The 55355-nt window shown below is 61.7% G+C and carries 59 protein-coding genes and 5 pseudogenes (1 of these 64 running past the window's edge); 29 read left to right on the top strand and 35 right to left on the bottom strand.

Annotation, left to right across the window (positions count from 1 at the left end; all coding sequences use genetic code 11):
* The 3 genes from gshB to rsmI all read right to left on the bottom strand — a co-directional run.
* Nucleotides 1–350, bottom strand: partial view of a glutathione synthase gene (gene gshB, locus ABIN98_RS18445; RefSeq protein ID WP_346912029.1) — the 5' end (the start) only. 595 nt of this gene lie to the left of the window's left edge; the window shows 350 of its 945 coding nt (coding positions 1–350); its start codon is at nucleotides 348–350; its stop codon lies off the left edge, out of view.
* A 115-nt stretch (nucleotides 351–465) separates the two neighbouring features.
* Nucleotides 466–861, bottom strand: a complete 396-nt coding sequence (locus tag ABIN98_RS18440) for a YraN family protein (RefSeq protein WP_346912028.1) — start codon at nucleotides 859–861, stop codon at nucleotides 466–468.
* 2 nt (nucleotides 862–863) lie between these two features.
* Nucleotides 864–1805, bottom strand: a complete 942-nt coding sequence (gene rsmI / locus ABIN98_RS18435; RefSeq protein ID WP_346912027.1) for a 16S rRNA (cytidine(1402)-2'-O)-methyltransferase — start codon at nucleotides 1803–1805, stop codon at nucleotides 864–866.
* A gap of 232 nt (nucleotides 1806–2037) precedes the next feature.
* On the opposite strand from rsmI, the gene ABIN98_RS18430 reads away from it, so the two are divergent.
* Together ABIN98_RS18430 and coaBC are read left to right on the top strand one after the other, a co-directional pair.
* Nucleotides 2038–3234, top strand: a complete 1197-nt coding sequence (locus ABIN98_RS18430) for a penicillin-binding protein activator (protein ID WP_346912026.1) — start codon at nucleotides 2038–2040, stop codon at nucleotides 3232–3234.
* A 68-nt stretch (nucleotides 3235–3302) separates the two neighbouring features.
* Nucleotides 3303–4532 carry a bifunctional phosphopantothenoylcysteine decarboxylase/phosphopantothenate--cysteine ligase CoaBC gene (gene coaBC / locus ABIN98_RS18425; RefSeq protein ID WP_346912025.1) on the top strand — a complete coding sequence of 410 codons (1230 nt, stop codon included), beginning with the start codon at nucleotides 3303–3305 and terminating at the stop codon, nucleotides 4530–4532.
* 2 nt (nucleotides 4533–4534) lie between these two features.
* Here the strand turns inward: coaBC and ABIN98_RS18420 are convergent, their stop codons facing one another.
* Nucleotides 4535–5335, bottom strand: a complete 801-nt coding sequence (locus ABIN98_RS18420; RefSeq protein ID WP_346912024.1) for a class III extradiol ring-cleavage dioxygenase — start codon at nucleotides 5333–5335, stop codon at nucleotides 4535–4537.
* 346 nt (nucleotides 5336–5681) lie between these two features.
* Nucleotides 5682–5852, bottom strand: a complete 171-nt coding sequence (locus ABIN98_RS18415; RefSeq protein ID WP_346912023.1) for an OmpA family protein — start codon at nucleotides 5850–5852, stop codon at nucleotides 5682–5684.
* On the opposite strand from ABIN98_RS18415, the gene ABIN98_RS18410 reads away from it, so the two are divergent.
* Entirely contained in the window at nucleotides 5851–6090 is a 240-nt protein-coding gene (locus tag ABIN98_RS18410) for a hypothetical protein (RefSeq protein ID WP_346912022.1), read from the top strand. The two genes, ABIN98_RS18415 and ABIN98_RS18410, sit on opposite strands and share 2 nt — an antisense overlap.
* 103 nt (nucleotides 6091–6193) lie before the next feature.
* On the opposite strand, the gene ABIN98_RS18405 is transcribed toward ABIN98_RS18410, so the two are convergent.
* The gene (locus ABIN98_RS18405; protein ID WP_346912021.1) at nucleotides 6194–6613 is read right to left on the bottom strand and encodes a hypothetical protein; all 420 of its coding nucleotides are present in this window, start codon (nucleotides 6611–6613) and stop codon (nucleotides 6194–6196) included.
* A gap of 173 nt (nucleotides 6614–6786) precedes the next feature.
* On the opposite strand from ABIN98_RS18405, the gene dut reads away from it, so the two are divergent.
* The 3 genes from dut (at nucleotide 6787) to ABIN98_RS18390 (ending at nucleotide 8861) form a co-directional block, all read left to right on the top strand.
* Nucleotides 6787–7236: a dUTP diphosphatase gene (gene dut, locus ABIN98_RS18400; protein ID WP_346912020.1), complete on the top strand. Its 450-nt coding sequence runs from the start codon at nucleotides 6787–6789 to the stop codon at nucleotides 7234–7236.
* A gap of 144 nt (nucleotides 7237–7380) precedes the next feature.
* A complete protein-coding gene (cysK, locus tag ABIN98_RS18395) occupies nucleotides 7381–8340 on the top strand; it encodes a cysteine synthase A (RefSeq protein ID WP_346912019.1) in 960 nt (319 codons plus the stop codon).
* 8 nt (nucleotides 8341–8348) lie between these two features.
* On the top strand, nucleotides 8349–8861 hold the full coding sequence (locus tag ABIN98_RS18390) for a DUF2199 domain-containing protein (RefSeq protein WP_346912018.1): 513 nt from the start codon (nucleotides 8349–8351) through the stop codon (nucleotides 8859–8861).
* Nucleotides 8862–8922: 61 nt separating this feature from the next.
* Here the strand turns inward: ABIN98_RS18390 and ABIN98_RS18385 are convergent, their stop codons facing one another.
* From ABIN98_RS18385 to ABIN98_RS18335, 11 genes and pseudogenes are all read right to left on the bottom strand, one after another.
* Nucleotides 8923–9012, bottom strand: coding sequence for a heavy metal-binding domain-containing protein (locus tag ABIN98_RS18385; protein WP_394701561.1), 90 nt, complete (start codon nucleotides 9010–9012; stop codon nucleotides 8923–8925).
* On the bottom strand, nucleotides 8990–9244 hold the full coding sequence (locus ABIN98_RS18380; protein ID WP_394701554.1) for a heavy metal-binding domain-containing protein: 255 nt from the start codon (nucleotides 9242–9244) through the stop codon (nucleotides 8990–8992). The genes ABIN98_RS18385 and ABIN98_RS18380 overlap by 23 nt, the downstream gene beginning before the upstream one ends.
* Nucleotides 9245–9336: 92 nt before the next feature.
* Nucleotides 9337–10288, bottom strand: a pseudogene (locus ABIN98_RS18375) (agmatinase).
* A gap of 152 nt (nucleotides 10289–10440) precedes the next feature.
* Nucleotides 10441–11522, bottom strand: a pseudogene (gene trpS / locus ABIN98_RS18370) (tryptophan--tRNA ligase).
* 126 nt (nucleotides 11523–11648) lie between these two features.
* Entirely contained in the window at nucleotides 11649–12278 is a 630-nt protein-coding gene (locus ABIN98_RS18365; protein ID WP_346912146.1) for a lipid II flippase MurJ, read from the bottom strand.
* A gap of 100 nt (nucleotides 12279–12378) precedes the next feature.
* Nucleotides 12379–13176, bottom strand: a pseudogene (locus ABIN98_RS18360) (lipid II flippase MurJ); the annotation flags it as partial.
* Nucleotides 13177–13252: 76 nt separating this feature from the next.
* Nucleotides 13253–16075, bottom strand: a complete 2823-nt coding sequence (locus tag ABIN98_RS18355; RefSeq protein ID WP_346912017.1) for a [protein-PII] uridylyltransferase — start codon at nucleotides 16073–16075, stop codon at nucleotides 13253–13255.
* Nucleotides 16076–16212: 137 nt separating this feature from the next.
* Entirely contained in the window at nucleotides 16213–16584 is a 372-nt protein-coding gene (locus ABIN98_RS18350; protein ID WP_346912016.1) for a helix-turn-helix transcriptional regulator, read from the bottom strand.
* 5 nt (nucleotides 16585–16589) lie between these two features.
* Nucleotides 16590–17156, bottom strand: coding sequence for a Smr/MutS family protein (locus ABIN98_RS18345; protein WP_346912015.1), 567 nt, complete (start codon nucleotides 17154–17156; stop codon nucleotides 16590–16592).
* A complete protein-coding gene (locus ABIN98_RS18340) occupies nucleotides 17153–18322 on the bottom strand; it encodes an MltA domain-containing protein (protein WP_346912014.1) in 1170 nt (389 codons plus the stop codon). Before ABIN98_RS18340 ends, ABIN98_RS18345 begins: the two co-directional genes overlap by 4 nt.
* Before the next feature lie 37 nt (nucleotides 18323–18359).
* Nucleotides 18360–19088, bottom strand: coding sequence for a Tim44/TimA family putative adaptor protein (locus ABIN98_RS18335; protein ID WP_346912013.1), 729 nt, complete (start codon nucleotides 19086–19088; stop codon nucleotides 18360–18362).
* 539 nt (nucleotides 19089–19627) lie between these two features.
* Here ABIN98_RS18335 and ABIN98_RS18330 point away from each other — a divergent pair.
* The 13 genes and pseudogenes from ABIN98_RS18330 to ABIN98_RS18270 all read left to right on the top strand — a co-directional run bounded on the left by ABIN98_RS18330 (nucleotide 19628) and on the right by ABIN98_RS18270 (nucleotide 29796).
* Nucleotides 19628–20131 (top strand): FxsA family protein, encoded by a 504-nt coding sequence (locus ABIN98_RS18330; RefSeq protein WP_346912012.1) that lies wholly within the window; start codon nucleotides 19628–19630, stop codon nucleotides 20129–20131.
* A 95-nt stretch (nucleotides 20132–20226) separates the two neighbouring features.
* Complete coding sequence (gene polA / locus ABIN98_RS18325; RefSeq protein WP_346912011.1) at nucleotides 20227–23211, top strand: DNA polymerase I; 2985 nt, start codon at nucleotides 20227–20229, stop codon at nucleotides 23209–23211.
* Between the two features lie 118 nt (nucleotides 23212–23329).
* Nucleotides 23330–23635, top strand: a complete 306-nt coding sequence (locus ABIN98_RS18320) for a magnesium chelatase domain-containing protein (RefSeq protein WP_394701553.1) — start codon at nucleotides 23330–23332, stop codon at nucleotides 23633–23635.
* Nucleotides 23595–24083: pseudogene (locus tag ABIN98_RS18315) on the top strand (ATP-binding protein); the annotation flags it as partial. The gene ABIN98_RS18320 and the pseudogene ABIN98_RS18315, both read left to right, overlap by 41 nt.
* Before the next feature lie 71 nt (nucleotides 24084–24154).
* Entirely contained in the window at nucleotides 24155–24916 is a 762-nt protein-coding gene (locus tag ABIN98_RS18310; protein ID WP_394701552.1) for an ATP-binding protein, read from the top strand.
* A 405-nt stretch (nucleotides 24917–25321) separates the two neighbouring features.
* On the top strand, nucleotides 25322–26059 hold the full coding sequence (locus tag ABIN98_RS18305) for a hypothetical protein (protein WP_346912010.1): 738 nt from the start codon (nucleotides 25322–25324) through the stop codon (nucleotides 26057–26059).
* A gap of 475 nt (nucleotides 26060–26534) precedes the next feature.
* Entirely contained in the window at nucleotides 26535–26759 is a 225-nt protein-coding gene (locus ABIN98_RS18300) for a hypothetical protein (RefSeq protein WP_346912009.1), read from the top strand.
* A 141-nt stretch (nucleotides 26760–26900) separates the two neighbouring features.
* The gene (locus ABIN98_RS18295; RefSeq protein ID WP_346912008.1) at nucleotides 26901–27182 is read left to right on the top strand and encodes a histidine kinase dimerization/phospho-acceptor domain-containing protein; all 282 of its coding nucleotides are present in this window, start codon (nucleotides 26901–26903) and stop codon (nucleotides 27180–27182) included.
* Nucleotides 27183–27191: 9 nt separating this feature from the next.
* Nucleotides 27192–27539 (top strand): annotated as a pseudogene (locus tag ABIN98_RS18290) (ATP-binding protein); the annotation flags it as partial.
* 49 nt (nucleotides 27540–27588) lie between these two features.
* Entirely contained in the window at nucleotides 27589–27906 is a 318-nt protein-coding gene (locus ABIN98_RS18285; RefSeq protein WP_346912007.1) for an ATP-binding protein, read from the top strand.
* On the top strand, nucleotides 27899–28345 hold the full coding sequence (locus tag ABIN98_RS18280) for a hypothetical protein (protein ID WP_346912006.1): 447 nt from the start codon (nucleotides 27899–27901) through the stop codon (nucleotides 28343–28345). The genes ABIN98_RS18285 and ABIN98_RS18280 overlap by 8 nt, the downstream gene beginning before the upstream one ends.
* Entirely contained in the window at nucleotides 28345–28512 is a 168-nt protein-coding gene (locus ABIN98_RS18275; RefSeq protein WP_346912005.1) for a response regulator, read from the top strand. Before ABIN98_RS18280 ends, ABIN98_RS18275 begins: the two co-directional genes overlap by 1 nt.
* A 342-nt stretch (nucleotides 28513–28854) precedes the next feature.
* Complete coding sequence (locus ABIN98_RS18270; RefSeq protein WP_394701551.1) at nucleotides 28855–29796, top strand: GNAT family N-acetyltransferase; 942 nt, start codon at nucleotides 28855–28857, stop codon at nucleotides 29794–29796.
* A gap of 54 nt (nucleotides 29797–29850) precedes the next feature.
* Here ABIN98_RS18270 and ABIN98_RS18265 read toward each other — a convergent pair whose 3' ends face one another.
* Complete coding sequence (locus ABIN98_RS18265) at nucleotides 29851–30159, bottom strand: DUF1330 domain-containing protein (RefSeq protein ID WP_346912003.1); 309 nt, start codon at nucleotides 30157–30159, stop codon at nucleotides 29851–29853.
* Between the two features lie 184 nt (nucleotides 30160–30343).
* Here ABIN98_RS18265 and ABIN98_RS18260 point away from each other — a divergent pair, with 184 nt between their 5' ends.
* Nucleotides 30344–32572, top strand: a complete 2229-nt coding sequence (locus ABIN98_RS18260; RefSeq protein WP_346912002.1) for a PBP1A family penicillin-binding protein — start codon at nucleotides 30344–30346, stop codon at nucleotides 32570–32572.
* Between the two features lie 22 nt (nucleotides 32573–32594).
* Nucleotides 32595–32909, top strand: coding sequence for a divalent-cation tolerance protein CutA (cutA, locus tag ABIN98_RS18255; protein ID WP_346912001.1), 315 nt, complete (start codon nucleotides 32595–32597; stop codon nucleotides 32907–32909).
* Nucleotides 32910–32933: 24 nt separating this feature from the next.
* Here cutA and ABIN98_RS18250 read toward each other — a convergent pair whose 3' ends face one another.
* The 7 genes from ABIN98_RS18250 to rph all read right to left on the bottom strand — a co-directional run bounded on the left by ABIN98_RS18250 (nucleotide 32934) and on the right by rph (nucleotide 39736).
* A complete protein-coding gene (locus ABIN98_RS18250) occupies nucleotides 32934–33671 on the bottom strand; it encodes a SprT family zinc-dependent metalloprotease (RefSeq protein ID WP_346912000.1) in 738 nt (245 codons plus the stop codon).
* Nucleotides 33672–33797: 126 nt separating this feature from the next.
* A complete protein-coding gene (locus ABIN98_RS18245; protein ID WP_346911999.1) occupies nucleotides 33798–34214 on the bottom strand; it encodes a DUF2852 domain-containing protein in 417 nt (138 codons plus the stop codon).
* Nucleotides 34215–34403: 189 nt separating this feature from the next.
* Nucleotides 34404–35135 carry a glycosyltransferase gene (locus ABIN98_RS18240; protein ID WP_346911998.1) on the bottom strand — a complete coding sequence of 244 codons (732 nt, stop codon included), beginning with the start codon at nucleotides 35133–35135 and terminating at the stop codon, nucleotides 34404–34406.
* 201 nt (nucleotides 35136–35336) lie between these two features.
* Nucleotides 35337–36950 (bottom strand): polyhydroxyalkanoate depolymerase, encoded by a 1614-nt coding sequence (gene phaZ / locus ABIN98_RS18235; RefSeq protein ID WP_346911997.1) that lies wholly within the window; start codon nucleotides 36948–36950, stop codon nucleotides 35337–35339.
* A 240-nt stretch (nucleotides 36951–37190) separates the two neighbouring features.
* Nucleotides 37191–38360 carry a radical SAM family heme chaperone HemW gene (hemW, locus tag ABIN98_RS18230; RefSeq protein WP_346911996.1) on the bottom strand — a complete coding sequence of 390 codons (1170 nt, stop codon included), beginning with the start codon at nucleotides 38358–38360 and terminating at the stop codon, nucleotides 37191–37193.
* Complete coding sequence (gene rdgB / locus ABIN98_RS18225; RefSeq protein WP_346911995.1) at nucleotides 38360–38998, bottom strand: RdgB/HAM1 family non-canonical purine NTP pyrophosphatase; 639 nt, start codon at nucleotides 38996–38998, stop codon at nucleotides 38360–38362. Before rdgB ends, hemW begins: the two co-directional genes overlap by 1 nt.
* Before the next feature lie 24 nt (nucleotides 38999–39022).
* On the bottom strand, nucleotides 39023–39736 hold the full coding sequence (gene rph, locus ABIN98_RS18220) for a ribonuclease PH (protein WP_346911994.1): 714 nt from the start codon (nucleotides 39734–39736) through the stop codon (nucleotides 39023–39025).
* Nucleotides 39737–39927: 191 nt separating this feature from the next.
* Between rph and hrcA the strand changes: the two genes are divergently transcribed.
* Both hrcA and ABIN98_RS18210 read left to right on the top strand, forming a co-directional pair.
* Nucleotides 39928–40977 (top strand): heat-inducible transcriptional repressor HrcA, encoded by a 1050-nt coding sequence (gene hrcA, locus ABIN98_RS18215; protein ID WP_346911993.1) that lies wholly within the window; start codon nucleotides 39928–39930, stop codon nucleotides 40975–40977.
* 98 nt (nucleotides 40978–41075) lie between these two features.
* A complete protein-coding gene (locus tag ABIN98_RS18210; RefSeq protein ID WP_346911992.1) occupies nucleotides 41076–41879 on the top strand; it encodes a molybdopterin-synthase adenylyltransferase MoeB in 804 nt (267 codons plus the stop codon).
* Between the two features lie 70 nt (nucleotides 41880–41949).
* Here ABIN98_RS18210 and secB read toward each other — a convergent pair whose 3' ends face one another.
* Nucleotides 41950–42462, bottom strand: a complete 513-nt coding sequence (secB, locus tag ABIN98_RS18205; RefSeq protein WP_346911991.1) for a protein-export chaperone SecB — start codon at nucleotides 42460–42462, stop codon at nucleotides 41950–41952.
* A gap of 181 nt (nucleotides 42463–42643) precedes the next feature.
* On the opposite strand from secB, the gene ABIN98_RS18200 reads away from it, so the two are divergent.
* From ABIN98_RS18200 to ABIN98_RS18180, 5 genes are all read left to right on the top strand, one after another.
* Nucleotides 42644–43984 (top strand): ActS/PrrB/RegB family redox-sensitive histidine kinase, encoded by a 1341-nt coding sequence (locus tag ABIN98_RS18200; protein ID WP_346911990.1) that lies wholly within the window; start codon nucleotides 42644–42646, stop codon nucleotides 43982–43984.
* 85 nt (nucleotides 43985–44069) lie between these two features.
* Complete coding sequence (locus ABIN98_RS18195) at nucleotides 44070–44627, top strand: ActR/PrrA/RegA family redox response regulator transcription factor (RefSeq protein ID WP_346893075.1); 558 nt, start codon at nucleotides 44070–44072, stop codon at nucleotides 44625–44627.
* Between the two features lie 99 nt (nucleotides 44628–44726).
* The gene (locus tag ABIN98_RS18190; RefSeq protein WP_346911989.1) at nucleotides 44727–46556 is read left to right on the top strand and encodes a hypothetical protein; all 1830 of its coding nucleotides are present in this window, start codon (nucleotides 44727–44729) and stop codon (nucleotides 46554–46556) included.
* A 46-nt stretch (nucleotides 46557–46602) separates the two neighbouring features.
* Nucleotides 46603–47130: a DUF2380 domain-containing protein gene (locus tag ABIN98_RS18185; protein WP_346911988.1), complete on the top strand. Its 528-nt coding sequence runs from the start codon at nucleotides 46603–46605 to the stop codon at nucleotides 47128–47130.
* Nucleotides 47131–47525: 395 nt separating this feature from the next.
* Complete coding sequence (locus tag ABIN98_RS18180; RefSeq protein ID WP_394701550.1) at nucleotides 47526–49088, top strand: cache domain-containing protein; 1563 nt, start codon at nucleotides 47526–47528, stop codon at nucleotides 49086–49088.
* A 61-nt stretch (nucleotides 49089–49149) separates the two neighbouring features.
* Here the strand turns inward: ABIN98_RS18180 and coaA are convergent, their stop codons facing one another.
* From coaA to hisB, 8 genes are all read right to left on the bottom strand, one after another.
* Nucleotides 49150–50115: a type I pantothenate kinase gene (gene coaA / locus ABIN98_RS18175; RefSeq protein ID WP_346911986.1), complete on the bottom strand. Its 966-nt coding sequence runs from the start codon at nucleotides 50113–50115 to the stop codon at nucleotides 49150–49152.
* A 48-nt stretch (nucleotides 50116–50163) separates the two neighbouring features.
* On the bottom strand, nucleotides 50164–50487 hold the full coding sequence (locus tag ABIN98_RS18170; protein ID WP_346911985.1) for a phosphoribosyl-ATP diphosphatase: 324 nt from the start codon (nucleotides 50485–50487) through the stop codon (nucleotides 50164–50166).
* Nucleotides 50488–50522: 35 nt separating this feature from the next.
* Entirely contained in the window at nucleotides 50523–51302 is a 780-nt protein-coding gene (gene hisF, locus ABIN98_RS18165; protein ID WP_346911984.1) for an imidazole glycerol phosphate synthase subunit HisF, read from the bottom strand.
* Nucleotides 51299–52045, bottom strand: a complete 747-nt coding sequence (hisA, locus tag ABIN98_RS18160; protein WP_346911983.1) for a 1-(5-phosphoribosyl)-5-[(5-phosphoribosylamino)methylideneamino]imidazole-4-carboxamide isomerase — start codon at nucleotides 52043–52045, stop codon at nucleotides 51299–51301. The genes hisF and hisA overlap by 4 nt, the downstream gene beginning before the upstream one ends.
* A gap of 65 nt (nucleotides 52046–52110) precedes the next feature.
* A complete protein-coding gene (locus ABIN98_RS18155; protein ID WP_346911982.1) occupies nucleotides 52111–52398 on the bottom strand; it encodes a DUF1330 domain-containing protein in 288 nt (95 codons plus the stop codon).
* Nucleotides 52399–52410: 12 nt separating this feature from the next.
* Nucleotides 52411–53064 carry an imidazole glycerol phosphate synthase subunit HisH gene (hisH, locus tag ABIN98_RS18150; RefSeq protein ID WP_346911981.1) on the bottom strand — a complete coding sequence of 218 codons (654 nt, stop codon included), beginning with the start codon at nucleotides 53062–53064 and terminating at the stop codon, nucleotides 52411–52413.
* Entirely contained in the window at nucleotides 53061–53561 is a 501-nt protein-coding gene (locus tag ABIN98_RS18145) for a DUF2628 domain-containing protein (protein WP_346911980.1), read from the bottom strand. The genes hisH and ABIN98_RS18145 overlap by 4 nt, the downstream gene beginning before the upstream one ends.
* Before the next feature lie 15 nt (nucleotides 53562–53576).
* Nucleotides 53577–54170, bottom strand: coding sequence for an imidazoleglycerol-phosphate dehydratase HisB (gene hisB / locus ABIN98_RS18140; protein WP_346911979.1), 594 nt, complete (start codon nucleotides 54168–54170; stop codon nucleotides 53577–53579).
* 214 nt (nucleotides 54171–54384) lie between these two features.
* Here hisB and pyrF point away from each other — a divergent pair, with 214 nt between their 5' ends.
* Nucleotides 54385–55113, top strand: coding sequence for an orotidine-5'-phosphate decarboxylase (pyrF, locus tag ABIN98_RS18135; RefSeq protein WP_346911978.1), 729 nt, complete (start codon nucleotides 54385–54387; stop codon nucleotides 55111–55113).
* A gap of 9 nt (nucleotides 55114–55122) precedes the next feature.
* Here the strand turns inward: pyrF and ABIN98_RS18130 are convergent.
* The coding region (locus ABIN98_RS18130; protein WP_346911977.1) for an Lrp/AsnC ligand binding domain-containing protein at nucleotides 55123–55355 on the bottom strand (233 nt) is incomplete at its 5' end.

Raw genomic sequence — 55355 nt, 5'->3', positions numbered from 1 at the left:
ACCGGATCATTGACCACCAGCGTCTGCGGATGGATTTTCTGCAGGATGTGGGTCGCCGCGATATAGGACAGGTCGAACGGCGGATCCTGGCGCATCAGCACCACGTCCATCTCCGCCATGTTGAACCGCTCTTTTTCACCGAGAGTGAAATGGTTGCCCTTCTCGTCACGGACCGTCACCGGTTCCAGGGCGCAGAAAACGGCGTCGCCGATCATGGCCAGCCGGTCAGGCGTGTAGTGATAAAGCGCATGGCCGCGGGCCTGGGCCTCCAGCATCAGCGCAAAGGCACTGTCGCCGGCAATATTGATCGAGGAAATGTGGTCCATCTGGACCGCGACCTTGAGGGTCATGAGGAGGTCTCCCGGCGGGCGCGCTTGATCGAGCGCATTGGGACGAGTGTCTGTTGTATAGATGATATGCGACTGCCCGGGTCATTTGTCCAGAAGGACCGGGTGAACAGCTTGTTCAGCCGAAGGCCTCGAAGGCGTTGGCGATGCGTTCCGGCCAGCGCCACGGCCGCACGATCACGACATCGAAGCGCAAGGTGCAAAAACCGGCCTTCGGATGCTCTGCCACGAAGATCTTTGCCGCATTCGCGATCCTGCGCCGGCTGGCGGGGGTGACCGCGTCGAGGGCTGCTTCCCGTGTCTTTCGTGCCTTGACCTCGATGAAGGCGACCGTCTTGCGCCGCTTGGCGATCAGGTCGATTTCGCCGGCCTTGGTCTTGTAGCGGATTTTCAGGATGCGCCAGCCGGTGAGCCTGAGCGCCCAGGCTGCCCGGGTCTCGGCGGATAGACCCAGGGCATGGGCCTTGCGCCGTCTGTTTTGCCGGTCCTGACCGGACCCTGACCCGGTTCGCACGATCAGCCTCCGTCCGCTTTCAGGTCCAGCGCCAGCTTGTAGAGGTCGTTGCGGTCGAGCCCGGTCTGTTTCGCGACCTGTTTGGCTGCCGCACTGACCGGCATTTCCTTGAGCGCCTGGCGAAGCAGCTCTTCCGCGTCCTCTTCGCTGGCCTCCTGGCTGTCCTGCGGCGGACCGAGCAGAATGACGATTTCCCCCTTGGGCGGATCGCCAGCGAATTTTTCGGCAAGTTCGGCAAGCGTACCCCGCTCGAAGGTCTCGAACCGCTTGGTGAGCTCCCGCGCGACCACGGCTTCGCGCTCCGCTCCCATGATCTCGGCCATGGTGGCAAGGGTCGCCCCGAGGCGTCGGGGCGATTCGAACAGGATCACGGTGGCCGGAATGGCGGCCAGTTCCGCCAGACGCGTTTTCTTCGGGCCGCCCTTTTGCGGCAGGAACCCGGCAAACAGCACCGTGTCGCTCGGCAGGCCGGACCCGACCAGACCTGCGAGCGGCGCCGAGGCTCCGGGAATTGGTATGACCTTGTAACCGGCCTCCAACACGTCCCGAACCAGCCTGTAACCCGGATCGGAGACCAGTGGCGTGCCCGCATCACTGACCAGGGCAACCGCTTCGCCCTTTTCCAGCGCGGCCAGGATCTTCGGCCGCTGCTTGTCCGCATTGTGCTCGTGATAGGGCATCAGCGGCGTCTTCAGGCCGAAACGATGGGTCAGGGTGCCCGTGACGCGGGTGTCCTCGCAGGCAATCACGGACGCCGCAGCCAGCGTTTCCAGCGCGCGCACCGTGATATCGCCCAGGTTGCCGATGGGCGTGGCGACGATATAAAGCGCGGGCTCCAGCCGTGGCGCGTTGAAATCGTGTTCGCCTATGATGAACCGCCGGCTGGCCCGCTCGTCGGCTCCGGTCCCAGCCCCGGCCCCAGTCTTGGCTATGTCTTTGGTCATGCAGCCTCTCGATCCACCGGCCGCCGCGGCAACCGCGTTGCAGCATGTCGGAACCCTTGCGCTAATCGTGCCGCAGTGCCGTTGCAAGTGCAAATCGGAGGGTGAGCGATTCCCAGAGGTCGGCTATGTGCCTAGAATATACGGACTAAACTGGACAGAGGCCTGGTGAATCCGTAAGTGTTAACCAACAAGCGGCGAGGAGGCTGATTTGAATATCAAGCGGGTATTTCAGGTGAGAAAACGCCCAAATGCGATTGCTCGCGCCGGTATTCTGCTGGCGGCGGCCTTCACGCTGGCCGGTTGTCAGGGTTCCAGCCTCGGATCCCTCCCCGCCTCGCAGATCACCACGGGCCAGGGTCCCGCCGTGACCGGTGAAGTTGTGGGAACCGGATCTGTCCGGGTCGGCCTTCTGTTGCCGTTGGGTGCGGGCGGCGGCGGCCAGTCGATCGGAACGGTTTTCCGGAACGCCGCTGAACTCGCCCTTGCGAATTTCCCCAATTCCGACATTCAGCTTCTCATTAAGGATACCCAGGGAACGGCGGATGGCGGTCGTGCGGCGGCCCAGTCCGCCATTGCCGAAGGCGCGGAATTGATTCTCGGCCCGGTCTTCGCGCCGGCCGTTTCCGGCGCCGGGGCGGTGGCCCGGTCTTCCGGCATCCCGCTCGTAGCCTTTTCGACCGATGTGTCGGTCGCATCCCGTGGCATTTATCTCCTGAGCTTCCTGCCCCAGGGCGATGTGTCCCGGATCATCGGCTATGCCGGGACCCAGGGCAAACGGTCCTTTGCCGCGCTGGTTCCAGACAACACTTACGGCGCTGTGACGGAAGCCGCCTTCCGCCAGGAAGTCGGCCGGATCGGCGCCCGGATCGTCAGCATTCAGCGCTACAAGCTGAACGGCTCCGATACATCCGATCTGATTGCCAAGACGAATGCCCTGGCCGGTTCCATCGGCCAGATAGACAGCCTGTTCATCCCGGCCGGGGGCGGCGTCGCACCGCTGGTCATGCAGACCCTGGCGCAAAGGGGAGCGACCAACGGAGCGGTCAAGGTTCTCGGCAGCGGCCAGTGGGACGAACCGAACATGAAGAACAATCCGATCATGGCCGGCAGCTGGTATCCGGGCCCGGACGACACCGGCTTCAAGGCCTTTGCCGCCCGTTATCAGTCCGCCTATGGGTCCGCTCCGCCGCGCAATGCGACCCTTGCCTATGACGGTGTTACTCTGGCGGCCGGCCTGGTCCGCTCGGCAGGGCCGCAACGCTTCTCGACCGGCATTCTCACCAATCGTGACGGCTTTATCGGGATCGATGGCTTGTTCCGGTTCCGCCCCAACGGGCAGAACGAACGCGGGCTGGCGGTCTATCAACTGACTGGCTCGGGCGTGCAGGTGATTTCGCCGGCACCGCGTGATTTCCGTTCAGGGACGTAAGTTAAGGACCTGACGCGCAATTCGGCCTTCTTTTCGGCCCGCAGGGCCGCCTTCTGGAGAAACGGGTAATGCTCGCGGACAAGCGGATCGTCCTGATCATCAGCGGCGGAATTGCCGCCTACAAGGCGCTCGACCTGATCCGGCGGCTGCGCGAACGCGGCGCGCAGGTTCTCCCGATCATGACTCGCGGCGCCAGGGAGTTCATCACGCCTCTGGCGGTCGGTGCCCTGGCGGCGGAAAAGGTCTACACCGACCTGTTCGATCGCGAGGCCGAACAGGATGTCGGCCACATCCGTCTTGCGCGCGACAACGACCTGATCGTGATTGCACCCGCAACGGCTGATCTCATGGCGAAGATGGCCCATGGCATTGCCGACGATCTGGCGACCGCGGTTCTGCTGGCCACCGACAAGCCGGTCCTTGTCGCCCCTGCCATGAACCCGAAGATGTGGTCGCATCCGGCAACCCGGCGCAATGTTGCTACCCTGGAAGCCGACGGCCTGTATTTCGCCGGTCCGGGCAAGGGTGAAATGGCGGAAAGTGGCGAGGCGGGCGTCGGGCGTATGGCCGAGCCGTTGGAAATCGCGGCTGCCGCCGAGGCTGTCCTTTCCGGCAAAGCCGTTTCAGCACCGGTGGAAAAGCCGCTCGCCGGCCGTCACGTGGTGATTACCTCTGGGCCGACCCATGAACCCATCGATCCGGTGCGCTACATCGCCAACCGGTCGTCCGGCAAGCAGGGACACGCGATTGCCGCCGCCGCCGCCGCCGCCGGGGCTAGGGTGACCCTCGTTTCCGGCCCGGTGACCGTTCCCGATCCGGATGGCGTGACCGTGGTCCACGTGGAATCGGCCGCGGAGATGCTCCAGGCGGTCAAGGCCGCCCTGCCCGCCGATGTGGCCATCATGGCTGCTGCTGTCGCCGATTGGCGGGTGGCCGGAGAGAGCGATCAGAAGATCAAGAAGGACGGCTCGGGCAAACCGCCCGCCCTCGAACTGGTGGAGAACCCGGATATTCTGGCGACCATCGGCCATGATGACGCCCTGCGGCCGCCATTGCTCATCGGCTTTGCGGCGGAAACCCGGGATCTCATCGCAAACGCCCAGTCGAAACTGCAGCGCAAGAATGCCGACTGGATCGTCGCCAACGATGTCAGCCCGGAAACCGGGATCATGGGTGGCGACGCCAACACCGTGCGCATCGTCACACGTCAGGGAGTGGAAGACTGGCCGGCCCTCGACAAGAGGGAAGTGGCTACCCGCCTCGTTGCCCGGATTGCCGGGCAACTGGCTCCTGAATAGGGTCAGGCGGCTTCTGCAGCGGGGAAGCTGTAGTAGCTCATGCTGATCGAGCCGTGGGAATAGCTACGGTGCAGGAGCTTGGCGGGTACGTCTCGCCCTGCCGCGCCCATGGCGAAGAACAGCGGCAGCAGATGTTCCTCGGTCGGATGCGCCCGGCGGAATTCCGGTGCTCCATTCAGGTCTGCGAACCAGGAAATATCTCCTTTGTGCAGTCCGTCATCGATCCATTCGTCAAAGCTCTTCGCCCATTGCGGCGCCGGTGCGCCTTCGCGGTCGATCAGGCGCAGGTTATGGGTCGTGCTTCCTGAGCCGATGAGGAGAATTCCCTGTTCGGCAAGCGGAGCCAGGCTGCGGCCGAGCGCATGCACGCTTTCCGGTGTGCTGCCATGGGGCAGGGAAAGCTCGACCACGGGGACCGAAAGCTTCGGATAGACAAGGGACAGGGGTACCCAGGCACCATGATCGAGGCCCCAGGTCGTATCTTCCGACGCGTCGATTCCGGCTGTCTGCAGCAGGTTCATCACTTGCCCGACCAGCTCGGCGCTGGCCTGTGCGGGGTAGTCGATATCGTAAAGCGGCTTCGGGAAGCCGTAAAAGTCATGGATGGTCTTCAAGGCGCCGGGAGCCGAGATTTTCTGGCCATCCGTCTCCCAGTGCGGAGACAGGATGACGACGCCTTTCGGGGTGGGAATTTTCCCGCCGAGTTCTTTCAGGAATCGCTGGGCCGGAATATCGGTCAGGGCCAGCATGGGCGATCCGTGGGCCAGGAACAGGGGGGAGATGGTTTCCGATCCGATGGTCATGAGCATTTCTCCACGATGCATACGGAAGCGATAGCACCGTATTGCTTGTGTCTTCTTGAACAACAATGGTTCGATTGTCTCAAAGATGGATCTGAAGCCTGTTCAGCAGAAGTGAGATAAATTTCAAAAGGCCGTTCAATATTTTCGAACAATAGCACATATGAAGCGTAACTATCTGAATTATCGTGTGAAACAAAAAAATGCGCGGCCATCTGAACCGCGCATTTCGCAAACGAATCGAAGTTTTAGTGGTCAGTAGCCGACGTTGATCAGCTGGACCCGTCGGTTGATTTCGCTGTCCGGATGGGCCGGATCGCGCAACTGTTCCTCTCCTAGCCCGACTGCTTCAAGCATCTCCGGGCGGGACCCGGAAAGTCGTGATCAGGGCATCCCGGATGGAATCCGCCCGTCTTTGGGACAGTTTGAGATTGTATTCCCGGTCGCCCTTGGCGTCGGTGTGTCCGACCACGAAGAATTTCTGGCCGAAGAGATAAGGCGTGTGCAGGGCGTCGGCCATGAATACCGACGGTCTCATAGGATTCCGGACGAATACGGGCGGAATCGAAGTCGAAGGTAATTTCGACCACGAACTGGCGCAGCTGGGCCAGCTTTGCCGCGAGCGGCAGAGCCTGGGAGGCATTGTCTCCCGGATATTTCTGAATGTTCTCAAGGGCCTGCTTGCGCAGTTCGTCGGCGCTGATGTCCACCTTGTTCTGCGCCCCTTGCAGGGACTGGATGATTTCATCGCGGGATAACTTGGTCTGGGCCGATGCGGGCGCCTGCAACAGGAATGCGGCTATGCCGGCAGCGGCAAGGAAAGACATGATTCTCATGACTTGCTCCATGAATACTTGAAAATTACCGGTAGCCGGCGAGATCAATGGCTTCGTTGCATTTGTTGCTGACGGTGCGCTGGGCTTTCAAAAGGCAACGGAGAATGTAGCCGCTGCCGGCCTTGACGCCCTTGCACTTTTGCGCGGCGTCGCGGGCGCAGATCTTCGGAGCAGCCGCCTGTGCGGCAAAGCGGGCTTCAAGCAGCGCTGCCACCTTCACCCGGTCGGTATTGCACTGGGCCGAGACCTTGGCCTGGTTCTTTTCAAGACATTGGCCGATTTCGTTATTGGCGAGATGCGCGCTCTTGCAATAGGTCTCGATGTCCTTGCCGCAGCTTGCGCCCAGGATCTTGATGGCATCGCCGAACCCGACGGTCTGTGCCATGGCGGGCATCGCCAGTCCTATTGCGAAGGCGGTTGATAGTGCCAGAAACATTCCACGCATTGACGTCTCCCTCGGTTGCTTCAACGGCGGATTGCAGCTTTTCATCCCGGCATTAGTACCGCAAGGGGAAATTCGGCAATTGGGGCAATGACAACCGGCAGCCTTGACAAGACGTCAACGAAACGTCTCTGTCCCGGCAATGCCTTTCCATTCATCCGACAACGGGAATTTCCATGACCGCACGCCTTGAACTGAAACGCCTTTCCCATGGCGCCGATCTGCCGCTTCCCGCCTATCAGTCGGATCTCGCAGCCGGTCTGGACCTTCAGGCGGCGGTCGACGCACCGCTGGTCCTGGAGCCGGGCAAGCGGGCGCTGGTGCCCACCGGGCTTGCGATGGCGATCCCGGCAGGGTTCGAAGGCCAGGTGCGGCCGCGTTCCGGACTGGCCGCGAAAAACGGCATCACGGTGCTCAACACGCCGGGGACGATCGACGCCGATTACCGTGGCGAGGTGAAGGTCATCCTGATCAACCTCGGCGAAGATGCCTTCTCCATCGAGCGCGGATCGCGAATCGCACAGCTTGTGATCGCGCCGGTCCACCAGGCGGACATCGTTGAAGTGGAAGTGCTTTCGGAGACAGAGCGTGGGTCCGGCGGCTTCGGATCGACGGGCACGAAATGATAGTGGCAGGGGCGATCCGGATAATGGTTTTGCCGTTACGGGTATGAAATTGCCAATTGCATTCTTTTGCCAGGCAGCCGGCGTGTCTATGATGGCGCCGGATAATTTTTGAACAAGGCTGAAAGCCGTTCAGGGGAGATGCTTATGGCTGACAGGAAACCGGGCCGCGGAAAGATCTATTCCTCCATCATTGAAACCATCGGCGACACGCCGCTTGTCCGGCTCGACCGGCTGGCGGAGGCCCATGGGGTCAAGGCCAATCTGCTGGGCAAGCTGGAATTTTTCAATCCGCTCGCCAGCGTCAAGGACCGGATCGGCGCCGCCATGATCGAGGCGATGGAGGCCGACGGCAAGATCGAGCCGGGCAAATCGGTTCTGGTCGAGCCGACCTCCGGCAATACCGGCATCGCGCTTGCCTTCGTCGCCGCGGCCAAGGGCTACCGGCTGATCCTGGTCATGCCGGAAACCATGTCCGTCGAACGGCGCAAGATGTTCAAGATCCTGGGTGCTGAGCTTGAGCTCACCGATGGCGCCAAAGGCATGAAGGGCGCGATTGCCCGTGCCGAGGAACTGCTGGCGGAAATCCCGAATTCGGTCATGCCGCAGCAGTTCGAAAACCCGGCCAACCCGGAAATTCACCGCCGGACGACGGCGGAGGAAATCTGGAACGACACCGATGGCGCTGTCGACGTGTTCGTCTCCGGCATCGGCACCGGCGGCACGATCACCGGCGTTTCACAGGTGCTCAAGCAAAAGAAGCCCGATCTTCACGTGGTCGCCGTCGAACCGGCCGACAGTCCGATCCTGTCCGGCGGCCAGCCCGGCCCGCACAAGATCCAGGGCATCGGCGCCGGTTTCGTGCCTGGCGTGCTTGACACCTCCATCTATGACGAGGTCATCACCGTTTCCAACGACGAGGCTTTCGCCACCGCGCGCGAAGTCGCCGCATCCGAAGGCGTTCCGGTCGGTATTTCCTCAGGAGCGGCCCTGACCGCGGCCATCAAGGTCGGCCAGCGCGACGGCATGGCCGGCAAGACCATCGTCGTCATCATACCGTCCTTCGCCGAACGCTACCTGTCGACGGCGCTGTTCGACGGGCTGTAGGCGCAGCAATGGTTGTCGCGATCGATCCGGAAAAGCGGAAATTCTCGTTCAAATGCGCCTGTTGTGGCGAGATTCACGAAGGCGGCCCGTCATTCAGCTATGACAGGCCGCCCTCCTATTTCGGCATTCCGGAAGAAGAGCGAGATGACCGGATCAAGATCAACAGCGATCTTTGCGTCATTGATGGCGAAGAGTTCTGGATCAGAGCAACCCTCTCGGTTTCGATCTTGGGGACCGAAGATGCTTTTCTCTGGGGTGTTTGGGTCACCCAGAGCAAGGAAAGTTTCGACCGGTATGTGGAGACCTACGAAACCGATCAGTCCGGCGACGGATCGTTCGGCTGGCTGATGGTTTCAATGCCGGGCTACGCCCCGGACGACCAGCCCATGATCAGCCTTCCGGTCGATGTTTTCTGGGGTCCGGAACGGCCGGAGGTCCGCATTCATGACGACCAGGATCATCCCCCTGGCAGTCGATCAGCGGGACGGGATCAGCTGGGGACAGGGCGGTCGAGCTGGTAACGCTTCTCCTGCATCCGGAGTGAAGCGCGGGCCAGCCGCCCGCGCTATCCGAAGCATCTTCCTACCGCACGACCACGGCCGTACCCGTGGCGGTGACCATCAGCATGGAACCGTTCTGTCCGACGGTTTCATAGTCGAGATCGACGCCGATGACCGCATTGGGCGCCCATGGACTGCGCCTGGGCCTGCATTTCGCTGATCGCGATATGGCGGGCATTGGCCAGTTCCTGCTCATAGGCGCCGGATCGGCCGCCGACGATGTCGCGGATACCGGCAAAGAGATCCTTGAACAGGTTGGCGCCGAGGATCGCCTCGCCGGGTGACAAGGCCCTTGTAGTCGGAAATTTCCATGCCTGAAGCGTGTTCGTCGTCGTGGTCAGCATGCTTAAGTCCTTGTTTTCAAAATAGCGTTGAAACTAACCGTTTGTAGATGGGAAGAGTCGCAGACCGGAACAAGTGGTTTGCACCTCTTCGTTCAACGGTGATGCAGGATACGTCCGATTGTGTTCATCAGGATCTGGGCGGCGAGAATGCCGGTCGAGCCGGTCGGATCGTAATCCGGTGCCACTTCGACCAGGTCCAGGCCGACGATATCGCCGCGTTTGACGAGGCCGTCGATGAACTCCAGGACTTCGTAATAGAGAAAGCCGCCATGGCTCGGCGTTCCGGTACCCGGCGCGATCGACGGGTCGAAGGCGTCGATGTCGATGGTGAGATAATAGCGTTTGCCTTCCGGGATCCGGGCCAGCATCCCCTCAACTCCGAGCTTGCGGAAATGGCGCACCGACTGGATATCCGAGCCCATCTTCCGGGCATCTTCATAGCCGTCCCGGGCGGTCGAGGACACGTTGCGGATGCCGATCTGGCTCAGTCCCGTCACATAGGACTTTTCCGCGGCGCGGCGCATGGGATTGCCATGGCCGTAGCGCACGCCGTGGCGTTCGTCGACGAAATCGAGATGGGCATCGATCTGAACCACATGGATCGGATCCTCGCCGTCAAAGGCGTTGATGCAGGGAATGTTGATCGAATGATCACCGCCGAGCACCACCGGTAACGCTCCGGCGGCCAGGATCTTGCGGACGCCTGCTTCGATATTGGCGTGGCTCTGGGTTGTGTCGGTGTGGACGATGTCGGCGTCGCGATATCGACGATCCGGGTGGTGTCCGCCGGCAGATAGGTGATGTCGTCCTCAAAGTCATAGGCGCCGGCATGGCCGAAGGAAAACAGCGTCGAGCTTCCCGGATGCCGCGCGGGCCCATGCGGGCGCCGGAGCGCCACTGGGTGCCGAAATCGAACGGCGCGCCCATGACCGCAACATCGGCGTCGATGGCATCCCAGTCCGGCTGATACGGGGACTTGCCGAAGGTGCAGATCCCGACAAAGGGCAGGTTCAGACGTCCCGATTCATATCCGTGCGATGCCAAGGCCTGAGTCTCCGTTCGTGTGCGTTTGGATCTCAGCTTAAGCCGCAGGCGAGCCGGAATTTCACCCCCAATTTCGAACGCTTCGAAGGGAATAAAAGAAAACGCCGGTGCGTTCACCGGGCGTTTTGCCGTTTCACGTGAATCCGGACGGTTCAGGCCACGTCCAGAAACCCGATGATCTTGCGGACATCCTTCAGGATCGGGTCGGCGATGGCCGAAGCTTTTTCCGCACCGTCCTTGAGGATCTGGTCGATTTCCGCCGGGTCAGAGGTCAGACGGCGCATTTCCTCCGTCATCGGCGCAAGCTTGGCAACCGCGAGGTCGGCCAGGGCCGGCTTGAACGCGGAGAACTGTTCGCCACCGAAGTCCTTCAGCACCTCTTCCTTGGTGTGACCGGCAAGGGCGGCATAGATGCCGACCAAGTTATCCGCTTCCGGGCGGCCTTCCAGGCCCTTGATTTCGCTCGGCAGCGCGTCCGGGGTCGGTCTTGGCCTTGCGGATCTTCTTGGCGATCGAATCGGCGTCGTCGGTCAGGTTGATGCGCGACAGGTCCGACGGATCGGATTTCGACATCTTCTTGGTGCCGTCGCGCAGGGACATGATCCGCGTCGCCGGGCCGGTGATCATCGGCTCGGTGATCGGGAAATACAGTTCCTCGGGCAGTTCCGGAGACGGCGTCGGGTTCGGCACGCCGACACCGAGGTCCTTGATTCGGTCGGCGAAGTCGTTGTTGAACTTCTGCGCGATGTCCCGGGTCAGTTCCAGGTGCTGCTTCTGGTCGTCGCCGACGGGCACATGGGTCGCCCGGTAGGCGAGGATGTCCGCTGCCATCAGGTTCGGATAGGCGAACAGGCCGACGGAGGCGTTTTCCCGGTTCTTGCCGGCCTTTTCCTTGAATTGGGTCATCCGGCTGAGCCAGCCCATGCGCGCGACGCAGTTGAAGATCCAGGCCAGTTCCGCATGGGCGCGGACCTGGGACTGGTTGAAGATGATCGATTTCTTCGGGTCGATGCCCGGCAGCCATATAGGCCGCGGTCACTTCGCGGGTCGCGCTCGCAAGCTCGCCCGGTCCCGGGATGCTTGCGGTAATGGCGTGCAGGTCCACGACGCAGAAGATCGTTTCCATCTGGTCCTGCAGGGGCACCCAGCGGGAAACCGCGCCGAGATAGTTGCCGAGATGGAGATTGCCGGTCGGCTGAACGCCGGAAAAGACACGGGGCTGGAACGCCGTCATGATAAGTCCCTGGTTTTTCAAAGGCCGGTTGGAAGGGCCCGGGTACGGGTTGTTGTGCGGGGGCTACTTAGGTCAGACACAGGCGCTTTTGCAAGCGGCGATGACAGCCAGGGTGTATTCCGCGGCTCAGGTGTTGCGCCGCTTCAACGATTTCGCATGGCCGATGAGATTACTGGCGCCCGTCACCTGCGCAAAAACCGCGAAACTCGCCATGCCGACCCCGACGAGACCCCGCAAGGCGCCGCCGCCCGAATCGGCAGGGCCGAACCGAACAGCCATTCCGACAGGCCCACAGCGGAATAATGCAGGATGACGCCCATCAGCAGGCTTGCGACGAGGATCAGACCTACCTTTCGCAGAATGCGGGACGTCGGGGAGAAAATGTCCCCGGCGCCAGAGCACGAACCCGAGCAGGCTGGTGTTTGACCCCAGCCGGCGACGGTGGTCGCCAGCGCAATGCCGGACATGTTTGAACAATGGAAACAGCGCAACCGACAGCGCCACATTCACCACCATGCCGATGGCCGCGAACCACATCGGCGTCTTGGTGTCCTCGCGGGCGAAATAGCCGGGCGAAAACACCTTGTTGAGCACGAAGGCCGGCAGCCCGAAGGCAAAGGCGGCAAGCGCCATGGCCGTACCTTCGACGGCAACCGCATCGAACTTGCCGCGCTGGAACAGAACCGAGACGATTTCCCGGGGAATGACCGCGAGCGCGACCGCCGCCGGAAGCGTCAGAACGAGCGAAAATTCCAGGGCGTTGTTCAGGCTGCGCTGATACTGGTCCTCGTGTCCGCCCCCGCAGCTGCCGGGTCAGGCTCGGCAAGAGCACGACGCCGATGGCGATGCCGATGACCCCGAGCGGCAGCTGATAGAGCCGGTCGGCATAGTAAAGCAGGGCGTTGGCGCCATCCTGCATGGAGGCGATGATCTGGCCGACAGCCACGTTGATCTGGGTAACACCGCCTGCCAGGACGCCGGGAATCCCGAGCGCCAGCAGCCGCCTCGCCGATTTCGTATAGCGCGGGCGGAACACGGGGATGGAAAAGCCGAGGCGCTTCAGGTCCCAGGCGACGACGGCAAGCTGCACGATGCCGGCAACCGCGACGCCGCTGCACAGGATGATGCCGAGGAGGCGGTCGTTGTCGACGCCGATCATGAGGACAGTGCCAATGACACCGGACATGACGATATTCAGCATCACCGGGGCGAAAGCCGCCGCTGCAAACCGATGATAGGTGTTGAGAATGCCGCTGATGAAGGCCAGCAGCGACATGAAGATCAGATAGGGAAAGGCGATCCGCGCCATGAGCACGGTGAGATCGAATTTCTGCCCGTCGTCGATAAAGCCCGGTGCCAGAACCCAGACCACCGCCGGCATGAAGATCTGTGCCAGGGCGGTCAGGATCAAAAGGCAGAACAACAGGGCTGCGGCGATTTCACCGGCCAGTTTCCGCGCACCCGCTTCGCCTTGCTCCTCGACGGCACGGCCGAACAGGGGCACGAAGGCGGAGTTGAAGGCGCCTTCGGCAAAAAGCCGCCGGAACAGGTTCGGCAGACGGAAGGCGACGACGAAGGCATCGGCGACCGGGCCCGTACCGACCACCGCCGCCAGCATCGTATCACGCACGAAGCCGAGAACCCGGCTTGCCATGGTGGCGCCGCCGACAGTGGCGAAATTCTTCAACAAGCTCATCGGGCGGGGCTCCGGGACACAAACGGGCTGGTGATCAGGAAGCCCGGCGCGAAATGGGGGCGGCCGGATTGGTCTCCACATCTCCGTTGACGGCGGCGATCAACCGTTCGCGAATGATTTCCTGCCTGCCGACATTGGCAATTTTCTGACCGGTCAGGTCGGTGACGTAGAAAACGTCGACGACACGTTCGCCGAAGGTCGAAATATGCGCGGAGCCAATGTTGAGGTTCAGGGTCGCGATCGCCCGGGTCAGGTCATAAAGCAGGCCCGGACGGTCGAGGCCGGAAATTTCCAGCACCGTGTAGTCGTCGGACCAGGAATTGTTGACCAGTGCATCCGCTTCGACATTGAAGGCCTTCATGCGGCCCTTGACCGGGTTTTTCGTGGCCACGGCCTTCGGCAGCTGCGCTTCGCCTGTCAGCGATTTCGCGATCAGCCCGGTGATCCGCTCGCCGCGCCGGCGTTCATCCTCATCGCCGGGGAGTTCGCGGCTGATGAATATGGTGTCCAGGGCAAAGCCGTCGGTGGTGGTATCGATCTGGGCATCGACGATGTTGCCACCTGTGGTGAAACAGGCGCCCGCAATGGTCTGCAGCAGACGCGGATGGTCCGGCGCCAGCACGGTGATTTCCGTGACCCCTTCAAACGAGTGCGGCCGGACGTCGAAGGCAAGTGGTTCTCCCGCCTCGTCCGCCTTCCGGATCAGTTCCGCATGGTGCAGCCGGCGTTCCGGCGCACACCGCAGCCAATAGGCGGCATAATGCCGGTCCGCATAGGTTTTGCGCGCCTTTTCGGGCCAGTGGCCGATCTGCCCAAGGAGCTCCTGCTTGGCCTGTTCGACCGCCTGATGATGGGAGATCTTGCTGTGACCACCGCTCAGCAGCGGTTCGCACTGGTAGTAGAGCGTCCTCAGCAGCTGGCCCTTCCAGCCGTTGAACACACCGGGACCGACGGCGCGGATGTCGGCAACGGTCAGGATCAGCAGCAGCTTCAGCCGCTCCATCGACTGCACCAGCTTGGCGAAGTCGTTGATGGTCTTCGGATCGGAAAGATCGCGGGACTGGGCGATCGTGCTCATGTCCAGATGATGTTCGATCAGCCAGGCGACGGTCTCCGTTTCCGCGCCGTTCAATCCGAAACGCGGGCACAATTTGCGTGCGATCCGGGCGCCGGCGATCGAATGGTCTTCCGGCCGACCCTTGGCGATGTCGTGCAGGAACATGGCCACATAGAGCAGTTTCCGGCTCTGCAGCGTCCGGATCAGGTCCGTTGCGAGCGGATGATCCTCGCCCGAATCGCCGCGCTCGATCTGGGCGAGAATGCCGATGGACCGGATCAGGTGCTCGTCCACCGTATAGTGGTGGTACATGTTGAACTGCATCATGGCGACGACCTTGCCGAAATCGGGCACGAACCGCCCGAGAACGCCGGTCTCGTTCATTTTGCGCAGGGTCTTTTCCGGCGAGTTGCGCGAGGTCAGGACCGAAAGAAACAGCCGGTTGGCTTCCGGATCGTTACGCAGATTGCCATCGACGAGCTTGAGCGACCGGCGGATCAGCTTGGTCAGTTCCGGATGCAGGTAGTAGCCGTGCTTGTCGGCAAGCTGGAATACCCGGATCAGGTTGGTCGGATCGTCGACGAAGACCTTGTCCGAAACCGCATTCAGCCGGTTGTTCTCGATAATGAAGCTGTTCGTTCCCTCCACCGGACGGGGCGCATCGCTCGGCCGGCCAGTGCGCAGCCGCCGCATCAATCCGGTGAAGCCCTTGCCCTCCGGTTCCTTTACGTGCTGGTTTTCCAGCGCCGCGCACAGGATGCGGGTGAGGTCGCCGACGTCCTTGGCCACCAGGAAGTAGTGCTTCATGAAGCGCTCGACATCCTTCATGCCCGGATGCTGGGTGTAGCCGAGCCGGATGGCGATTTCCCGCTGCACGTCGAACGAAAGTCGCTCCTCCGCGCGCCCGGTCATGAAATGCAGGTGGCAGCGAACCGCCCACAGGAAGTCTTCCGATTTGATGAACCGGCGATATTCGCCACGCGAAAGCACGCCCTTTTTCACCAGATCTGACTGCTGGCGGACCCGGTAGTGGTATTTCGCGATCCAGAACAGAGTATTGAGATCGCGTAACCCTCCCTTGCCTTCCTTGATGTTCGGCTCGACCAGGTAACGCGAGGTTCCCTGGCGGCGGTGCCGCTCGTCGCGCTCCTGCAGCTTGGCCTCGATGAACTCCGAACTCGTTCCCTTGACGACTTCGTCGTCGAAGCGGGACACGAGATCGTCGAACAGCGGTTCGTCGCCCCAGATATAGCGCGCCTCCAGGATGGCGGTGCGGATGGTCATGTCGCTTTTCGACAGGCGGATGCACTCGTCGATGTTACGGGTCGCGTGGCCGACCTTCAGCCCGAGGTCCCACAGCATGTAGAGGATATACTCCACGACCTGCTCGCCCCACGGAGTCTGCTTGTAGGGAAGGACGAACAGCAGGTCGACGTCCGATCCCGGTGCCAGTGTTCCCCGTCCGTAACCGCCGACGGCAACGACCGCCATGCGCTCGGCGGTCGAGGGATTCTTGATCCGGTAGACGTGATAGAGCGCGAAATCGTAGATGACCCGGATCAGCTCGTCCTGAAGAAAGGACAGGCGCTGGGCGCATATCATGCCGCCGCCGTCCTCGTTGAGGCGCTCTTCCGCGACGGCCCGGCCGGCTTTCATGGCCTCTTTCAACTCGCCGAGAACGGCCGAACGGGTCTTCAGATCCGACCCGTCGCCGTCACTGGCCTTGGTCAGGTCCGTGAGTTTCTGGCGCAGCGCCGTGGAATCGATCAGGCCGGCGAGGTCGTCTTTGGTCAGGGTCATTGTTTTTGTGGGTCCATGCCCGTTCTTGGTTTCGTCGGCGGGAGCAGCGGAAGGCCGGCTCTCTCAGGCATCTTATAACGCAGTGGCGGATAACGCCCTGTAAAGACCAGGGCCTATTCACACAACAGGAATACGACCTAGATCCCGTCTTTTGCGGCGACAACACGCAACTGGTGCAGGAGATGGGCAAGGGATTCCGGTGACAGGCCGCCGATCTTAGCAGCGAGCTGGTTGGACAGTTCGGTCGCCTGCGGATCCATCCCGGCGGTGTCGATCGTCACCTTCGGATCGGAAAGCTCCGCGAGGCGCTGGATCTCCTCCGCCTCGTCCCAGATGACGTTGAAATAGGTAATGATCCTCTGGACCAGAAACCAGGTCGGCTTGCCGCGCTTGCCGTGCTCGAGAGCCGAAAGATAGGCACTGGAGACCGACAGGGCTGCGGCCATTTCCTTGAGGGAAACGCCGCGTTTGGCCCGCAATTCCCGAATTTTTGCGCCCAGAGGTGTCACGGATCTCACCTTTTCCTGCGAATTCGGACATAAAGCGCGCCGGAGCCGCCATGGCTCGCGTGGGCTTCTTCATAACCGATAACCACCGACCGCATGTCTGGCATGGCAAGCCATTGTGGCACAACCCGCCTGAGAACGCCGCGTTCGTCCATGAAACCTCCGCCGCCCTTGCCGGTGATCACCAGGACCACCTTGTGACCTTGCGCCTGCGCCGAATGGAGGAAGTGGCGCAGGCGGCCATGGGCCTGATGCTGGGTCAGGCCATGCAGGTCGATCCGGCCGTCGATCGGTTTGACCCCGCGCACGAGCTTTTTGCGGTACCGGTGTTCCAGGGTATGCAGCGGCGGCGGCGGGGCGGGTTTCGGCTGCGCCGGCGGCGTGCGGATCGCTGTTGCCGTTTTTGCCTTGCGTTTCTGCTTTTCCGCTTCGGGTGGGGAAAGCCCGGCATCGTCCAGCTCGGGCATGACCTGTCGTTCGGGATGCAACGGGGTGAGGGTCTTGGTCACCTTGGCCCAGATTTCCCGGTCCTCCGGGGAAAGCTGCCCCTTTTTCCGCCGTTTCTCGGAAGTCATCGAGACTTACCCCTAGGCAGGAGCAGGATCATTTCCGCCTGGTGACGGATTTCCCCGGCGATCTCTCCGGCCCGGTCGCCGGAGCCGGTGAAGATATCGCCGCGAGCAGGACCGCGAATGGCGGATCCCGTGTCGTCCGCGATCAACAGCCGGCCGAATTGTGTTTCCGGCCTTTCCGGATCCGGAATTCCGGCGGAGACGAAGACCGGCATTCCATAGGGGATGTGGCGCGGATCGACCGCGAGGCTGCGTCCGGCCACCAGCGGCAGCTCGGCCGCACCGATCGGCCCGTCCTCCGGGTTTTCAAGCGTCACTTCCCGGAAAAAAATGAAGGACCGGTTTTCCTTGAACAGCGCGTCCCGGCGGTCCGCGTTGTCCTCCAGCCACTTGCGAAGGCCGGACATGGTGAGCTCTTCCGGCGTGCCCTCGCCGCGCTCCACCAGGACGCGGGCGATGGACGTATAGGGATAGCCCGCCTTGCCCGCGTATCCGACCCGCATCACCGAGCCGTCGGTCAGGCGCAGCCGCGCGGAGCCCTGGACGTGAACGAAATAGGCATCGATGGGATTGGCCAGCCAGACCAGTTCCAGATGCTCATCGGCAAGCGCGCCATCCATGATCGCGCCCCGGTCGGGAAACGGAACCAGACCTTTGTCTGTCCGCCGGCCGTGGCTCAGGCCGTCCGGCCAGTCTTCGGGACGATTGGCGTCGGTAACGGCCTCAAGTCCCGCAGGCGCTCTTAGCAGGGGAACGGAAAACTCTGGTGTCCGGACGCGCGAGGCGGGCAGTTCCGGTTCGAAATAACCGGTCACAAATCCGCTTGCATCGATCCGGAAGGGGGTGAACCGGGTCTCGAAAAACGATCGGGCCGCATCCCGGTCGGATGCCGGCACCTTTGATGCGTCCCAGCAGAGATCTGCCGCTTTTTCTTCCGTAAGCCCGAACGGCTCTGCCTTTAAAAAAGGAAAAGGCGGCGCGCAGAAGCGCAAGAAGGCCGCAAGCGCTTTGCCCTGATCGTCCTCTTTCCAGCCGGGAATGGCGCCAAAGGCAATCTCGGTCATCGTCGGCAGGGAAGCATGGTCAGGGGACATGGCGGCGGCTTTACCGGTCAGGGAGCCCGGGACGTTCGGATCGCAAAGCGCCAGCAGCAGGCCGAGCGTGGCCAATCCGGCCTTTCGTCCGCAACGGCAGCCGGCCACGTCCTCACTCGGCGGATTCGGTTGCCACCAGTTTCCAGTTCGGATCCCGCGAGGTCGTGTCCCGGGCGAAGGTCCAGATATCGACCACTTCGGTGACCTTGTTCGGGTCGCCGTCGATGATTTCGCCGGACTTGTCTCGGGTCGCGGAAATCAGCTGGCTCTGCACCTTGACGGTGACTTGGGCCGTGTTGCCCTTCAGCGCGGCTTCGACGATTTCGGCGCGATCGATGCCGACAAACGTGGATTCGATGGTTTCGCCGCGCTTTTCGCGGTCGTCGATGGCCGAAACGAAGCCTTCGTAGACATCCTTGGAAAGAAGCGACTTCAGAGCCTTCCGGTCGCCTTCCGCAAACGCCATGACGATCATTTCATAGGCGCCACGGGCCCCTTCAAGGAAAGGCTCCGGTTCGAAAGTGCGGTCCACGGACAGGATCTTGCGCAGCGCGTCGTTCAGTGCGGTGCCGGCCGGGGCGACCTTTTCGATCACCATGTCTTCGCTCGGCCGTTCGTTGAAATCGGCAGGAGCAGCATCGGCCGGACCAGGCATCGGGATGACGTTGTCGCCCTGGGTCTGGCCAGCCTGCGGCTTCTCCTGGCGTTCCGTCTTGGAATAGGGATCGAACGGCGGCCGTTCCTTGCCGGTGCGTTTGCCCAGAACCGAGCGCAGCCGGAAAATGATGAACACAGCCAGTGCGAGGAAGATAAGATTATAAACGTCGAAGATTTCGTTCATTTGCTGCTACCGGCTTCATCCTTGGAGCCGACCCCGCTGCGAACCGCCCTTTCAGCGCCCTGTGCCCGGTCAACTCCCATCTCAAATATATGTAGGGGGTCCTTGAACCAGCATCCAGTGCAGAGAGCAAGAAGGTTTTTACCCAAAACGCCGGTCAATTCGTCACGACCGCTCGCAATCCCTATCCCAGATGCTTACCTTAGGCTAGGCCACACCCTCATTAAACAGGCCGAAATGGCGCAGCAAACGGCGATGAGCTGCAAGGAAAAGCGCGAAAAGCGGGCTTTCTGCCCGGTTGAGCGGTTTGACGCGGCAGATCGAAGCCGTTTTTGCGTCCCTTCAGGATAGGGTGAATTTGACCGGCTGCATCGTTGCAAAACTTTGCCACTCGTCAGAGGGCGGAACGCCAATACCGGATGGTTTCCTGCAGTTTCGCGCCTTGTATCCGAACAAATTCATCCCTACCATTTCAGCCTGTTTAATGACGGTGTGGCCTAGGGTCCGTACCCTGGAGTACCAGCAAAAAAGATGGAGTTTCCGTGATCCTTTACATCCTGGCGGCGATCATTTTGCTGCCTCTGATCGAAATCTCGGTGTTCATTTGGGTCGGTAGCGCCATCGGCGTCCTGCCGACGGTTCTGTTGACCGTCCTCACCGCCGTGGCCGGAACCCTGATGCTGCGCCAGCAGGGCCTGTCGCTCGTCATGCGGATGCAGTCGGAACTCGATGCCGGCCGCGTGCCGGGCAAGGACATGATGCACGGCGCGATGATCGTGATCGCAAGCCTCCTGCTGCTGATCCCGGGTTTCGTGACCGACGCCATCGGTCTTCTGCTGTTTATCCCGCCGGTCCGCGACATGCTGGCCCGGTTTATCATTTCCCGATCCGACGTGGTCGTCGTCCAGGGCGGCTCCCGCTATCGCCGGGAGGAGGGCGTGGTTGATCTGGACGAGGAGGACTGGTCCAGGACCGACGGAGAACCTTCCGCCAAGGGACCGACAAACCGCATCAGCCCCTGGTCATCCGAGGACGGGCGGTCCTGACGCCGCAAAACTGCCCGATACAAAAAAGTTAAAGCCGGGCCACGCCCCCTGAGGAAAGTGCGGATTTCCCCTTTCCTCCGCCGTCCCGTGCGGGCATGATCCGCCGCATGTCGACGAACAGCTCCGCCCCCGCCCTCACCGCCGATGACCACCTGATCCTGGTCGACGGCTCCACCTTCATCTTCCGCGCCTATCACGCGCTGCCGCCGCTGACGCGCAAGCCCGACGGCCTGCCGGTCGGCGCGGTCGCCGGCTTCTGCAACATGCTGTGGAAGCTGTTGCAAGAGGGGCTGACCTCGGAAAAGGGCGACGAGCCGACCCATTTTGCCGTTATATTCGACCATTCGGCAAAGACCTTCCGGACCGATATCTATCCCGAATACAAGGCCCACCGGCCCGATCCGCCGGAAGACCTGGTTCCCCAGTTCGGCCTGATCCGCCGGGCAACGGAGGCGTTTTCGGTTCCCTGCATCGAGCAGGAGGGCTTCGAGGCCGACGACCTGATCGCGACCTATGCCCGTCAGGCCGCCGAAATGGGCGCACGGGTGACCATCGTTTCCGGCGACAAGGACCTGATGCAGCTGATCGGGCCGAAGGTCGGCATGATCGACACCATGAAGAACAAGATCTTCGGCGAGGCCGAGGTGTTCGAGAAATTCGGCGTCGGTCCGGACAAGGTGATCGAGGTTCAGTCGCTTGCCGGCGACAGCGTCGACAACGTGCCCGGCGTTCCGGGCATCGGCCTGAAGACCGCCGCCCTCCTGATCAACGAGTTCGGCGATCTGGAATCCCTGCTGGCAAAGGCCGACACCATCAAGCAGAACAAGCGCCGGGAAAACCTGATCGAATTCGCCGACCAGGCGCGTATTTCCAAAGAGCTTGTGACGCTGAAACAGGACGTTCCGGTCGAAGTGCCGGTCACCGATTTCGCCGTGACGGAGGTCAACGGGCCGAAGGCGGTAGGTTTCCTGAAGGCGCTGGGCTTCAGCACCCTGACCAAGCGCGTCGCCGAGACGACCGGTGCGGAACTCGCCAATATCGAACCCGCCGATTTCGAGGTTCCCGGCTGGGATGTGCCCGACCACAAGGGCCGGCTGATGGAAAATTCGCCTGCGGCGGGCGGCGGCAAGGCAGCCGCTGCCGCGAAAGACGATGCACCGGCGGACGGCGACATGATGGTGCCGCAGACCGTGGCCGATGCCCGTGCCGAAGCGGCACGGTCGTCGGTGATTGACACCAGCGCCTATGAAACCGTGACCACGCCGGAACGTCTGAAGGAATGGGTCGCAGACGCCTATGAGGTCGGCTTCGTGGCCTTCGACACCGAAACCACGTCGCTCGACGCCATGCAGGCCGACCTGGTCGGCGTCTCGCTTGCGACCGCGCCGGGCAAGGCCTGCTACGTTCCGCTTGGCCATGTGGACGGCGAAGGCGATCTGCTTGGTGGCGGCGGACTGGTCGAGGGCCAGATCCCGCTGACCGAGGCGATAGACATCCTCAAGCCCATGCTGGAGGACCGCGCCGTCCTGAAGATCGCGCAGAACCTGAAATATGACTGGCTGATCATGACCCGCTACGGCGTCGACGTGACCGCCTTCGACGATACCATGCTGCTGTCCTATGCGCTCGACGCCGGCAAGGGCGGCAACGGCATGGACGAACTGTCGGAACGCTGGCTCGGCCACAAGCCGATCCCGTTCAAGGAGATCTGCGGCTCCGGCAAGTCGATGATCACCTTCGACAAGGTGGAAATCGGCAAGGCGACCGCCTATGCCGCCGAGGACGCCGACGTGACCCTGCGCCTGTGGCAGGTCCTCAAGCCGCGGCTTGCTTCCGAGCACATGGCGACCGTCTACGAGACCCTGGAACGGCCCATGGTGCCGGTGCTGGCGCGCATGGAAAAGCGCGGCATTTCCGTCGACCGGCAGATGCTGTCACGGCTCTCCGGCGATTTCGCCCAAGGCATGGCGGCGCTGGAAGACGAGATCTACGAGCTTGCCGGCGAAAACTTCAACATCGGCTCGCCCAAACAGCTCGGCGACATCCTGTTCGGCAAGATGGGCCTGCCCGGCGGCAAGAAGACCAAGACCGGCGCCTGGTCCACCTCCGCCTCCGTTCTGGAGGATCTCGCCGCCGAAGGCCATGAACTGCCTTCGGGGATCGTCTCCTGGCGCCAGCTCTCCAAGCTGAAGTCGACCTATTCCGACGCCCTGCCCGGCTATATCAATCCGCAGACGAAACGGGTTCACACCTCCTATTCGCTGGCGGCGACCACCACAGGCCGCCTGTCCTCGTCGGAACCCAACCTGCAGAACATTCCGGTCCGGACCGAGGAAGGCCGCAAGATCCGCAAGGCCTTCATCGCGGAAAAGGGCATGAAGCTGATCTCGGCCGACTATAGCCAGATCGAGCTACGGGTGCTCGCCCACATGGCGGACATTCCGCAGCTGAAGAAGGCATTCGAGGACGGGCTCGACATTCACGCCATGACGGCGAGTGAGATGTTCGGCGTTCCGATCAAGGACATGGACCCAATGGTCCGCCGCCGCGCCAAGGCGATCAACTTCGGCATCATCTACGGCATTTCCGCCTTCGGCCTTGCCGCCCAGCTCGGCATTTCGCGCGGCGAGGCCGGCGACTACATCAAGACCTATTTCGAGCGCTTTCCCGGGATCAAGGACTACATGGAAGCGATCAAGAAGGAAGTCCACGCCAACGGCTACGTGACCACCATCTTCGGCCGCAAGGCTCATTATCCGGACGTGAACACCAACAACCCGAACATGCGTGCCTTCTACGAGCGGGCGGCGATCAATGCGCCGATCCAGGGGTCTGCCGCCGACATCCTCCGCCGCGCCATGGTGCGGATGGAGGACAGGCTGCAGCATTCAAAGCTGGACGCCCAGATGCTCCTGCAGGTGCACGACGAACTGATTTTCGAGGTGCCGGAGGACCAGGTCGACAAGACCATCCCCGTCATTACCGAGGTTATGGAGAAAGCGACCGAACCGGCCCTGAAACTCTCTGTTCCCCTCCAGGTCGACGCCCGCGCCGCCGACAACTGGGACGAGGCGCACTAACCGCCTTGTCTCCGTTTCGGCGATTATCGTTCAGACTGCAATAATGTTCCTCTTCTGTTCTTGCTATCTCCCGTAGGCTGTCTTATCGTTGGCAACATCTTAGGGTGGAGTGAACGCGATGGTCAGCCGAGTAACGACTGTGGCCTTTCAGGGCATCGAGGCCCTTCCTGTCGATGTGCAGGTGAAGATCGGGCCGGGCATGGTCGCCTTTACCATCGTCGGCCTGCCGGACAAGGCGGTGGCCGAAAGCCGGGAGCGGGTGCGCGCCGCGCTTCATGCCTCCGGACTGGCGCTTCCCGCCAAACGCGTGACAGTCAATCTGGCCCCGGCCGGACCTGCCCAAGGAAGGCTCCCACTACGATTTGCCGATTGCGCTGGGCGTGATGGCGGCCATCGGCGCCATTCCGGCCGACATGCTGGCTGACTATGTGGTGCTGGGGGAACTCGGCCTCGACGGCATGCTGGCCCCGGTCGCCGGCGTCCTGCCTGCCGCCATGGGGGCGAATGCCATCGGCAAGGGCCTGATCTGCCCCGCCGCCTGCGGCTCGGAAGCCGCCTGGGCCGCGGAAGACATGAGCATCCTCGCGCCTCGCTCCCTGATCCAGCTCGCCAATCACTTCAAGGGCACCCAGGTGCTATCGCCGCCGGTGCCCAAACTCCAGGGCACTCCGGCCGGCCTGCCGGATCTGGCGGAGGTCAAGGGCCAGGAAAGCGCGCGCCGCGCGCTCGAGATCGCCGCTGCCGGCGGCCATAACTTGCTTATGGTCGGTCCTCCCGGCTCCGGCAAGTCCATGCTGGCAAGCCGCCTGCCGTCGATCCTGCCGCCGCTGCAGCCAAGGGAACTGCTTGAAGTCTCCATGATCGCCTCGCTGGCCGGCGAACTGGCCGATGGGCGGCTCTCCGACCGGCGCCCGTTCCGCGCGCCCCATCACTACCCGCTTCCATGGCCGCCCTCGTCGGTGGCGGCATGCGCGCGAAACCGGGCGAGGTCTCGCTTGCGCACCACGGGGTTCTTTTCCTGGACGAACTGCCGGAATTCACGCCGCAGGTGCTCGACAGTCTGCGCCAGCCGCTGGAAACCGGCGAGGCGGTCATTGCACGGGCCAATCACCGGGTCGCCTACCCCGCCCGCATCCAGCTCGTCGCCGCCATGAACCCTTGCCGCTGCGGTCATGCGGGTGAACCGGGCCACCAGTGCCGGCGTGGCACACGATGTGCCGCGGATTATCAGGCCCGCGTCTCCGGCCCTCTGCTCGACCGGATTGATCTCAGGATCGAGGTCCCGGCCGTCACCGCCGCCGACCTGATCCGCCCGGGCACGTCGGAACCCTCCGCCACGGTCGCCGAACGGGTGGCTGCTGCCCGCGAGATCCAGCGCGACCGCTTCCGTGCGCTGGGGGTGAGTGCCGCCACCAACGCCCAGGCCCCGGCTTCCGTCGTGGAACAGATCACCGCCCCCGACGCCAAGGGCCTCGCCTTCCTTCGCGAGGCGGCGGAAACCCTGGCCTTGAGCGCACGCGGCTACCACCGGGTCCTGAAGCTCGCCCGGACCCTTGCCGATCTGGACGGCGTCGACACCGTCGGCCGTATCCATCTGGCCGAGGCCCTGAGCTACCCGTGGCGAGGACATGGCCCGTCAGGCGGCTTGAAAACGGCGAACCCTGGAAATCGCTCGGTCGCCAGCTTGCTCGTCCGGCCGGCCTGATGCATCCTGCCGGCAGCCAATTTTCCTTGTCGGATCGACGATGCATTTCCGTTTTTGTAGCTCACCAATGTGCGGCAAGGCCGTTTGCCTGCTCGCTCTATCAATCCTGTCCTTGATCGTTTTCATGGCACCGTCCCGCGCGCAAACGCTCGATCAGAAGCTGCAAGCCGGTTTCAAGGCGAACGAATTGCCCGGCCCTGCATGGCGCAATCGTCGACTTTAGGGGCCGGCGGCTGGCTGAAGTCTATTCCCGGGCGAGGATGAGCGTTGGGGTGAGCCTCTGGGCGTTCACGATCATGGTCCGGATAACCTGCACGACCTGCGTTCGGTGACGAAATCGGTGGTGGCCTGCTCTACGGAATAGCCTTGGCTGAAAACAGGTTCCGGGGCCGGAGGCGCTACTTTATGCGCAGTTCCCGCAGTAATCCCGATCTGATGGAGCAGCCCGGGCGGGACCGCATCCTTGTCGGCCATGCTCTGTCGATGCAGATGGGGCTGGAATGGAACGAAGACCTTCCCTATAGCGACCCGCGCAATAGTGAAATTGCCATGGAGCGGGCGACGGACCGCTATCGCTACGTACTGGAACAGCCGATCCGCGAAGCGCCCGGACAAAGCTGGATCTACAGCGGCGGGGCGACGGCTCTGATCGGCAAGCTGATTCGAAAACGGCACGGGCCTGCCGCTGGATACTTACGCGAAGGAAAAGCTGTTCGCCCCTCTGGGAATCGCAGACATTTGAATGGATTGCTGGTGCGGATGGGGAGCCCTCGGCCGCATTCGGGTTTGCGTTTGACCCTACCGGATCTGGTGAAGATCGGGCAGGTGATCGCCGATGGCGGAGACTATGGAGGACGCCAGCTGGTTCCGGCCGACTGGCTGAAGCGCTCATTTGAGCCGCGTGTGAAGATCAAACGATTTCACCAGATACGGATACCTCTGGTATCTCGCGGGCAGCGGCGATCACACCATCGCGATCGCCGTCGGAAATGGCGGCCAGAGGCTGACCGTGCAGCCGGACCCCGGCTTGGTGGTTGCGTCCTTTGCCGGCCGCTACAAACGACCCCGAGAGCTGGCAGGACTTCGCTCAAGGTCGTGCTTGAATTCGCCGTCCCGGAAGCAAAGCGCCTGCTTGGGAAATGATCCGACGGACGCGTGGACGGAGCGAAAGAAACCTCATTCCAGAAACGGTTTATCAAAGGTTATCGGTAATTCTGACCGGGACAATGACGCCAGTTGCGAGTATCCGTCTTGGTCCTGAAGAACGAAAGCCGTGCCCGGCAGAGGGTGAAGCCGTCCGAAGCGGAGCCGGTATCCGATGGTCACATCGGGGCTGCCGAAACGGCGCACGAGTCGGCCTGAAACCCCGCCAAGCGAACCCGGAATCCGATACCGGAACGCAGGATTGGGTTTGAGAGCGACGGGCGAGAGCAGCCGGCTTCCGAGACACCCTCCAGAGCCCTGATGCTTATCGCGGTGATCGGCGCCGTTGCTGGGTGATCGGGGGCCTTTTTGTTGGCGGCCGGTGGGTCCTATGCGTCGCTTGTCTCCGTGTGCCTGGCGTTTTTCGCCGGCGGCCTCGCCGTCTGGCGTCTGTTTGCCGACGACAGGGCGCGCGATGGAGGCGGCCATTGCGGTCAGGGACGTCAAGATCCGGCGGCTGATGCAACGCTGCGAGGAACTGGAAGGGACCGCACCTGGGGAACTGAGAGAATCCGATGAACGCAACGCCAGCATCCTGAGCGCGCTCGGCGATATTGTGGTGCGTCGGGATGCGGACAGCGCCGTGGTCTACGCCAATGCGGCGGCCGCAATGCGTTCGGGGCAGATCAGTCACCGGTGATCGGCGAACCGCTGCGCCTGCCGGTTATCGGCGACGGCGACAAAACCCAGGAAAAAGGCATCGGAGCACGGAATTGCCTTCGGTGATCTTCATCTGCAGACGGTCGATGGGCCGCGCTGGTTTTCCCGCATCGACGTCAGCGTGCGCGACACCATCAGCGACCAGCCACTGACGCAGACGGTCCTGCGCGACGTCACCGAACGCCGGCTGATTGAGGAAGAGCTCCTGGCCGCGCGTCAGTCGGCGGAAAGCTCCAACGAGGCGAAATCCCGCTTTCTGGCGACCGTCAGCCACGAAATCCGCACCCCCCTGAACGGGGTTCTCGGCATGGCGGCCCTCCTGCGCGATACGCGCCTGACCCGGGAACAGACGGCCTATAATCGAGGCGCTCGAAACCTCCGGCGAAAACGCTCCTCATGTTGATCGGACGAAGTGCTGGACTTTTCCAAGGTGGAGGCCGGCAAGCTGGAAATTCAGGCGGCCCCCGTGCGCCTGGCGCCGCTGGTGGAAAGCGTGGTGGAACTGCTGGCGCCCAAGGCTCAGGCGAAAGGCTTGGAAATCGGCGCCCGGTTCCATCCGAGCCTGCCGGAGACCGTCACCCTCGACGCCAGCCGCGTCCGCCAGATCCTGTTCAACCTGACCGGCAACGGCATCAAGTTCACCGATGAAGGCGGGGTCGCCATCCGCATCGACGGCCGGCGAAATCCGGACGGCGGCAGTTTCCTTGAATTTTCCGTCATGGACACCGGTATCGGGTTCGACAAGGCGGAGGCCGATCGCCTGTTCCGGGAGTTCGAGCAGGTCGACCACGGTCCGGCCCGAAAATTCGGTGGCACCGGGCCTTGGCCTTGCCATTGCGCAGCGCCTGACGCGCCTGATGGGCGGATCGATCGAGGCGACCTCGGAGAAATCCAGGGGCGCCGTGTTCAAGGTGGTCGTGCCGGTGCCGGAAGACCTTGTCTTCCGCGATATGGCGACCGCCTCGAGCGTCGCCGGCAAGTCGATCGTGATCGTCAGCGCCAGCGGATTGGAAGGTGCGCTTTTGCGCGAGCGGCTGGAATTCGAGGGCGCCGAGGTGGCGTTGCGGATGCCGGGGTCTGCCGATCTGACCGAAACATATGGCCACGGCCGATCTGATAATGATTGACAATGGCTCGGTTGCCGACAGCGGTGGCTGGCTGGTGAGCGCGCGGCTGGCGGGTTGCCAGGCGCCGGCCGTCGTCATGATTGCCCCGCCCGAGCGGGACAGGCTGGAGCGGCTGCGCGAAGCAGGTTTCGCCGCCTATCTGATCCGGCCGGTGCGGAATGAAACCCTGTCCCAGGTCATTGGCGGCCTCCTGGAAGAGGCCGGGCCGGACCAGCACCTGTGGGAAGCAGGCGCCGAAGCCCATTCGGGCGATCTGGAAGTCCTCCGGAGCAGGACGCCGGTTCGCCCGCTCAGGCTGCTCGTTGCCGAAGACAATGATATCAATCGCCTTTTGAGGCGAGGCGCTGCTGCGCAAGCTGGGTCACGAGCCGACCGTGGTCACCGATGGCGAAAAGGCCGTCGAGGCGGCCGCATCGACCGATTTCGATGCGGTCCCTGATGGATCTGCATATGCCGGGCCTGGACGGGATCGGTGCCATCCGCAAGATCCGCGAACAGGAGCAGCAAGGGGGGAGACCTCCGGTGCCGATCCTGATGGTCACCGCCGATGTCATGCGCGATGCGCGCGAAAAGGCCGCTAAAAGAGGGCGCCGCGGGGCTATCTGACCAAACCGCTGTCGGCGGATGCCCTGTGCGATGCCCTGGTTCGCCTGAAAACTCTGATTCCGCCGTCGCCTCGCGGAAATCTGATTCGCACCACTGCCCGATTTTGAGCAGGACGGTCCTTGTCATTTGTGATAAGGAAATGGGTCAAACAGGGCGGCAATCCTGCTGAATTGATCAAGTGTCATCCATTTGTCGGAAAACTGTGTTTTACGGCAGGATCAGTTATAGTTGCAGCGTTCTCGCAGCTACTGTCGTGGCAAAGTCAAAACCGCAAGTGAAACAGAGTTCAAGCCGTGAAACACTTGCGGCTTTAGGAAACAACGATATAGGGGCCGAACATCCATGATGCGGTCGGGCATGTTTTCGCCGAGGAAACTCGTTCAAAAAATCGCACCGGCAGGTTTGCCGATGCAGATCCGCTCCGTCGGGCTGCAGTCGGAAGCCGCCGGTCTGGACGTGCTGCGTTTCCGCCTAAGCCTCGGCCGGATCGGATCGCTGGAAGTCCGCCTCGCCCGCAGCTTCCGCGAAGTGAAGATGGCGCAGCGGTTGCGCTACAAGGTCTTCTACGAGGAAATGTCGGCCATTGCCGATGCGCAGACCCTGGCGACCCGCCGGGATGCGGATCCCTATGACGCCTTCTGTGATCACATGCTGGTGGTCGATCATTCTTCGCTGAAGCGCAACAAGCTTGGCCGCCTGAAACCGGAAATCGTCGGCACCTACCGCCTGCTGCGTCAGGAAATCGCCGATCAGCACGGCGGGTTCTACACTTCGGGCGAATTCAACATTCAGAAGCTGATCGACGCCAATCCGGGCAAGCGGTTTCTGGAGCTCGGCCGCTCCTGCGTGCTCAAGCCCTACCGCAACAAGAAGACGGTCGAACTGCTGTGGCACGGCATCTGGTCCTATATCCTGATGCACAAGATCGACGTCATGCTCGGTTGCGCCTCGATCGAAGGCACCAATCCGGAGTCCATCGCGGATCAGCTTGCCTTCCTGCACCACAATGCCCGGGCGCCGGAAGACTGGCGTGCCGCGGCCCTGCCGGAGCGCTATGTGGAAATGAACCGCCTGCCGGCGGACGGCGTCAATCCGAAGGAAGCGCTGCGCGCCCTGCCGCCGCTGGTCAAGGGATACCTGCGTCTCGGCGCCTTCATTGGCGACGGCGCCGTGGTCGATCACCAGTTCGGAACGACCGATGTGCTGATCATCATGCCGGTGTCGGAACTGAATTCCCGCTATGTGAACTACTATGGCGCGGACGCCAGCCGCTACGCGGCCTGACGGTCAAGTCAGATACGCCTGAAGGCAAGGCGTCCGTCAGCCCCACTGGAACGATCAGTCCGAAGGCTGCGGTCCGTCGTAGCCTTCGACAATGACCAGATCCCCTTCAGAGGCGGCATCGCGCAGAGCCTTTGCCCGGGCATATTCCGACGACTTGTAGCAGGCCATCGCCTGGTCGTAGCTGTCGAACTCGATCACCACATTGCGGGACCGGGAGCTGCCTTCCATGGTCTCGAACCGCCCTGCGCGCACGAGGAAGCGGGCACCGTATTTCTTGAAGGCCTCGGCGTTTGCCGCGACATAGTTCTTGTAAGCGTCCGGGTCCTGCACGTCGACGCGGGCGACCCAATAAGCCTTGGCCATAAAACCGTTCTCCCAATTGATTTTTCAGCGTCTGTCCTAGCCGCTTTTACCGGACCCTGCCAGCGCCCATTCCGACCGTCTGCACGCCCCCAACCTTAACGCCCCCTTAAATTGCCGCAATCTATGGTCATTGCGGGGACCAAGGGCAGAAATGCCGATGGTCGGTACGGGATGTTCGTGTGCCATGACACGCAAGGCGAAAAGCGCAAAGCGGATCGAGCCGATTTTCGGTGACGATCGCGGCGGCATGCTCAACCTGCGCCCTTCGGCGCGGGATCGCGCTGCGGCGCCTTCGGCGAAGAAAACCGCTCCGAAACCGAAAAAGGCACCGGCGAAATCCAGTCAGAAGGCAGCAAACCAGAAACCGGCAGGCAGAAAGCCAGCCGGCCGGAAACCTGCTACCGGTCGCAAGGGCGGCGGAAGCAGAAGGTCGTCTTCACGGAAAAGGAATTTCCGGTCCCGGATGGGGGCCGGTACGGCCCGGTTCTTCAAACGCGCCTTTTACTGGAGCTGTGTCCTCGGCATCTGGGCCGGTATATTTGCCGTTGGCTTCATCGCCTACTACGCCGCCTATCTGCCGCCGACCTCCGAATGGAAGGTTCCAGCCCGCCCGCCTAATGTGAAGATCGTCTCCGCCAGCGGTGCGCTGATCGCCAACCGGGGCGATACCGGCGGCGAGGCCGTCCGGCTCGAGCAGCTGCCGCCTTACGTACCGAACGCGGTTATCGCCATCGAGGATCGCCGGTTTCGCTCCCATTTCGGCCTCGATCCGCTCGGGCTTGTTCGGGCGGTCTATGTGAACCTGACATCCGGCAATCTGGTCCAGGGGGGCTCCACGCTGACCCAGCAGCTTGCCAAGAACCTGTTTCTGGAACCGGACCGGACCCTTAAGCGCAAGGTGCAGGAATTGGTGCTCTCCATCTGGTTGGAGGCGAAATTCTCCAAAGACGAGATCATGGAGATGTACCTGAACCGGGTCTATTACGGCTCCGGGGCCTATGGCATCGATGCGGCCGCCCGGCGTTATTTCGGTAAATCCGCACGCCTCCTGACCATTGCCGAGGCCGCGACGCTGGCCGGCGTCCTGAAAGCTCCGTCGCGCTATTCTCCGACCCGCAACCCGGATCTGGCAGAAGCCCGTGCCCAGCTCGTGCTCACGGCCATGAACCAGGAAGGCTTTATCTCCGACAAGGAAGCCGCGAGTGCGCTGGCGGCACCGGCAACCGCCGTCCGCCGCTATGTCACGGCCAGCGAAAACTTCGCCGCCGACTATGTCATGGACATGCTGCCCCATTACGTCGGCTCCTTCGACGGCGACATCATTGTCGACACCACCATCGACCTGAACATGCAGCATGCCGCCGAGGAGGCCTTGCGCACGGCGATTTCGGAAAACCGGACCAAATACGGCGTTTCCCAGGGGGCCGTCGTCACACTCGATACCGCGGGCGCGATCCGCGCCATGGTTGGCGGCGCCGACTATGCCAAGAGCCAGTACAATCGTGCCGTCTATGCCAAGCGTCAGCCCGGCTCGGCGTTCAAGCCGTTCGTTTATCTGGCGGCTTTGGAAGCCGGTATGACCCCGGAGACCGTCCGCCAGGATCAGCCGATCCGGTTCAAGGATTGGACGCCGCAGAACTACACCAAGAAATACTACGGCCCGGTCACGCTGACCCAGGCGCTCGCCATGTCGCTCAACACGGTGGCCGCCCGCCTGGCCTATGAAGTCGGGCCCAAGACTGTCGCCAAGACCGCCAAAAGGCTCGGCATTACCTCGGACATGAAGCCCAACCTGTCGATTGCGCTGGGAACCTCCGAAGTCACGCCGTTGGAAATCGCAGGCGCTTATGTGCCTTTCTCCAATGGCGGCTATGGCGTGCTGCCGCATATCATTCGACGGATCAAGACGGTGGATGGCAAACAGCTTTATTCACGCAAGGGTGACGGGCCCGGCCGGGTCGTCGACCGCCAATACGTCCGCCAGATGAACGCGATGATGTCGGAAACGCTTCTGACCGGGACCGGCAAAAAAGCCCAGCTTGGCGATCACCGTCCCGCTGGCGGCAAGACAGGCACGAGCCAGGATTTCCGCGACGGGTGGTTCATCGGGTACACCGGCAATCTCACCACGGCAGTCTGGCTCGGCAACGACGACAATTCGCCGACCAAAAAGGCCACGGGTGGATCCTTGCCGGCGGTGATCTGGAAAAACACCATGGAAAAGGAGCATGAGGGCCTGCCGGTCGCAAGCCTCTCGGGTGTTCCCGATCCGGCCCTCAATGTGGCAACCCCGGTCGCCAAGGCGGGGGCGCCTCTTCCGCCCGGCAACGTGGGTGAAAACGGCAGCTCTGCCGAAGACGACCGGCGGCCGCGCGGACCGCTCAACCTGCTCAAGTCGCTGTTCGGCGGTTAGGCCATCGCTCGGAGGCATGACCATGCGCGTGTTGGAAATCTGGATCAACTGTCCGGACGATGAAACGGCGGACAGCATCGCCGAGTCCCTGATCGACTTGCGGTTGGCGGCCTGCGCCAACAAGCATCAGCCGGTCGAAAGCAGCTACCGCTGGAAGGGCACAGTCGAGTTTGAGCCTGAAATTCCGCTGGTCGTGAAAACGCGGGAAGACCTGTTCGACAAGATCGTCGAAGCCGTGCGCTCCATCCACCCTTACGAAACTCCAAGCATTCTGGGTGTTCCGGTGGACTTCGTGAATGCGGATTACCGGGACTGGGTGATGGCCGAAACGGCCTGACCGCCGATTTTATCGAAACCGGACCTATCCGTATCCGTGCAGCCGCTGCCCATTTTCCTTCAGCCAGGCGCGGGCCTGGCGGGTATGCGGGGCAAGCTCTTCGCAAATGCGCCAGAACCGGGCGGAATGGTTCATTTCCCGTAAGTGTGCCACCTCATGGGCGGCGACATAGTCCAGGATTTCCGGCGGCGCCAGAATGAGCCGCCAGGAAAAGGACAGGCTGCCGTTAGACGCGCAGGAGCCCCAGCGGCTTTTCGTATCCCGGATGGTGATCGCCTTGACCGGCCTGCCGATTTTCGCCGCATGCAGGGTGACGGCGGTGCTGAGATCCGCTTTCGCCTGGCCTTTGAGCCATGTGGTCAGCTTGCGCGGCATGTGCTCTTCCGCTCCGGGCACCCGGAGTTCCGGATGACCGTCGTCATTTCGGACCGGTTCGACAAGGCCGCGCAGCTTTCCGGTCGGGACGATGCGATGGTCCTGCCCGCGCAAGGGAATGATGTGTCCCGGAAGCAGCGGCACATGGTCCGGCCGGGCCTCCATCCGCTCCAGCAGCCAGCCGATATGCTGGCGGGCAAACCGTTCGGCCCGCTCCAGATCACCGCCGCGCGGCACGGTCAGCACCGGGCCGGAGTAATCGGACGGCAGGCGGAGCAGATAGCGCCTGGCGCGCGGGTCCGCTCTCAGCCGGATGCGCAGAGGCATGCCGTCAGCCTGAAGCTCGATGTGGTCCGGCAGGGGTTTCTTGCGCGCGCGCAACAGCATTAGGGTTCAAGGTTCCGATGACAGGGACGAATCGGCAGATAAGGCAAGAGTAACCCGCCCTCCAAACGGACGAAAGCGGCGCTTTGGGGCGCCGCTCTCGGTCTGTGTCGGGACGGTTCGGATCCCTCAGGCGGGATCGGAGCCCGGGGTCCGTCCGCGGTTCGCCATGAACCGGTCGAACTCTTCCTGGTCGCGGGCGCGGCGCAGTTCGCGGAGGAAATCGTCGAAGTCCGCACGCATGGCATCAAGCTTCGCGCGTTCTTCTTCCAGCCGCTTCAGTTCACGTTCGCGGTAGTCGTCGAACGCCACGTTGCCGGTCCGGCCATAGGCCGTTCCCTGTGCCATGTTATCCATTGCTCCCTTGAATGGGCTTGCCCGCCACTGGTCACGCGCATCGCGAGCCATTCCGTGGAAGCGGTCGCCCCACAGGATATAGGCCAGCATGGCAAGGCCAAGCGGCCAGAAGGCCACGAAACCCAGCACCATCAGGCCGATGGTCACCGGGGTCCATGCAGGTTTGATCGAACAGTTTGCAGTCGTCATTGTCCTATCCATGGTTGACATCCACCTCATTCAGATGGGGGGTGACGGCCCTGCATTCAAGGAAACGTGCCGAAAAGTGATCGGTGCTGCCGGGGTTGATCGTCGCATGAGGATGAAACCGACAAAAAAGCCGTCCCCGCCGGAAGGCCCGGTGGGAACGGCACTTTTGGCCCGGCGGTCGCTCGCCGGTTATTCCGCTGCCACGCTTTGCGCGGGCGATGCGATCTCGTCCTCGAATGGACCGTCGATGACGCGTTGCAGGCTGAAATCGCTCAGGAATTTCTCCCGATGCCATTCGCTGGCCATGGGGGCGGTCGCATATTCGTGGAAGCATGGCGTACCCAGGGTCCAGTGCAGCAGCTTGGCTTCCGGGTTGGGGCCGAATTCATCCGGCAGCCAGTTCCAGACCTTCGGGATTTCGCCGACGAGGTCGTCTTCCAGCCAGGTGAACCGGTGCAACTGCGCGCCGGTCGAATTCATGACGAATTCCGGCGTGACCACCTTGTTGGCCGGGTGGCCGCAGTTCCAAAGCACCACGCTCGACCAGTTCTTGCGCGGGTAATTGGCGTTCGTCGAGCCGAGGTACTTGGTCGTCGCCTTGGTCTTGTAGTCGTGATGAACGCACATCACGGCTTTTGATTCATCCCGCAAAGCCCAAAGCTTGGCGATGTCGTCACGCAGAAGCATGTCGCCGTCCATGAACAGGGCCCAGCCAGAATAATTCATGAGATGAGGCAGCAGAAATCGGCTGTAGATGAATTGGTTGGAGCCGTCGCTGTGGGTCTCCTGGTAGCTTTCAAGATTCTTCAGTGCCAATGGCGTGATCGCAAGAACTTCGCTTGAATGCCGGACAAGACTGTTCGCACACACATGATAGGCAATAGCTTCGCGAGGATCGTATCCAATGAATATGTTGATCATAACGTCACCTCCGCATCCTGCTTGTGGTTTGGAGGCGCCGGCGGCCTTGATCTGAATCAATCAGATTACGAAGTTGTGCGGATTAGGTCGAAACGCCACAGGAAAAAGTGGAGTCGATACCTCCACAAATGTTTTCGGACCCGAATCCGGCCGGATTTCTTCCAGCCTGATTCGGGTCCGATCAAAAAAAATCCCGGATAATCAGCCGACCGCTTCAGACAGCTTGCGGGCCTGATCGATCCAGTTGTCGCGGGCAATGCGTCCCCGGAAATCCAGCTTGGCATCAAGGGATTCGATCTGCTTGTCGGTCAGGCCGGCGATCTGCCAGTAGTGGAAGATCCCGGCCTCGTTGAGCGCGGATTCCAGCTTTGGGCCGACTCCGGTGATCGCCTTCAGATCGTCAGCGACGCCATCCGGCTTGCTCAGCAGGATCGCTGTCAGATCATCGGTCTTGGCAGAGGGTTTTTTCGCGGGCTTTTTTGCCGCGGACGATTTGGCCGCAGGCTTTGCCGGTTCGGACTTCGCCTGAGCCGGTTTGGGCGCTGCCGGCTTTGCCTGCGCCGGTCTGCTCACGTTTTTCATGTCCCCGCCCCGATTGGAGCGGATGAAGTCGAGAACCCGCGGCGCGATCTCGGCCCGCCAGCGCGAGCCGTTGAAAACGCCGTAATGGCCGACACGCGGCTGCTCGTAATGGGCCTTCATGTCATCGGACAGGTTGGTGCAGAGTGCGTGGGCCGCCTTGGTTTGGCCACGACCGGTGATGTCGTCCTTTTCGCCTTCCACGGTCAGGAGCGCCGTACGGCGGATTTTCGAGCAATCGACCGGGGTCGAGCCGTGCATCATCGTGCCCATGGGCAGGGAATGCTCGATGAAGACGGTTTCCACGGTCTGGAGATAGAATTCCGCCGTCAGATCCATGACCGCCAGGTATTCGTCGTAGAAATCGCGGTGCTTCTCGGCATTGTCGCCGTCGCCATCCACCAGGTGCTGGAAGAAGTCGCGGTGCGCCGTCATGTGGCGGTCCAGGTTCATGCTCATGAAACCGGTGAGCTGCAGGAAGCCCGGGTAGACCTTGCGCATGAAGCCCGGATGCGGGAACGGCACCGTCATGATGACGTTGTTCCGGAACCAGTCGATGCCCTTGGACATGGCCAGATCGTTCACGGCTGTCGGCGCGACGCGGGTGTCGATCGGGCCGCCCATCAGGGTCATGGTCGACGGCACATAAGGGTCATCGCGGCCTTCCATCACCGCGACGGCCGCCAACACCGGCACCGACGGCTGGCAGACGCCGATCACATGGGTATCCGGCCCCAGGAAGTGCAGCATGGAAATGATGTAGTCGATGTAGTCGTCCAGATCGAAGTCACCCTCCTGAATGGAAACCATGCGGGCGTCGATCCAGTCGGTGATGAACACTTCCGCACTCGGCAGCAGCGTTTCCACCGTTCCCCGCAACAGCGTCGCATAATGGCCGGACATCGGCGCGACGATCAGGATCTTCGGATCCTTGGGGCGGGCAGAGGTTGCGCGCTCGAAGTGGACCAGGTCGCAAAAGGGCCGTTGCCAGACGACGTTTTCACGGACGGGCACATGGACACCGCCCACGGTGGTTTCGTTCAGTCCGAATTCCGGCTTGCCGTAGCGCCGGGTCATGCGTTCCAGGACTTCGCAGCCGGCGGCAACCGACTTGCCGATTTGCGTGTGGGTGAGGGGATTAAGCGGATTCTGGAAATAGAGCCGTGTCATATCAGCGGCCGCGCGTACGGGGCCCATCACTGCATGGTTCATTTCATAGAGCTGATAATAAGACACCTGCGTCTCCTTGCTTGCCCGTTCCGTCCGTTGGACGCTGACGCCGCTTTTGCATCGCAACAGAATAGGACGAAGCGCTAGGACCTATCAATACCGTAAAGTTCTAAGACTTTCGGCGCATAAACAAGGCGTTAGCCCTCGCGAAAAGGGAGGAGCCGCACTACATTGCAGTGCAGAATATGAATTTTATGTGAAAAAACAGCCTGCTATCAGGTACACGTGTCTCAACTGGAGAGCCGGCTAAGCCGCCAGATCGGCCACGACGGCGTCGAGCACAAAAAAACCATCGCGCGTGGCGCGGACCCGGTTATCCCCCAGCCGTTCCACCATTCCGTGTTCCAGCAGGTCGGAAAGCCGCTTCGGATCGACGGAGCGGTGGGCCAGGGCCTCGTAGCGGTTCAAATCGACCCCTTCCACAAGCCTGAGCCCCATCAGCAGGTATTCGTCGCCGAGTTCTTCTTCGCTCAGCCCTGTGTTTTCGACCATGCCATGGCCGTGGGTCTCCACGGTTTCCAGCCAGGTTTCCGGATAGCGTTCGATGGCTGTTGCCCGTTTCGTGGCGCCGACCGAAATCCGTCCATGGGCACCGGGGCCGACGCCCACATAGTCGCCGTAGCGCCAGTACACCAGGTTATGCCGGCATTCGGCGCCCGGTTTCGCATGGTTGGACACCTCGTAGGCCGGAAGCCCGTGGGCCTCGGTGACATGCTGGGTCAGGGCGTAGAACTCGGCTCCCAGATCCGCATCCGGGACTTTCAGCTTGCCGGCCTCGTAAAGGCCGAAGAACGGCGTGCCTTCCTCAATGGTCAACTGGTAAAGCGACAGGTGATCGGCGGCGAGCGCGATCGCCTGTTCCAACTCCTGTTGCCAGCCGTCCAGGGTCTGGTCCGGACGGGCATAGATCAGGTCGAAAGACAGGCGCGGAAAGGTCGAGCGGGCCGTGTCGATGGCCTTCAGTGCGGTCCTGGCATCGTGCAGGCGGCCCAGAAGCTTCAGATCCCGGTCATGCAGGGACTGGACACCGAGCGACATGCGGTTGACCCCGGCGCTCCGATAACCCCGGAAGCGCTCCGCCTCGACGCTCGAGGGGTTGGCTTCCATGGATATTTCGGTCTTGGCGTCCACGGACCAATGGCCTGCGATGCTGTCGAGAATCCGTCCGACGGTGGTGGGCTCCATGAGGGAAGGTGTTCCGCCGCCGAAGAAGATAGAGTCGACTGCCCGGTTGCCGGTCATCTCCGCGAAATGGGCAAGTTCCCGCTCGAACGCCCGGACATAGCGGTCCTGGTCGATCGCATGATGTCGTACGTGGGAGTTGAAATCGCAGTAAGGGCACTTGGCCGCGCAAAACGGCCAATGGACGTATATCCCGAACCCGCCATCGGGCGCGTTATTCGACGGTTGCGGCATCAAGTCTCCAGGCAGGCTTTGGAGAACAGCTGGAACGCCCGCGCCCGGTGGGACAGGGCCTGGGTTTCCCGCGACCAGCCGTGCTTTTCCTCCGAGGTCATTTCCCCGAAGGTCTGCTCATGGCCGTCCGGCTGGAAGATCGGGTCGTAGCCGAAACCCTTTTCGCCACGCGGCGGCCACACGATCTGGCCTTCCACTTCACCGCGGAAAAATTCCCGGTGACCGTCCGGCCACGCAAGGCACAGGACCGCAACGAAAGACCCGCGGCGCTTGTCCGGCGTGGTTGCGCCTTTCTGCTGCAGCATCTCCTCCACATTGCGCATCGCCATGGAGAAGTCCTTGTCCGGACCGGCCCAGCGCGCGGAATAAATCCCCGGATCGCCACCAAGCGCCTCTGCGCAAAAGCCGCTGTCGTCGGCAAGCGACGGCAGGCCGGACGCGGTCGCGGCGGCAACGGCCTTCAGTTCCGCGTTCGCCTCGAAGGTCAACCCGGTTTCTTCCGGCTCCGACAGATCGAGGTCTCCGGCGGACACCACGTCGAAACCGTAATGGGCCAGAAGTTCGTTGATCTCGCGGATCTTGCCCTTGTTGTGGCTGGCGACGACCAGCTTGCCGGGCTCGAGTTTGCGGTGAGACATCAAGTGGTCCTTAGAGGGCGGTCCTTAGAGGATTGCCATTTTCTGCAGGTCGATCAGGCGGTTGACGCCTTTTTTGGCAAGTCCCAGCAGATGGCCGAATTCTTCTTCCGAGAACGGAGCGCCTTCCGCGGTACCTTGGATCTCGACGATGCCGCCCGATCCGGTCATGACGAAATTGGCATCGGTTTCCGCCGTGCTGTCTTCCGCGTAGTCGAGATCGAGAACCGGCGTGCCTTCGTAGATACCGCAGGAAATGGCGGCGATGTGGTCCTTCAGGACGTCCTTCTTCACCATGTCGCGGGCCTTCATCCATTCGATGCAGTCGCGCAACGCGACCCATGCACCGGTGATGCCTGCAGTCCGGGTGCCGCCGTCCGCCTGGATGACGTCGCAGTCGACCGTGATCTGGCATTCGCCGAGGGCTTCCAGATCGACAACGGCACGCAGAGAGCGGCCGATCAGGCGCTGGATCTCCTGGGTGCGGCCGGATTGCTTGCCCGCACTTGCCTCGCGGCGCATGCGGTCGCCGGTGGCACGCGGCAGCATGCCGTATTCGGCCGTCACCCAGCCGCGCTGCTGGCCGCGCAGCCACGGCGGAACACGCTCTTCCAGGCTTGCGGTGCAAAGCACATGGGTATCGCCGAACTTCACCAGGCAGGAGCCTTCGGCATGTTTGGAAACGCCGCGTTCGAGCGTGACGGCACGCAGCTCATCGGCTGCACGTTTGGACGGACGCATCAAGGACCTCTCGTCATTTGCAGGTTTCGAAGCGGAACGCCCCGGTCTCTTGCGCGCCTTGTAGACCCTCAGGCCAAGACAGGTAAAGTCCTGCTTGTGCAACGGACCCATTTTGCGCCTATATCTTTAATATGAACATTGCCGGGGCCCGCAAGACGGATCCGGCGGGCACAATAACGGAGAGAACGGCCTTGAGCCTGAGCGATCTCGATAAAAGATCCCGCGAAATCTTCCGGTCGATCGTGGAGACCTATCTTCAGACCGGCGAACCGGTCGGTTCGCGCAACGTGTCGCGCAGTCTGTCCATGTCCCTGTCGCCGGCTTCGGTGCGAAACGTCATGGCCGACCTGGAGCACATGGGCCTTTTGCATTCGCCGCACACGAGCGCCGGCCGGCTGCCGACCGAAATCGGCCTGCGCTTCTTCATCGACGCGCTTCTGGAAGTTGGCGATCTCAGCCAGGAGGAGCGCCAGCGGATCGATGTCCAGGTCAGGGCGACCCAGAACTACAATTCCTCCGAGCAGGTGCTGACCGAAGCCAGCCAGATGCTGTCGGGCCTGTCGTGCGGTGCGGGCGTGGTCCTGACCCACAAGACCGATATGCGCATGAAGCACATCGAATTCGTCCGGATCGAGCCGCTCAAGGCCCTGGCCGTCCTGGTCGGTGAAGACGGATCGGTTGAAAACCGCATCATTGACCTGCCTGAGGGTCTGCCGGCGTCGGCCCTGGTGGCAGCCACCAACTACCTGAATGCCCATCTCCAGGGGCGCACGCTGAGCGAGGTGCGAAAGGAACTGGAAAAGGTCAGGGAGGCCGATCAGGCCGAACTCGACCTTTTGAGCCGCAAGGTGGTGGACGAAGGGCTTGCCCTGTGGAGCGGCGCGGGCGTGGACGATCCGGGCACTCTGATCGTGCGCGGCCGATCCAACCTTCTCACCGATCTGGAGGCCGCGGAGGATCTGGAGCGTATCCGCTTGCTGTTCGACGATCTTGAAAACAAGCGCGACCTGATCCAGCTTCTGGGTCTTGCCGAAAAGGGCGACGGGGTGCGGATTTTCATCGGCTCGGAAAACAACCTGTTTTCCCTGTCAGGCTCGTCGCTGGTGGTGTCTCCTTACCGCGACCGAGACCAGCGCATTGTCGGGGTGCTCGGCGTCATCGGCCCGACGCGGCTGAACTATGCCCGCGTGATCCCGATGGTGGACTATACCGCCAAGCTGGTCAGCCGAATCCTGGGGTAGACTGATCGGGGGGAAAGCAGCCCGTCGTTTGCATTAGGCGGCCGGCGATCCGATATGATAGGGATCCGGCGCCGAATTGATCGATCTGGAAAGAACCCATGCTGACACCTGCCGAACTGGAGCGCTATGCCCGTCACATCGTGATGCGGGAGATCGGCGGGCCGGGCCAGCAGAAACTGAAGAACGCCCGGGTGCTGGTGATCGGCGCCGGCGGTCTCGGGGCGCCGCTGCTGCAGTATCTGGCGGCGGCCGGCGTCGGAACACTCGGTGTCGTCGATGACGATACGGTTTCGCTGTCCAATCTCCAGCGGCAGGTCATCCACGACACCGACCAGCTCGGCGAGCCGAAGGTGGCGAGCGCCGCTGAAGCCATCGCAAGGCTCAATCCGAACGTGAAGGTCGAGCCCTATCCGACGCGGATCGCGGGCCACAATGCGATGGCGCTTGTGTCCAACTACGACATCGTTGCGGACGGTTCGGACAATTTCACCACCCGTTATCTGGTTTCGGACGCCTGCTTTTTTGCAAAGAAGCCATTGGTCACGGCCGCTGTCGGCCAGTTCGACGGCTCGATCACGACCCTGAAGCCATTTGAAGCCGATGCAGAGGGCAATCCAAACCCTTCCTATCGGTGCCTGTTTCCGGAAAAACCGCGCGACGGACTGTTGCCGACCTGTGCGGAAGCCGGTGTGCTCGGCGCCCTGACGGGGATCATCGGCACCATGCAGGCGATGGAGGTGATCAAGGAGATCACGGGCGTCGGCGAAAGCCTCGTCGGCCGGCTGATGATGTTCGATGCCCGCTCGTTCCGGATGGAAACCGTCCGTTACCGACGGTCGCCGAAAAACCCGCTCCATGGCGACAATCCGAAGACCTGGGCGGATCTGCTGGAAGACGCCTGAAAAGCAAAACCGCGACACCTTTCGGCATCGCGGTTTCTTGAATTCAGAAACTTGAACGGCTTTGGCCGGCTCAGTTCGGCTTTTCCTGCGAGCCCGCAGCCTGCTGGGCAGCGGCCTGCTGGGCCATGTTCTGCCGGTAAAGCTGGGCGAAATCGATCGGATCGAGCAGCAGCGGCGGGAAACCGCCATTGCGGGTGGCGTCGGCCAGGATGCTGCGGGCGAACGGGAACAGCATGCGCGGGCACTCGATCATCACGAACGGATGCATATGCTCCTGCGGCACGCCGGTGATACGGAAAACGCCGGCATAGACGAGTTCGACGGCGAACATCACCATATCCGGGCGTTCGGCCTTGGTGCTCAGCGTCAGGATCACTTCGAACTGGTCTTCGCCAAGAGGAGCTGCGTTGACATTCACGTTGATGTCGAGCTTCGGCTGTTCGCCTTGCTGCAGCGACATGGGCGCATTCGGATTTTCGAACGAGAGATCCTTGATGTACTGGCCAAGGATATTCATGCCCGGTGCTGCGGCTTGTGCGTTCTCCGGCTGCGGCTGTGCGCCGGCATCATTCGTATCGGTCATCGTGTCTCATTCCGTTTCGCGGTGCTGGTCGGACTGACAGGGTGCCAAATATCGAAACACCCGGCTGGCGGCCCGCGGGCGCCGCGCAGCTCCTTTTTCGGGGCTGGCTATCACTTAGGGCCGCGTCACACAAGGGCATCGACCTTGCCAGACGCGGGAAAGCGCTTCAAAAGGGGAGGCCATGCCAGAATTGTTCGACACCGCCACCCCGCTGCCACACCGCCGATTGAAGCTCGATACCCTGGTCCGCCTGCGCTGGCTTGCGGTCGGCGGGCAGACAGCGGCACTGCTGGTGGTCAATATCGGTCTCGGCTATCCGCTGCCGATCGGCGTTGCCTTTTTCCTGGTGGCACTTTCGGCGTGGCTGAATGTCTTTCTGAAGATCTATTATCCGTCGCCCTTGCGGGTCTCGGAAGGCGCGGCCGCCTTTCAGCTCGCCTATGACGTCCTGCAGATGAGCGGCCTGCTGTTCCTGACCGGCGGGCTTGGCAATCCGTTCGCCTTTCTGCTGCTTGCGCCGGTGATGGTATCGGCAACGGCGCTGTCGGCTTTCGACACGATCAAGCTCGGCGTGCTCGCGACGCTCTGTGCCAGTCTCCTTGCCGTATTCCACTATCCGCTTCCCTGGCCGGGGCAAGAGGAATTCTCGCTGCCCTTCGTCTATTCTCTCGGCGTCTGGGTGGCGCTGGTCTCCTCGCTGGGGTTCATGGCCACCTATGCGTTCCGGGTGGCCGAGGAAGCCCGCCAGCTTGCCGACGCTCTCACGGCGACGGAGCTGGTCATGGCCCGGGAGCAGCATTTGAGCGCCCTGGACGGATTGGCGACGGCCGCCGCACACGAACTTGGAACGCCGCTTGCGACCATCTATCTCGTCGCCAAGGAACTCGCCGACGAACTCCCGAACGATGGCGACTACGCCGAGGACATCGCCCTTATCCGGTCTCAATCCGAACGCTGCCGGGAAATTCTGCAAAAGCTCAAGTCGCTTTCCAGCGATGAGGACCGGACCTTCCAGCGCATGCCGGTGTCGCAGCTGATGGAAGAGGTCGCCGAACCCTTGCGCGGCTTTGGGGCCGAGATTTCGGTAAAATCGGCCGGTGAGGGTCCCGAGCCGGTCGGGTCGCGCAATTCGGCCATTCGTTATGGATTGGGCAACATTGTCGAGAACGCGATTGATTTCGCGGAAAAAAGCGTCGAACTCTCAGCAACTTGGGATGCCCGTGCGGTCAGCATTTCAATCCGGGACGACGGACCGGGTTTTGCGCCCGAGGTCCTGACAAAGATCGGGGACCCTTATGTCTCGGTCCGCAGCATGATACCCGGGCGCCGGTCGACCGGCGGGGGGTTGGGGCTTGGTTTTTTTATCGCAAAGACGCTGCTTGAACGCACGGGCGCCAAGCTGTTCGTGGAAAACCGGGCACCGCCTGAACACGGGGCTCATATTCGTGTGACATGGCCGCGCAGCGCGATTGAATCGCTTGACAATGTGGACGCACCAGATTTTTCCCGGCATAAAGATTGATACATAGCGGTTTCGCAATAAATGGAGTCTGGGACGACATCGGTATCCCAACTCAGATGCGAACAACAAAAATGGGATCGTTACAATGTCCGACCCAGCACTCGGGATGGAAAACGTCGAAGATAAAAGTCTTCTGATCGTCGATGACGACAAGGCATTCCAGCAGCGCCTTGCCCGCGCGATGGAAAAGCGCGGGTTCACCACGGAAACGGCAGACGGCGTGCGTGAAGCCGTTGCCAAGGTCGGAGCCCATGCGCCGGCATTTGCAATCGTCGACATGCGCCTTGAAGACGGCAACGGCCTGGATGTGATCGAAGCCATCCGTCAGCGCAGGCCGGACTCCCGGGCGATTATCCTGACCGGATACGGCAACATCGCAACGGCAGTGACGGCGGTGAAGCTCGGTGCGGTCGACTATCTCGCCAAGCCGGCCGATCCGGACGATATTGCCGCCGCACTCGGGCGCAAGCCCGAGGAGAAGGCGCCGCCGCCGGAAAATCCCATGTCTGCGGATCGTGTCCGTTGGGAGCATATCCAGCGTGTCTACGAGTTGTGCGACCGGAATGTTTCGGAAACGGCGCGCCGGTTGAATATGCATCGCCGGACGTTGCAGCGCATCCTGGCCAAACGCGCACCGCGCTGAAATCGCAAATCCCGAAAGACTCTTGCCCTTTCCCTGCCATTTTGACTAAGTACCCGGCAAATTGACGGTCCTGAATTTGGCGATCCACGGAGACTGCCCATGCGGCTGCAGGCTGCCGGCCCCTTACACCAATCGGTTTCCAATCTGACTTCGGCTTTAGGAGTGGCCGCCTTTGCGTTCGTGGTCATGGCCGCGACGCAGCTTCACGCGCAAACCCCGCCGGAAACGATGCGGATCAATGTGGTTCCGCCGAAACCTGCCATCCGTTCGATCACCCTCGGCAAGCGATACAAGCCGATCATCAACCGGGACGATGAAGGCGTCATCATCGATACGCTCGGCAGCGCGGATACGGCGCCGCCGTGCGAGACCGAGCTTGAGGTAACGCTGGAAAACAGCCGTGTTCTTCACCGGAAGGTGAATATCTGCACGGGCAATACGCTGTCGGTGGATGTCGCATCCGATGGAAAGCCCGGTAGCGCCCGCGTGATCGAGGGGACGGCTGGGCAGGCCTATACGCCGAAACCGTCCGACGAGACGGTCACCCCTGCCTATAACACCGATACGGCAACGCCGTCTGGAACCGGCAACGATACCGCATCCGGCCGCGGGACCGATTCCTTCGAGCCGCTGACGCCCGACGAAACAACGGATCCCGCGTCTGACGACGCGTTTTCGAAGGACGGCGTCATCGGCCAGGATCTTCCGGTGCTTGGATCGGAAACGCAGCCGGGCCAGAGCCCGGATGTTGCGGACACGCCCTCCGATGTTCCCGGCATTGTCTCGTCACAGCAGGATGTCCTGGTCACACCTTCCGAAGACCGGGTCTGGAACGCGGTACCCGGAAATCTTCCGGGCGCAAGAACAAGCCTGACCCATGGCGTGCCTCAAACTGACGACAACGACTTCTTCGCGGTCTGTCAGACGCAATCCGGCAATGCGACCATCGTCTTCAGTCAGACTTCCGCGAATACCCGCGAAGGGGCCTATCAGACGGTTCGGGTGAGTGCGGGTGGTTTCGACCAGACCTTTGAGGCTGTCGGGTCGTCCACCAGCAACCAGTATGGCCAGTCGTTCCCGCAAGCCGTGGTGCCGATGACGGATCCGTTCTGGGAAACCTTGATCCGGGAATCGGAAATCCACATTGAGATCGAAGGCGTGCCGCCCTATTCGGTGTCGCTCAAGGGCAGCGCCAACCCTGTGAAGCTGTTCGTGGCCACCTGTGGTCAGCCGCAACAGATCGTTTCCGACGATGGAATTCCCGTCAACACCGGCGAGGAGGCTGGCACGGACGCGCCTTGCAGCGAACTTGGTCGGATCCGTTCCATCGAAGGTGTCAGGCCGGGGCAGATCGTGTTCCGCAACATGAGCCGGGAACCGGTCGAAGTACACTGGATCGACTATTCGGGAGGCGAGCGGCCTTACGCCCGTCTGGAGCCCGGCCAGATCCTGGAGCAGCAGACCTATGTGACCCATGCCTGGATGGTTCGCAGCGCATCAGGTCAATGCCGGGGCATCTACGTCACCCGAACGCCCTATCGGGAAGTGGTGATCAATGGCGCGCCCCAACCGATGGCGCCGAACCCCAATTTCGGCTTTCCGAATGAAACGACGCCTGCCGGTCCGATTCCACCCGGCAATGTCGGGGGAGGCTTTCAGCCTTCGGACGGCAACTACTCCGTTGGCCCGCAAGCCGGCGTGGGAGGGGACGCCGACTATCTCTGCACGGCAGGCGTGGACCTGCATGTGACGTTCTCGCCAGACGGGCGCACCGCGACCGTCGCCGAGATGGGATATGGCGTTGCGACACTGACCAGGCAGGGGAACGGGTTCTACTATGCCGGCCAGGGACAAGTCCTTAAAGGAGATCTTCAGAATGCGACCTGGTCCCGTCCCGGATTGGCCGATGTCTTCTGCGCGAAGCGATAGGGTTACCTCAAACCCCAGGGAGCTTCGGAGGTAACTTGAGGTTGAAGTGGCTGATTGTGCAGCCGCTCGAAATTCGCTAATGTGTAATGATGGACGGGAGGATCTGTCGTTGCGCTGTATTTTTCTGACATTGGCGGCTCTCGTTCTTGTTGCCCCTGCATATGCGACCACCCTCGGGGTCATGCCCATCAAGATGCTCGATACATCGGGGGAGGTCCGTGATCAGAGCGCCGCGCATAGCACAAGAATCGTTGCTATCAATAAGGCCCTGGAACGGGATCTGGCCGAGCAATACAGCAAGATCGTCATGATCCCGGCGCAGGATGTAGCCTCTGTCTGTCCGGTGGAAGATCCGCAATGTCTGCTCGATATCGCGGCAGCCGCCGGCGCCGATAAGGCGCTTTTCGTGTCGATCGTGAAGACCTCGACACTCATCATGCGAATGTATGTCCAGATCGTCGACGTCCCGCAAAAGGCTGTCGCACAAAAGCGGGAACTTAATTTCCGCGGTGATACCGATGAGAGCTGGCAACGGGCCGAACGATTTCTGGTGCGAAATCTCAAGGAGCCGTAAGATTTCCATGCGGCGAAATCGGCAAACGTAGAATCGTTGTGTGTCGATTCAAATCGCTCACGTCCGCTGGAATCGAACGGCGCGTCAGTTTCCTTGTGTTGTGGAACGTCAACGCTTCAGAATCGGAAACGGTGTATTTCTTAGGTATAAATAACAATTCATCAGCGTCATTCCGTAAGTAAAAGCGCTATAAGAGCCGGTTTTTAATGCCTTTTTAAAGCATTCGGGACTTTCTTCAATTCGAAACCCGGAAACAAGGTGTTCGAATCATGTCCTTTGCACGTTGGCCCTTCGCGTGGAAAATTGCCCTCCCGGCAGTGACGGTATTTGTTTTTACGCTCGTTATCGCAGCCATCAGTCTTTCTTCGCTTTATTCAACCATGCTTGATGAGCGGTTGAAGAAAGTTGAGCAGATAACCGAAACGGCTGTCTCGATCGCGGCTGGCTATCACCAGAAAGAAGTCAGCGGGGAGATGTCCCGGGAAGAGGCCCAGGAAGCCGCCAAGGCTGCTATTGGGGCCATGCGGTTCGAGGGCAACAACTACATTTTCGTATACACCAATGATTCCGTTACGCTGGTCCATCCGAATGCCGACATGATCGGCAAGGATCTCAGTGATTTGACCGATGCCAACGGTGTTCACATCATCGATGGTCTCGTCGCAGCCGCAAAGGCAGGTGGCGGTTCCCTGCTTTATCAGTGGCCTCGCGCCGGCAGCACGGAGCCGATCGATAAATACGGCTGGGGTGCTTCGTTCGAACCTTGGGACTGGATGCTCGGTTCAGGCGTTTATGTGGATGATCTGAATGCCGCCTACTGGCAGCATGCCGGGCTTGTGATCCTCATTATGCTGGTCGGTGCCGCCGTCTCGGCAGGTGTTGTGATCTTTGCGGTGCGCAATACGGTTCGGCCGCTGACGGCGCTGACGCGCAACATGAACAGTCTTGCCGACGGTGACAGTAATATCGAGATCTCCGGCACCGACCGCGGCGACGAAATCGGCCAGATGGCCATCGCGATGGAAGTCTTCGTCCGTAATGAAAATGCCCGGAAGCGTCTGGAGGAGGAACAGCTTGCCGTCCAGAAGGATGCCGCGCGCCGGGGTCAGGAAATCCAGGAGCTGAGCGGTGACTTCGATCGCCAGATCATGGAAATGATGGGTATCATCGATACCTCGGTGGCAAGTCTGCAGGACGCGTCCGCGGATATGACCAAGGGTGCGGCCCAGACGAACGAGCAAAGCGGACTGGTCTCCAACGCGTCTTCCCAGGCTGCCCAGAATGTGGAAACCGTGGCCGCCGCGGCGGAAGAACTGTCCGCATCGGTCAATGAAATCAGCCGCCAGGTCCATGCGTCCAGCGATATTGCCGCGAAAGCAGCGTCCGAAGCCGGCTCGACCAATGAACGGATGAACGGCCTGTCGGAAGCCGCCGGCCGGATCGGTGAGGTGGTCACGCTCATTCAGGCGATTGCCGAACAGACCAACCTGTTGGCCCTCAACGCGACCATCGAAGCGGCCCGCGCGGGCGAAGCCGGCAAGGGCTTTGCGGTGGTGGCCGCCGAAGTCAAGGAACTGGCGAACCAGACGTCCAAGGCGACCGAAGAGATTTCCAGCCAGATTTCCGCAATCCAGGGCGAAACCCAGACTGCGGCAACCGCCATTTCCTCCGTGACGGAAATCATCAACCAGATGAATGAGATCGCCCACTCGATCTCGGCCGCGGTCGAGGAACAGGGGGCTGCGACCCAGGAAATCGCGGTCAATGCGACAGAGGCCTCCCGCAGCACCGTGGAAGTGACCACCAGCATAGAAAGCGTCGCCGAGGCTGCGGAGAACACGCGTAACACCGCCGAAATGGTGGATGACGCAGCTCAACAGCTGCACAAGAACGCGGATTCCCTGAGGTCTCAGGTCGCAACGTTCCTGGAAGAGGTCAGGAAGCGGTCCGCCGCCTGATCCGGCTTATCTGGAAAGCAAAAGGCTCTGCCCGGCGGGCAGGGCCTTTTTTTATTGCAGCTCAGATCTTGCGCAGCGCGACCTTCGCAATCCGGTGGCTGGCGTCCTTGGTCAGGATCAGATCGGCGCGCGGGCGGGTCGGCAGGATGTTTTCGCGCAGGTTTTCCAGGTTGATGTCGTTCCAGATCTGGTAGGCGGTCTCCAGCGCTTCCGCGTCGGAAATCCGGGAATACTTGTGGAAATAGGAGCTGGGATCGCGGAAGGCGGTTTCCCTAAGCCGCATGAAGCGTTCCACGTACCAGTTCACCAGAAGCTCTTCGTCCGCGTCGATATAGACGGAAAAGTCGAAGAAATCGGACACGAACGGGACCGCGCGGCCATCCTTGGGCAATTCGCGGGTCTGCAGCACGTTCAGGCCTTCCACAATCAGGATGTCCGGAGTGTCGACCGTGACCGTGTGGCCCGGCATGACGTCATAGTAGAAGTGGGAATAGACCGGAGCCCGGACGTGGCGTTTGCCGGCCTTGATGTCGGACAGGAATTTCAGAAGCCGCGGCCGGTCGAAGCTCTCCGGAAAGCCCTTCTTGTGCATGATGCCTTCGGCTTCGAGCACCGCGTTCGGATAGAGAAAGCCGTCGGTGGTGATCAGGTCGACCTTCGGGCTCGCCGGCCAGCGGCCCAACAGCGCGCGCAACACGCGTGACGTGGTCGATTTTCCGACTGAAACCGACCCGGCGACACCGATGATGAACGGCGTCTTGTGGTCCCACAGGCCCAGAAAGGTCTGGGTTGCCTGGTGCAGGCTGACGGTCGCCTCGGCGTAATAGGCCAAAAGGCGCGACAGCGGCAGGTAGATCTTCTCCACCTGCTCGATGGACATGGGGTCGTTGAGGCCCTGAAGTTCCGCCACTTCGGACGCCGTCAGCGTCATGGGCGTATCGGCTCTGAGCCGCGCCCATTCCTTCTCGGTGAAGACCCGATAGGGAGACAGGTCCATGTCTCCGTTCGCAGCCACTTTCTGATCCATGTGCAGTTGCAGTCCGTGCTGCGTGAGATCCGTGGGCCCCGACTCGTTCTAGTCCTGAGGCCTCGACGCCTTTTCTTCAAGACCGGTCTGTCCGGTCCGGCTTGCCAGTTCCGCCATCACGTCTTCAAGCGGCACATCGGCCACCTTGAGGACGACCAGCAGATGATAGAGAACGTCCGCGGCTTCAGCCGTCAATTCGTCCTTGTCGTCCCGAACCGCGGCAATGGCCGCTTCGACCGCCTCTTCTCCGAGTTTCTGGGCACATTTGGCCACGCCCTTGCCGACTAGCTTGCGCGTATAGGACTTTTCATCGTCGCTGTTCGCACGTGCAGCAATAATTGCGTCGAGATCGGCCAGAGTGAAATTCGTCATTCGTCTAGTCTTTTCCGAATTTGAAAGCAGACCGGTCACGCATCGAGCCGCATGAGGATACCGGCGTCATTCATATACGCCTTTGTTTCATGAATTGTGTACTCCCCAAAATGGAAGATAGAGGCGGCCAGAACAGCGGTCGCATGCCCGTCCCGAATGCCTTCCACCATGTGATCGAGGTTACCGACGCCACCGGAGGCGATCACCGGCACCGGCACCGCATCGGCAATCGCCCGGGTCAGGGCGATGTTGTAGCCCGATTTTGTGCCGTCCCGGTCCATGGAGGTCACCAGCAGCTCGCCCGCGCCCAGCTCCACCACCTTTCTGGCGAATTCGATGGCATCGATCCCGGTCGGCGTCCGCCCGCCATGGGTGAAAATCTCGAATTTTTCCGGCTCGCCTTCCGCGTTCACCTGCTTGGCGTCGATGGAGACGACGATGCACTGGGATCCGAATTTCTCCGCAGCCTCGCGCACGAAGTCCGGGTTCTTCACCGCAGCCGTGTTGATCGACACCTTGTCGGCACCGGCAATCAGCAGCTTGCGGATGTCCTCCACCGTGCGCACGCCGCCGCCGACGGTCACCGGCATGAAGCAGGCCTCCGCCGTGCGCCGCACCACGTCATAGATCGTGTCGCGGCCTTCGTGGCTGGCGGTGATGTCGAGGAAGCAGAGCTCGTCGGCCCCGGCCGCGTCATAGGCCTTGGCCGCCTCCACCGGATCGCCGGCATCGACAAGGTCGACGAAGTTGACGCCCTTGACGACACGGCCGTCCTTGACGTCGAGACAGGGAATTACGCGGGCTTTGAGGGTCATGATGCCTCCTTGCGGGCAGCACGGATCAGGTCCATTGCCTCTTTCGGATCGAGACGCCCGTCATAGAGCGCCCGGCCGGAAATGGCGCCTTCCAGAATGGCGCAGTCGGGTTGCAGCAGCCGCTTGACGTCCTCGATCGAGGCCAGGCCGCCGGATGCAATCACGGGGATCGAGACAGCATGGGCCAGTTCCAGCGTCGAGGGAATGTTCAGGCCCTTGAGTACGCCGTCCCGGTCGATATCCGTATAGATGATGGCGGAGACGCCGGCGTCCTCGAACCGTTTGGCGAGATCAACCGCTGTCAGTTCGGAGGTTTCAGCCCAGCCCTCGACGGCGACGTAACCGCCCTTGGCGTCGATCCCCACCGCAATCTTGCCCGGGAACCGGCGGCAGGCTTCTTTCACCAGCTCCGGATCGCGCACGGCGACAGTGCCGAGAATGACCCGGGTGATGCCTTTTGAAAGCCAGGCTTCGATGTGCTCCAGCGTCCGGATGCCGCCGCCGAGCTGAACCGGGTTCTTCGTCGCCTGCAGGATCGCGTCAACCGCGTCGCCGTTGCGGCTTTCGCCGGCAAAGGCGCCGTTCAGATCGACCACATGCAGCCACTCGAAGCCCTGGTCCTCAAAGGCCTTGGCCTGGGCGCCGGGATCGTCGTTGAAGACGGTCGCCTGGTTCATGTCGCCCAGCTTCAGGCGTACGCACTGACCGTCTTTCAGGTCGATGGCCGGGAAAAGAAGTGTCATTCGGTCTTACATTCCTTCGGAACCGGCGTGGCCGATGCCGTCATGTTCTGTGGTGTCGGTGCCGGTCAGGCGCCTTCGACAATCACCAGGTTGCCGTCGGCACAGGACTGGCGGATTTTCGCGGCCACCTGGTATTCCGGCGAGTTATAGCAGTCGAGCGCCTGCTGTTTGCTATCGAATTCGATGACCACGTGGCGGTTGCCGACGGTGCCCTCGATTTCGGAAAAATCACCACCGCGCACCAGAAAACGGGCGCCGTATTTCTCGAAGGCCGGCTTGGCCGCGGCGACATAGTCCGGATATTTCTCCGGATTATGAATGGTGACGTAGGATATCCAGTAGCCCTTTGCCATGATGTCCTCCCCTCAAGGCGTCCAGTCCAGGAAATTGGCAATCAGCGCCAGCCCGAGCCGCTGGCTCTTTTCCGGGTGGAACTGGGTGCCGACCATGTTGTCCTTCGCCACCATCGCCGTGAACGTGCCACCGTAGTCGAAGGTCGCCAGACGGTCGGCCTCGCTGGTGCAGGCAAAGTGATAGGAATGGACGAAATAGGCGTGCAGCCCGTCCGGTCCGGTATCGATATCCTTCAGCACCGGATGACTGCCGGCGCGGACATCGATCGTGTTCCAGCCCATGTGTGGGATCTTCAGGGACGGGTCGGACGGGGTCATCTCGACCACGTCGCCCTCGATCCAGCCGAGCCCGTCCACGGTCTCGAATTCCAGCCCGCGAGCGGCCATCAGCTGCATGCCGACGCAGATGCCTAAAAACGGTTTGCCCTGAACCCGGACGGCCTCTTCCAGCGCGTCGATCATGCCGTCGACGGCGGCAAGGCCGCGCTTGCAGTCGGCAAAGGCGCCGACGCCCGGCAGGACGACACGATCCGCCTTAAGGACGTGATCCGGATCGGCCGTGACCACAACGTCCGGATTGAGGGCATGATCGCGGGCAGCGCGCTCGAATGCCTTGGCCGCGGAACGCAGGTTCCCCGAGCCGTAATCGATAATAGCAATACTCATCTTCGGGTCTCCTGGCCGAATGTCAGGCCGACGACATGTTCGGTTCCGATCCGGGGAATGATCGGGTGTGCGGTCGGATGCGGCGGGGCCGGCGTTTCCGGGGCTTTCGGTGCCTCGTCTTCCAGACCGCGGAAGAACCGCAGTTCGGCCTCCTCGACATCGGCGCCGCAGGCAACGGCGATCATCCGCCAGCCTTTGCGCTCGAGTGTCCAGCGGCGCAAGCCATTGGCCTCGAAGGCAAACAGCAGCGAAATCGCGAGGGTGGCGACCGCGGGCGCGGCATCGCCGATCATTGCTGCCGCCAGTTCCAGGGCGGTTGCGACGACCAGATAGCCGAGCAGAACCAGCCACATCCTGTGCCACAGCAGGTAGATCACGGAAAAGCCGAAGGCGAACCAGGAAAAGCGGTCGGCAATGAAGACAAGCCGATCCGCCGCTTCCGGGCTAGCCGCGGGATCTCTCACGTCCGGCGGTGCCATGACCATGTAAGTGCTCATCAGCCGGTCCGTCCGTTAGCCGCCAAGCTGGCCCTTGGTGGTCGGCACCCGGTCGGCCTGGCGCGGATCGATCTCCACGGCCTTGCGCAGGGTGCGGGCGACCGCCTTGAAGCAGGTCTCGGCGATATGGTGGCAGTTGGCGCCGTACAGATTGGCGATATGCAGCGTGATCCCGGCGTTCATGGCGAAGGCGCGGAAAAACTCCTCGAAGAGTTCCGTGTCGAAGTCGCCGACCTTGTCCCGGTCGAAGGTCACGTCCCAGACCAGGAACGGCCGCCCGGAAACGTCGAGCGCGCAACGGGTCAGCGCCTCGTCCATGGCAAGGTGCGTGTCCGCGTAACGGGTGATGCCGGCCATGTCGCCGAGGGCCTGGGAAATCGCCTGACCCAGCGCGATCCCGGTGTCTTCCACCGTGTGGTGGAAGTCGATATGGGTGTCGCCTTCGGCACGGACGGTGATGTCGATCAGCGAATGGCGCGCAAGCTGCTCCAGCATATGGTCGAAAAATCCGACGCCGGTCGCCACGTCATAGGCGCCCGTGCCATCGAGATTAATGTCGACGGAAATGCAGGTTTCCTTGGTGTTGCGCGAGATTTTCGCTGTGCGCATCTGCTTCCCTTTCATACGGGCTTTCTCGGGCGTGCCGGTCATCGTTCCGGCAGACCGGCGCCGTTTTAGCAGGCAGACCGGCCCATGGGAACACTTATCCGGACAAGGAAAACACGGAGTAGCCGATGACGGTGTTTCATCTGGCCCATCGGCGGCTGCGGTGTTAAGCACTGCGTGCTTCCGCCCGCATTGCCACCGAATCGAGGATCCGCCCATGACCGTGAGCCCTTTCAAGCCCGCAAACGCCCGTGAACGCCTAATGCTGCCGCTGGATGTACCGACGGTCGAAGAGGCAAGGGCCCTGGTCGACAAAACCGCCGGCGCGGTCGGGATCTACAAGATCGGCATGGAGCTACAATTCGCCGGCGGACTGGAGCTGGCGCGGCAACTGGCATCGGAAGGTCACCAGATCTTCCTCGACGTGAAACTGCACGATATCGACAACACCATCTACAGCGCGGTCCGCAATGTCGCCAAGATGGGCATGCGCTTCATGACGCTCCATGCCTATCCGAAGACCATGCGCGCGGCGGTCAAGGCGATCCGGGAAGACGGTGTGACGGATCTCTGCCTGCTTGGTGTTACGGTGCTCACTTCCATGGACGATGACGACCTGCATGAGGCTGGTTACCGGGGTCGGGTGGCGGAACTGGTGGCAAAACGTGCCGCCGATGCGCGCGTCGCCGGCATGGGCGGTATCGTCTGTTCACCGCAGGAAGCAACCGCCATGCGTCCTATCCTGGGTGATGAACTGGTCATGGTAACCCCAGGCATCCGTCCGGCAGGCAGTGCGGCGGGCGACCAGAAGCGCATCATGACCCCCGGTGACGCCATTCGGGCAGGCAGCGATTATCTCGTCGTCGGTCGCCCGATTTCGAAAGCCGACGATCCTCGGGCCGCGGCGGAGGCGGTCGTCGCGGAGATTCAGGAAGCGCTGGCCTGATTTAGGGTGTTAGCGCTCTGCGGTCATTTCCTTCACCGGTAGGGGACGTTGTTCTTCAATCGCTTCCATGGCGAAATAGGACGTGACCGAATCCAGCTCCACCCCGGCAATCAGCCGCTGGTAGACCCCGTCATAGGCGGTCATGTCCTTCGAGACGACCTTGAGCAGGTAATCGTAGTCTCCGCCGATACGGAAGAAGTCGATCACTTCCGGAATTGATGAAACGTGCCTGCGGAAGGTCT

It is taken from the genome of uncultured Roseibium sp. (assembly GCF_963675095.2).
Lineage (GTDB): Bacteria > Pseudomonadota > Alphaproteobacteria > Rhizobiales > Stappiaceae > Roseibium.
This window is presented reverse-complemented; position numbering and strand designations above follow the sequence as displayed.

Coding starts and splice junctions, on each gene's coding strand:
- rsmI (WP_346912027.1), bottom strand. CDS start 1,805: ATGACCAAAGACATAGCCAAGACTGGGGCCGGGGCTGGGACCGGAGCC.
- coaBC (WP_346912025.1), top strand. CDS start 3,303: ATGCTCGCGGACAAGCGGATCGTCCTGATCATCAGCGGCGGAATTGCC.
- ABIN98_RS18420 (WP_346912024.1), bottom strand. CDS start 5,335: ATGACCATCGGATCGGAAACCATCTCCCCCCTGTTCCTGGCCCACGGA.
- ABIN98_RS18410 (WP_346912022.1), top strand. CDS start 5,851: ATGAATACCGACGGTCTCATAGGATTCCGGACGAATACGGGCGGAATC.
- ABIN98_RS18415 (WP_346912023.1), bottom strand. CDS start 5,852: ATGGCCGACGCCCTGCACACGCCTTATCTCTTCGGCCAGAAATTCTTC.
- ABIN98_RS18405 (WP_346912021.1), bottom strand. CDS start 6,613: ATGCGTGGAATGTTTCTGGCACTATCAACCGCCTTCGCAATAGGACTG.
- dut (WP_346912020.1), top strand. CDS start 6,787: ATGACCGCACGCCTTGAACTGAAACGCCTTTCCCATGGCGCCGATCTG.
- cysK (WP_346912019.1), top strand. CDS start 7,381: ATGGCTGACAGGAAACCGGGCCGCGGAAAGATCTATTCCTCCATCATT.
- ABIN98_RS18390 (WP_346912018.1), top strand. CDS start 8,349: ATGGTTGTCGCGATCGATCCGGAAAAGCGGAAATTCTCGTTCAAATGC.
- ABIN98_RS18380 (WP_394701554.1), bottom strand. CDS start 9,244: ATGCTGACCACGACGACGAACACGCTTCAGGCATGGAAATTTCCGACT.
- ABIN98_RS18355 (WP_346912017.1), bottom strand. CDS start 16,075: ATGACCCTGACCAAAGACGACCTCGCCGGCCTGATCGATTCCACGGCG.
- ABIN98_RS18345 (WP_346912015.1), bottom strand. CDS start 17,156: ATGACTTCCGAGAAACGGCGGAAAAAGGGGCAGCTTTCCCCGGAGGAC.
- ABIN98_RS18335 (WP_346912013.1), bottom strand. CDS start 19,088: ATGAACGAAATCTTCGACGTTTATAATCTTATCTTCCTCGCACTGGCT.
- polA (WP_346912011.1), top strand. CDS start 20,227: ATGATCCGCCGCATGTCGACGAACAGCTCCGCCCCCGCCCTCACCGCC.
- ABIN98_RS18320 (WP_394701553.1), top strand. CDS start 23,330: ATGGTCAGCCGAGTAACGACTGTGGCCTTTCAGGGCATCGAGGCCCTT.
- ABIN98_RS18310 (WP_394701552.1), top strand. CDS start 24,155: ATGGCCGCCCTCGTCGGTGGCGGCATGCGCGCGAAACCGGGCGAGGTC.
- ABIN98_RS18305 (WP_346912010.1), top strand. CDS start 25,322: ATGCGCAGTTCCCGCAGTAATCCCGATCTGATGGAGCAGCCCGGGCGG.
- ABIN98_RS18300 (WP_346912009.1), top strand. CDS start 26,535: ATGGAGGCGGCCATTGCGGTCAGGGACGTCAAGATCCGGCGGCTGATG.
- ABIN98_RS18280 (WP_346912006.1), top strand. CDS start 27,899: ATGATTGACAATGGCTCGGTTGCCGACAGCGGTGGCTGGCTGGTGAGC.
- ABIN98_RS18275 (WP_346912005.1), top strand. CDS start 28,345: ATGGATCTGCATATGCCGGGCCTGGACGGGATCGGTGCCATCCGCAAG.
- ABIN98_RS18270 (WP_394701551.1), top strand. CDS start 28,855: ATGATGCGGTCGGGCATGTTTTCGCCGAGGAAACTCGTTCAAAAAATC.
- ABIN98_RS18265 (WP_346912003.1), bottom strand. CDS start 30,159: ATGGCCAAGGCTTATTGGGTCGCCCGCGTCGACGTGCAGGACCCGGAC.
- ABIN98_RS18260 (WP_346912002.1), top strand. CDS start 30,344: ATGACACGCAAGGCGAAAAGCGCAAAGCGGATCGAGCCGATTTTCGGT.
- cutA (WP_346912001.1), top strand. CDS start 32,595: ATGCGCGTGTTGGAAATCTGGATCAACTGTCCGGACGATGAAACGGCG.
- ABIN98_RS18250 (WP_346912000.1), bottom strand. CDS start 33,671: ATGCTGTTGCGCGCGCGCAAGAAACCCCTGCCGGACCACATCGAGCTT.
- ABIN98_RS18245 (WP_346911999.1), bottom strand. CDS start 34,214: ATGACGACTGCAAACTGTTCGATCAAACCTGCATGGACCCCGGTGACC.
- ABIN98_RS18240 (WP_346911998.1), bottom strand. CDS start 35,135: ATGATCAACATATTCATTGGATACGATCCTCGCGAAGCTATTGCCTAT.
- hemW (WP_346911996.1), bottom strand. CDS start 38,360: ATGCCGCAACCGTCGAATAACGCGCCCGATGGCGGGTTCGGGATATAC.
- rdgB (WP_346911995.1), bottom strand. CDS start 38,998: ATGTCTCACCGCAAACTCGAGCCCGGCAAGCTGGTCGTCGCCAGCCAC.
- rph (WP_346911994.1), bottom strand. CDS start 39,736: ATGCGTCCGTCCAAACGTGCAGCCGATGAGCTGCGTGCCGTCACGCTC.
- ABIN98_RS18210 (WP_346911992.1), top strand. CDS start 41,076: ATGCTGACACCTGCCGAACTGGAGCGCTATGCCCGTCACATCGTGATG.
- secB (WP_346911991.1), bottom strand. CDS start 42,462: ATGACCGATACGAATGATGCCGGCGCACAGCCGCAGCCGGAGAACGCA.
- ABIN98_RS18200 (WP_346911990.1), top strand. CDS start 42,644: ATGCCAGAATTGTTCGACACCGCCACCCCGCTGCCACACCGCCGATTG.
- ABIN98_RS18195 (WP_346893075.1), top strand. CDS start 44,070: ATGTCCGACCCAGCACTCGGGATGGAAAACGTCGAAGATAAAAGTCTT.
- ABIN98_RS18190 (WP_346911989.1), top strand. CDS start 44,727: ATGCGGCTGCAGGCTGCCGGCCCCTTACACCAATCGGTTTCCAATCTG.
- coaA (WP_346911986.1), bottom strand. CDS start 50,115: ATGGATCAGAAAGTGGCTGCGAACGGAGACATGGACCTGTCTCCCTAT.
- ABIN98_RS18170 (WP_346911985.1), bottom strand. CDS start 50,487: ATGACGAATTTCACTCTGGCCGATCTCGACGCAATTATTGCTGCACGT.
- hisF (WP_346911984.1), bottom strand. CDS start 51,302: ATGACCCTCAAAGCCCGCGTAATTCCCTGTCTCGACGTCAAGGACGGC.
- hisA (WP_346911983.1), bottom strand. CDS start 52,045: ATGACACTTCTTTTCCCGGCCATCGACCTGAAAGACGGTCAGTGCGTA.
- ABIN98_RS18155 (WP_346911982.1), bottom strand. CDS start 52,398: ATGGCAAAGGGCTACTGGATATCCTACGTCACCATTCATAATCCGGAG.
- hisH (WP_346911981.1), bottom strand. CDS start 53,064: ATGAGTATTGCTATTATCGATTACGGCTCGGGGAACCTGCGTTCCGCG.
- ABIN98_RS18145 (WP_346911980.1), bottom strand. CDS start 53,561: ATGAGCACTTACATGGTCATGGCACCGCCGGACGTGAGAGATCCCGCG.
- hisB (WP_346911979.1), bottom strand. CDS start 54,170: ATGCGCACAGCGAAAATCTCGCGCAACACCAAGGAAACCTGCATTTCC.
- pyrF (WP_346911978.1), top strand. CDS start 54,385: ATGACCGTGAGCCCTTTCAAGCCCGCAAACGCCCGTGAACGCCTAATG.